Annotated in this window: 52 protein-coding genes (2 of these 52 cut by a window edge); 25 read left to right on the forward strand and 27 right to left on the reverse strand. The window is 70.8% G+C overall.

The features are described 5' to 3' along the window. Positions 1 to 371, reverse strand: the 5' portion of a protein-coding gene (idi, locus tag BJ998_RS32540; protein ID WP_184867142.1) for an isopentenyl-diphosphate Delta-isomerase. It extends 202 nt beyond the left edge of the window; 371 of the gene's 573 nt are visible here — the first part of the coding sequence; the start codon lies at positions 369 to 371; its stop codon lies off the left edge, out of view. A gap of 43 nt (positions 372 to 414) precedes the next feature. Between idi and BJ998_RS32545 the strand changes: the two genes are divergently transcribed. After that, positions 415 to 645 carry an RNA-binding S4 domain-containing protein gene (locus BJ998_RS32545; protein WP_184867143.1) on the forward strand — a complete coding sequence of 77 codons (231 nt, stop codon included), beginning with the start codon at positions 415 to 417 and terminating at the stop codon, positions 643 to 645. A gap of 56 nt (positions 646 to 701) precedes the next feature. Here BJ998_RS32545 and BJ998_RS32550 read toward each other — a convergent pair whose 3' ends face one another. Beyond that, a complete protein-coding gene (locus BJ998_RS32550; RefSeq protein WP_184867144.1) occupies positions 702 to 854 on the reverse strand; it encodes a hypothetical protein in 153 nt (50 codons plus the stop codon). 120 nt (positions 855 to 974) lie between these two features. Here BJ998_RS32550 and BJ998_RS32555 point away from each other — a divergent pair, with 120 nt between their 5' ends. From BJ998_RS32555 to BJ998_RS32565, 3 genes are read left to right on the forward strand one after another with little or no spacing between them, the layout of a single operon-like run. Next, positions 975 to 2,594, forward strand: coding sequence for an acetyl-CoA acetyltransferase (locus tag BJ998_RS32555; RefSeq protein ID WP_246488700.1), 1,620 nt, complete (start codon positions 975 to 977; stop codon positions 2,592 to 2,594). Further along, complete coding sequence (locus BJ998_RS32560; RefSeq protein WP_184867145.1) at positions 2,584 to 4,053, forward strand: carotenoid oxygenase family protein; 1,470 nt, start codon at positions 2,584 to 2,586, stop codon at positions 4,051 to 4,053. Before BJ998_RS32555 ends, BJ998_RS32560 begins: the two co-directional genes overlap by 11 nt. Before the next feature lies 1 nt (position 4,054). Then, positions 4,055 to 4,933 carry a winged helix-turn-helix transcriptional regulator gene (locus tag BJ998_RS32565; protein ID WP_312890435.1) on the forward strand — a complete coding sequence of 293 codons (879 nt, stop codon included), beginning with the start codon at positions 4,055 to 4,057 and terminating at the stop codon, positions 4,931 to 4,933. Here BJ998_RS32565 and BJ998_RS32570 read toward each other — a convergent pair. Beyond that, positions 4,923 to 5,648 carry an SDR family oxidoreductase gene (locus BJ998_RS32570; RefSeq protein WP_184867146.1) on the reverse strand — a complete coding sequence of 242 codons (726 nt, stop codon included), beginning with the start codon at positions 5,646 to 5,648 and terminating at the stop codon, positions 4,923 to 4,925. The genes BJ998_RS32565 and BJ998_RS32570 overlap by 11 nt on opposite strands. Positions 5,649 to 5,888: 240 nt before the next feature. Here BJ998_RS32570 and BJ998_RS32575 point away from each other — a divergent pair, with 240 nt between their 5' ends. Then, positions 5,889 to 7,868, forward strand: coding sequence for a tetratricopeptide repeat protein (locus tag BJ998_RS32575; protein ID WP_184867147.1), 1,980 nt, complete (start codon positions 5,889 to 5,891; stop codon positions 7,866 to 7,868). Here the strand turns inward: BJ998_RS32575 and BJ998_RS32580 are convergent. After that, positions 7,805 to 8,104: a hypothetical protein gene (locus tag BJ998_RS32580; protein ID WP_184867148.1), complete on the reverse strand. Its 300-nt coding sequence runs from the start codon at positions 8,102 to 8,104 to the stop codon at positions 7,805 to 7,807. The genes BJ998_RS32575 and BJ998_RS32580 overlap by 64 nt on opposite strands. Beyond that, positions 8,092 to 9,285, reverse strand: coding sequence for a hypothetical protein (locus BJ998_RS32585; protein WP_184867149.1), 1,194 nt, complete (start codon positions 9,283 to 9,285; stop codon positions 8,092 to 8,094). The genes BJ998_RS32580 and BJ998_RS32585 overlap by 13 nt, the downstream gene beginning before the upstream one ends. Positions 9,286 to 9,583: 298 nt before the next feature. Between BJ998_RS32585 and BJ998_RS32590 the strand changes: the two genes are divergently transcribed. Beyond that, complete coding sequence (locus BJ998_RS32590) at positions 9,584 to 12,454, forward strand: AfsR/SARP family transcriptional regulator (RefSeq protein WP_184867150.1); 2,871 nt, start codon at positions 9,584 to 9,586, stop codon at positions 12,452 to 12,454. Positions 12,455 to 12,985: 531 nt separating this feature from the next. Beyond that, complete coding sequence (locus BJ998_RS32595) at positions 12,986 to 13,249, forward strand: hypothetical protein (RefSeq protein WP_184867151.1); 264 nt, start codon at positions 12,986 to 12,988, stop codon at positions 13,247 to 13,249. Between the two features lie 43 nt (positions 13,250 to 13,292). Here BJ998_RS32595 and BJ998_RS32600 read toward each other — a convergent pair whose 3' ends face one another. After that, positions 13,293 to 14,162, reverse strand: a complete 870-nt coding sequence (locus BJ998_RS32600) for an AraC family transcriptional regulator (protein WP_184867152.1) — start codon at positions 14,160 to 14,162, stop codon at positions 13,293 to 13,295. Between the two features lie 68 nt (positions 14,163 to 14,230). Here BJ998_RS32600 and BJ998_RS32605 point away from each other — a divergent pair, with 68 nt between their 5' ends. From BJ998_RS32605 to BJ998_RS32615, 3 genes are read left to right on the forward strand one after another with little or no spacing between them, the layout of a single operon-like run. After that, positions 14,231 to 14,917, forward strand: coding sequence for an alpha/beta hydrolase (locus tag BJ998_RS32605; protein WP_184867153.1), 687 nt, complete (start codon positions 14,231 to 14,233; stop codon positions 14,915 to 14,917). A gap of 33 nt (positions 14,918 to 14,950) precedes the next feature. After that, a complete protein-coding gene (locus BJ998_RS32610) occupies positions 14,951 to 15,892 on the forward strand; it encodes a zinc-binding dehydrogenase (protein WP_184867154.1) in 942 nt (313 codons plus the stop codon). 33 nt (positions 15,893 to 15,925) lie between these two features. Then, positions 15,926 to 16,684 (forward strand): GNAT family N-acetyltransferase, encoded by a 759-nt coding sequence (locus BJ998_RS32615; RefSeq protein ID WP_184867155.1) that lies wholly within the window; start codon positions 15,926 to 15,928, stop codon positions 16,682 to 16,684. Here the strand turns inward: BJ998_RS32615 and BJ998_RS32620 are convergent. Genes BJ998_RS32620 through BJ998_RS32630 form a run of 3 tightly spaced genes read right to left on the reverse strand, consistent with a single transcriptional unit; the run spans position 16,666 to position 19,192 of the window. Next, positions 16,666 to 17,700: a methyltransferase domain-containing protein gene (locus BJ998_RS32620; RefSeq protein ID WP_184867156.1), complete on the reverse strand. Its 1,035-nt coding sequence runs from the start codon at positions 17,698 to 17,700 to the stop codon at positions 16,666 to 16,668. The two genes, BJ998_RS32615 and BJ998_RS32620, sit on opposite strands and share 19 nt — an antisense overlap. Positions 17,701 to 17,723: 23 nt before the next feature. After that, a complete protein-coding gene (locus BJ998_RS32625) occupies positions 17,724 to 18,233 on the reverse strand; it encodes a hypothetical protein (RefSeq protein WP_184867157.1) in 510 nt (169 codons plus the stop codon). Between the two features lie 38 nt (positions 18,234 to 18,271). Further along, positions 18,272 to 19,192 carry a sigma-70 family RNA polymerase sigma factor gene (locus BJ998_RS32630; protein WP_246488702.1) on the reverse strand — a complete coding sequence of 307 codons (921 nt, stop codon included), beginning with the start codon at positions 19,190 to 19,192 and terminating at the stop codon, positions 18,272 to 18,274. A gap of 87 nt (positions 19,193 to 19,279) precedes the next feature. Between BJ998_RS32630 and BJ998_RS32635 the strand changes: the two genes are divergently transcribed. After that, positions 19,280 to 19,582, forward strand: coding sequence for a hypothetical protein (locus tag BJ998_RS32635; protein ID WP_312890436.1), 303 nt, complete (start codon positions 19,280 to 19,282; stop codon positions 19,580 to 19,582). On the opposite strand, the gene BJ998_RS32640 is transcribed toward BJ998_RS32635, so the two are convergent. Genes BJ998_RS32640 through BJ998_RS32655 form a run of 4 tightly spaced genes read right to left on the reverse strand, consistent with a single transcriptional unit; the run spans position 19,579 to position 23,839 of the window. Beyond that, positions 19,579 to 20,511 (reverse strand): TAXI family TRAP transporter solute-binding subunit, encoded by a 933-nt coding sequence (locus tag BJ998_RS32640; RefSeq protein WP_184867159.1) that lies wholly within the window; start codon positions 20,509 to 20,511, stop codon positions 19,579 to 19,581. The two genes, BJ998_RS32635 and BJ998_RS32640, sit on opposite strands and share 4 nt — an antisense overlap. Further along, complete coding sequence (locus tag BJ998_RS32645; RefSeq protein ID WP_184867160.1) at positions 20,508 to 21,857, reverse strand: sensor histidine kinase; 1,350 nt, start codon at positions 21,855 to 21,857, stop codon at positions 20,508 to 20,510. Before BJ998_RS32645 ends, BJ998_RS32640 begins: the two co-directional genes overlap by 4 nt. Position 21,858: 1 nt before the next feature. Beyond that, positions 21,859 to 22,518: a response regulator transcription factor gene (locus BJ998_RS32650; RefSeq protein ID WP_184867161.1), complete on the reverse strand. Its 660-nt coding sequence runs from the start codon at positions 22,516 to 22,518 to the stop codon at positions 21,859 to 21,861. A 13-nt stretch (positions 22,519 to 22,531) separates the two neighbouring features. Next, entirely contained in the window at positions 22,532 to 23,839 is a 1,308-nt protein-coding gene (locus BJ998_RS32655) for an MFS transporter (RefSeq protein WP_184867162.1), read from the reverse strand. 127 nt (positions 23,840 to 23,966) lie between these two features. On the opposite strand from BJ998_RS32655, the gene BJ998_RS32660 reads away from it, so the two are divergent. Continuing rightward, the gene (locus tag BJ998_RS32660) at positions 23,967 to 25,052 is read left to right on the forward strand and encodes a terpene synthase family protein (protein WP_184867163.1); all 1,086 of its coding nucleotides are present in this window, start codon (positions 23,967 to 23,969) and stop codon (positions 25,050 to 25,052) included. Here BJ998_RS32660 and BJ998_RS32665 read toward each other — a convergent pair. Beyond that, entirely contained in the window at positions 25,049 to 27,778 is a 2,730-nt protein-coding gene (locus BJ998_RS32665) for an FAD-binding and (Fe-S)-binding domain-containing protein (RefSeq protein ID WP_184867164.1), read from the reverse strand. The two genes, BJ998_RS32660 and BJ998_RS32665, sit on opposite strands and share 4 nt — an antisense overlap. Positions 27,779 to 27,854: 76 nt before the next feature. On the opposite strand from BJ998_RS32665, the gene fabG reads away from it, so the two are divergent. The 4 genes from fabG to BJ998_RS32685 all read left to right on the forward strand — a co-directional run bounded on the left by fabG (position 27,855) and on the right by BJ998_RS32685 (position 31,315). Beyond that, positions 27,855 to 28,559 carry a 3-oxoacyl-[acyl-carrier-protein] reductase gene (fabG, locus tag BJ998_RS32670; protein WP_184867165.1) on the forward strand — a complete coding sequence of 235 codons (705 nt, stop codon included), beginning with the start codon at positions 27,855 to 27,857 and terminating at the stop codon, positions 28,557 to 28,559. 27 nt (positions 28,560 to 28,586) lie between these two features. Continuing rightward, complete coding sequence (gene fabI / locus BJ998_RS32675; protein ID WP_184867166.1) at positions 28,587 to 29,354, forward strand: enoyl-ACP reductase FabI; 768 nt, start codon at positions 28,587 to 28,589, stop codon at positions 29,352 to 29,354. 204 nt (positions 29,355 to 29,558) lie between these two features. Then, on the forward strand, positions 29,559 to 30,689 hold the full coding sequence (locus BJ998_RS32680) for a sensor histidine kinase (RefSeq protein ID WP_184867167.1): 1,131 nt from the start codon (positions 29,559 to 29,561) through the stop codon (positions 30,687 to 30,689). Next, positions 30,686 to 31,315 carry a response regulator gene (locus BJ998_RS32685; protein WP_184867168.1) on the forward strand — a complete coding sequence of 210 codons (630 nt, stop codon included), beginning with the start codon at positions 30,686 to 30,688 and terminating at the stop codon, positions 31,313 to 31,315. The genes BJ998_RS32680 and BJ998_RS32685 overlap by 4 nt, the downstream gene beginning before the upstream one ends. Here the strand turns inward: BJ998_RS32685 and BJ998_RS32690 are convergent. The 5 genes from BJ998_RS32690 to BJ998_RS32710 form a co-directional block, all read right to left on the reverse strand. Beyond that, entirely contained in the window at positions 31,312 to 31,521 is a 210-nt protein-coding gene (locus BJ998_RS32690) for a helix-turn-helix domain-containing protein (RefSeq protein ID WP_184867169.1), read from the reverse strand. The genes BJ998_RS32685 and BJ998_RS32690 overlap by 4 nt on opposite strands. Beyond that, a complete protein-coding gene (locus tag BJ998_RS32695) occupies positions 31,521 to 32,006 on the reverse strand; it encodes a DUF2975 domain-containing protein (protein ID WP_184867170.1) in 486 nt (161 codons plus the stop codon). The genes BJ998_RS32690 and BJ998_RS32695 overlap by 1 nt, the downstream gene beginning before the upstream one ends. A gap of 206 nt (positions 32,007 to 32,212) precedes the next feature. Continuing rightward, a complete protein-coding gene (locus BJ998_RS32700; protein ID WP_184867171.1) occupies positions 32,213 to 33,427 on the reverse strand; it encodes a cytochrome P450 in 1,215 nt (404 codons plus the stop codon). Position 33,428: 1 nt separating this feature from the next. Beyond that, entirely contained in the window at positions 33,429 to 33,950 is a 522-nt protein-coding gene (locus BJ998_RS32705) for a PadR family transcriptional regulator (RefSeq protein ID WP_184867172.1), read from the reverse strand. A 60-nt stretch (positions 33,951 to 34,010) separates the two neighbouring features. Further along, positions 34,011 to 35,054 (reverse strand): aldo/keto reductase, encoded by a 1,044-nt coding sequence (locus tag BJ998_RS32710; RefSeq protein WP_184867173.1) that lies wholly within the window; start codon positions 35,052 to 35,054, stop codon positions 34,011 to 34,013. A 100-nt stretch (positions 35,055 to 35,154) separates the two neighbouring features. Between BJ998_RS32710 and BJ998_RS32715 the strand changes: the two genes are divergently transcribed. After that, positions 35,155 to 35,769 (forward strand): TetR/AcrR family transcriptional regulator, encoded by a 615-nt coding sequence (locus BJ998_RS32715; RefSeq protein ID WP_184867174.1) that lies wholly within the window; start codon positions 35,155 to 35,157, stop codon positions 35,767 to 35,769. A 64-nt stretch (positions 35,770 to 35,833) separates the two neighbouring features. Here BJ998_RS32715 and BJ998_RS32720 read toward each other — a convergent pair whose 3' ends face one another. The 4 genes from BJ998_RS32720 to BJ998_RS49295 all read right to left on the reverse strand — a co-directional run bounded on the left by BJ998_RS32720 (position 35,834) and on the right by BJ998_RS49295 (position 41,419). Beyond that, positions 35,834 to 36,310 carry a (2Fe-2S)-binding protein gene (locus tag BJ998_RS32720; protein WP_184867175.1) on the reverse strand — a complete coding sequence of 159 codons (477 nt, stop codon included), beginning with the start codon at positions 36,308 to 36,310 and terminating at the stop codon, positions 35,834 to 35,836. A 12-nt stretch (positions 36,311 to 36,322) separates the two neighbouring features. Further along, positions 36,323 to 38,593: a molybdopterin cofactor-binding domain-containing protein gene (locus tag BJ998_RS32725; protein WP_184867176.1), complete on the reverse strand. Its 2,271-nt coding sequence runs from the start codon at positions 38,591 to 38,593 to the stop codon at positions 36,323 to 36,325. A gap of 200 nt (positions 38,594 to 38,793) precedes the next feature. After that, complete coding sequence (locus tag BJ998_RS32730) at positions 38,794 to 39,978, reverse strand: PucR family transcriptional regulator (protein WP_184867177.1); 1,185 nt, start codon at positions 39,976 to 39,978, stop codon at positions 38,794 to 38,796. A 1-nt stretch (position 39,979) separates the two neighbouring features. Next, positions 39,980 to 41,419 carry a PucR family transcriptional regulator gene (locus BJ998_RS49295; protein WP_184867178.1) on the reverse strand — a complete coding sequence of 480 codons (1,440 nt, stop codon included), beginning with the start codon at positions 41,417 to 41,419 and terminating at the stop codon, positions 39,980 to 39,982. 121 nt (positions 41,420 to 41,540) lie between these two features. Between BJ998_RS49295 and BJ998_RS32740 the strand changes: the two genes are divergently transcribed. The 4 genes from BJ998_RS32740 (at position 41,541) to BJ998_RS32755 (ending at position 46,214) form a co-directional block, all read left to right on the forward strand. Next, positions 41,541 to 42,929, forward strand: coding sequence for an amino acid permease (locus BJ998_RS32740; RefSeq protein WP_184867179.1), 1,389 nt, complete (start codon positions 41,541 to 41,543; stop codon positions 42,927 to 42,929). Between the two features lie 14 nt (positions 42,930 to 42,943). Then, positions 42,944 to 44,275 (forward strand): 4-aminobutyrate--2-oxoglutarate transaminase, encoded by a 1,332-nt coding sequence (gabT, locus tag BJ998_RS32745; protein WP_184867180.1) that lies wholly within the window; start codon positions 42,944 to 42,946, stop codon positions 44,273 to 44,275. An 84-nt stretch (positions 44,276 to 44,359) separates the two neighbouring features. Next, complete coding sequence (locus tag BJ998_RS32750) at positions 44,360 to 45,163, forward strand: DUF4142 domain-containing protein (RefSeq protein ID WP_184867181.1); 804 nt, start codon at positions 44,360 to 44,362, stop codon at positions 45,161 to 45,163. A gap of 19 nt (positions 45,164 to 45,182) precedes the next feature. Beyond that, positions 45,183 to 46,214: a ferrochelatase gene (locus tag BJ998_RS32755; RefSeq protein ID WP_184869091.1), complete on the forward strand. Its 1,032-nt coding sequence runs from the start codon at positions 45,183 to 45,185 to the stop codon at positions 46,212 to 46,214. A gap of 47 nt (positions 46,215 to 46,261) precedes the next feature. Here the strand turns inward: BJ998_RS32755 and BJ998_RS32760 are convergent, their stop codons facing one another. Next, a complete protein-coding gene (locus tag BJ998_RS32760) occupies positions 46,262 to 46,456 on the reverse strand; it encodes a hypothetical protein (RefSeq protein ID WP_184867182.1) in 195 nt (64 codons plus the stop codon). A gap of 124 nt (positions 46,457 to 46,580) precedes the next feature. Between BJ998_RS32760 and BJ998_RS32765 the strand changes: the two genes are divergently transcribed. Further along, a complete protein-coding gene (locus tag BJ998_RS32765) occupies positions 46,581 to 48,329 on the forward strand; it encodes an ABC transporter substrate-binding protein (protein ID WP_184867183.1) in 1,749 nt (582 codons plus the stop codon). 54 nt (positions 48,330 to 48,383) lie between these two features. Here BJ998_RS32765 and BJ998_RS32770 read toward each other — a convergent pair whose 3' ends face one another. Together BJ998_RS32770 and BJ998_RS32775 are read right to left on the reverse strand one after the other, a co-directional pair. Then, positions 48,384 to 49,181, reverse strand: coding sequence for an Rv1486c family protein (locus BJ998_RS32770; RefSeq protein WP_184867184.1), 798 nt, complete (start codon positions 49,179 to 49,181; stop codon positions 48,384 to 48,386). 29 nt (positions 49,182 to 49,210) lie between these two features. Beyond that, the gene (locus BJ998_RS32775) at positions 49,211 to 49,690 is read right to left on the reverse strand and encodes a YcxB family protein (RefSeq protein ID WP_184867185.1); all 480 of its coding nucleotides are present in this window, start codon (positions 49,688 to 49,690) and stop codon (positions 49,211 to 49,213) included. A gap of 206 nt (positions 49,691 to 49,896) precedes the next feature. On the opposite strand from BJ998_RS32775, the gene BJ998_RS32780 reads away from it, so the two are divergent. Further along, on the forward strand, positions 49,897 to 52,761 hold the full coding sequence (locus BJ998_RS32780) for an AfsR/SARP family transcriptional regulator (protein ID WP_184867186.1): 2,865 nt from the start codon (positions 49,897 to 49,899) through the stop codon (positions 52,759 to 52,761). Between the two features lie 74 nt (positions 52,762 to 52,835). On the opposite strand, the gene BJ998_RS32785 is transcribed toward BJ998_RS32780, so the two are convergent. Continuing rightward, on the reverse strand, positions 52,836 to 53,615 hold the full coding sequence (locus BJ998_RS32785; protein WP_184867187.1) for a nucleotidyltransferase domain-containing protein: 780 nt from the start codon (positions 53,613 to 53,615) through the stop codon (positions 52,836 to 52,838). A gap of 69 nt (positions 53,616 to 53,684) precedes the next feature. On the opposite strand from BJ998_RS32785, the gene BJ998_RS32790 reads away from it, so the two are divergent. Together BJ998_RS32790 and BJ998_RS32795 are read left to right on the forward strand one after the other, a co-directional pair. Continuing rightward, complete coding sequence (locus tag BJ998_RS32790) at positions 53,685 to 55,088, forward strand: sigma 54-interacting transcriptional regulator (RefSeq protein ID WP_184867188.1); 1,404 nt, start codon at positions 53,685 to 53,687, stop codon at positions 55,086 to 55,088. Then, a protein-coding gene (locus tag BJ998_RS32795) for a VWA domain-containing protein (protein WP_184867189.1) crosses the window boundary here: on the forward strand, positions 55,088 to 56,629 show its 5' portion. It continues 414 nt past the right edge of the window; 1,542 of the gene's 1,956 nt are visible here — the first part of the coding sequence; its start codon is at positions 55,088 to 55,090; its stop codon lies beyond the right edge, outside the window. Before BJ998_RS32790 ends, BJ998_RS32795 begins: the two co-directional genes overlap by 1 nt.

Here is a 56,629-nt window from a genome sequence, read left to right on the forward strand (position 1 = left end):
GCGCGGGCCCGGAACACCGGGCACATCTCGTTCTCGACGATCCCGTCCTGCTCCGCGACGTACCGGAACCCCGGCAGGATCAGCTCCACCTGGCCGACGTCCAGGCCCAGCTCGTCCTTGACCCGGCGGCGCACCGCGTCGGCCATCGACTCGCCGTCGGCCGGATGGCCGCAGCAGCTGTTGGTCCACACACCCGGGAAGGTCGCCTTGGACAGCGCCCGCCGCGTCAGCAGCACCCTGCCGTCGTCGTCGACCAGGTAGGAGGAGAACGCCAGGTGCAGCGGCGTCTCGCCGTGGTGCACCGTCGCCTTGGGAGTGGTGCCGACGTTGTAACCGTCCTCGTCCAGGAGGACCACATGCTCCTGTGCCACGTGCCGAGCCTAGTCCCGGATGCACGTGCGAGATCATGTCGCCATGCCCACGTCACCCATCCGGACCGTCGAGATCAGCGACGACACCATCCGGCTCGGCCAGTTCCTCAAGCTCGCCGACCTCGCCGAGGACGGCACGCACGCCCGCGAGCTGCTGGAGGACGGGGAGGTGACGGTGAACGGCCGCGCCGAGTCCCGGCGCGGCCGTCAGCTGGTCGACGGGGACGTCGTCGCCGTCGACGGGCAGCAGGCCAGGCTCGTCGCCCGGTCCTGACTGCCCTTTTCGTCACTTCTCACGCGTCACTGGCGACCGCGTGGTGTGGTGCTCCCTTACTCGTCGTCCTCGCCCGGACGGGCGTGGTCGGCCTTGCCGGGCGTGGGATCCCGGTCCATGTCGATCAGCGGATGCCGCTCGGCCCCCTCGGCCGCGGCATGCCGCCCGCTCTGCTGATCCTGTGAGTGGTGCTCCCCTAGCGTTGTCACCCGGACAGCCTACGGACACTCCGTCATCTCGTGTCATGAACCCGTCAAAGTCCAGGTCGAAGGCGTCATCACGGCGTCAGGGCCGGATCCTTCGGGCCGGCGGAGGAGTGGACTGGGGGCATGTCGGACAAGCACCTGCTGGCCGGCGGGTTCGGCTTCCCGCTCGGCTGCGCCGTTGCCACCGTGGTCGTGCTCGGGTCCGCCGCGGCCGGCGGCTTCGCCCATCCCGTCGCCGTGCTGGTCGCGCTGGCCGGCGCCACCGCCGCCGTCTCGGCCACCACCACCCTGCCGGCCGCGCTCGGCACGGCCTTCGTCAGCTGGGGTCTGTACGCCGGCTTCGTCGTCGGCCAGCTCGGCCAGCTGGCCGTCGACCGTTCCACGGCTGTCGCCGCTCTTGTGCTGGCGTCGGCCGCCCTGGTCGCGGTCGGTGCGATGGCGCTGCGGCGGTTCCTCGGCCAGCCGCCGACGCGGATCGTCCGGATCGCGCCACCGATTCGGGGTAACCCGCGTCACTCTGTTAGTTGTAGCATCGCCGGCATGGTGTGGGTGCTCGGCGGCTACCAGACCGACTTCGCGCGGAACTGGCCCCGGGCCGGGTTGGAGGTCTCCGACCTGGTCGCGGAGGTCGTCCAGGAGACGCTGGTGGACGCCAGGGTCGATCCGGTGGCGGTCGGCGTGATCCACGTCGGCAACGCGTTCGGCCAGCTGTTCACCGGTCAGGGGCAGCTCGGCGGCATGCCGGCGACCGTCGACGACCGGCTGTGGGGCGTGCCGGCCAGCCGGCACGAGGCCGCCTGCGCGTCCGGCGGCGTCGCCATCCTGTCGGCGATGGCCGACCTGGAGTCCGGTCGCTACGACTGCGCGCTGGTGCTGGGCGTCGAGCTGGAGAAGACCGTGCCGGGCGACCTGAGCGCCCAGTACCTCGGCGCCGCCGCGTGGGTCGGGCACGAGGGGCAACAGGCCAAGTTCATGTGGCCGCACATGTTCAGCCTGCTCGCCGACGAGTACGACCGCCGCTACGGCCTCGACGACGCTCATCTGAACGCCATCGCCGAGCTCAACTTCCGCAACGCCCGGTCCAACCCGAACGCGCAGACCCGGGCCTGGGAGTTCGGGCCGGCCAGCTTCACCGGCGACGACATGGCCAATCCGCGCGTCGAAGGCCGCGTTCGTCGCCAGCAGTGCAGCCAGGTCACCGACGGTGGCGCCGGGGTCGTGCTGGTCTCCGACCGGCACCCGCGGGCCGGCTCCGCCGGCGCCGCGCGGATCGAGGGCTGGGGGCACCGGACCGTCGGCCTCCCGCTGCAGGCCAAGTTCGACCGCAGCCGGGACGAGCCGTATGTGCTGCCGCACGTCCGGCGGGCCGTTCTCGACGCCTTTGGCCGGGCCGGAATCGATTCCGTCGACGGTATCGAGACGCACGACTGCTTTGCCATGTCGGAATACATGGCGATCGATCATTTCGGCATCACCGAGCCGGGGGAGAGCTGGAAGGCCGTGGAGAACGGCGAGCTGGAGCGCGGCGGTCGGATTCCCGTCAACGCCGGCGGCGGTCTGATCGGCGGCGGGCACCCGGTCGGCGCGACCGGCGTGCGCATGCTGCTCGACGCCAGCCGCCAGGTGACCGGCCGGGCCGGTGCGTGCCAGATCGAGGGCGCCCGGCGGATCGGCACGCTCAACATCGGCGGCAGCACGACAACAACCGTGACCTTCGTGGTGGGGAGCCAGGATGGACGTTGAGATCGTCGGCCGGATGCTGTCGACGCTGCCGGCGGACGACGACCACCCGTACCGGACCGGGCCGTGGCGGCCGCAGCACACCGAGTGGCGGGCCGACGACCTGGAGGTGATCGGCGAGCTTCCGTCCGATCTGGACGGTGTCTACCTGCGCAACACCGAGAACCCGGTGCATCCGGCCATCGAGCGCTACCATCCGTTCGACGGCGACGCCATGATCCACATGGTCGGGTTCCGGGACGGGAAGGCGTTCTACCGCAACCGGTTCGTCCGCACCGACGGGCTGCTCGCCGAGAACGAGGCCGGCGGTCCGCTGTGGGCCGGCATCGCCGAGCGGGCCACGATGTCCAAACGGGACGGTTGGGGCGCTCGGGGCCGCATGAAGGACTCCTCCAGCACGGACGTAGTGGTGCACAACGGTGTCGCGCTGAGCAGCTTCTACCAGTGCGGAGACCTGTACCGGCTCGATCCGCTGTCGCTGGAGACCCTCGGCAAGTCCTCCTGGGTGCCGGAGTGCGGCGTCTCCGCGCACACCAAGGTGGACGAGCGCACCGGCGAACTGCTGTTCTTCAACTACAGCACCGAGGCTCCGTACCTGCACTACGGCGTCGTGGATTCCGCTGACCAACTCGTGCACTACGTGGACGTGCCGCTGCCCGGGCCGCGCCTGCCGCACGACATGGCCTTCACCGAGAACTATGCGATCCTCAACGACTGCCCCATGTTCTGGGACGCCGGTCTGATGGCCAAGGGTGCGCATGTGCCTCGGTTCCATCGGGACATGCCGTTGCGGCTCGGCGTGATCCCTCGCCGCGGCGGCAGCGACGAGGTGCTGTGGTTCGAGGCCGAGCCCACCTACGTGCTGCATTGGGTCAACGCGTACGAGGAGGGCGACGAGATCGTGCTCGACGGCTTCTTCCAGCACGATCCGATGCCCGACGACAACGGCCAGCCCGGTTCCGTCCAACGAATCTTCCGGTTCCTGGCTCTGGACCGCCTCCAGACCCGCCTGCACCGCTGGCGGCTCAACCTGGCCACCGGCCAGTGCAAGGAGGAACAGCTCACCGACTCCATCACCGAGTTCGGCATGGTCAATTCGGGCGTCGGTGGGCGGCCCTACCGCTACACCTACGCCGCCACCGGCAAACCCGGCTGGTTCCTGTTCGACGGACTCGTCAAGCACGATCTCCAGCGTGGCACCGAGGAGCGCTTCTCCTTCGGCGACGGCGTCTACGGCAGCGAGACCGCCGTGGCCCCACGGATCGGTTCGGGGTCGGAGGACGACGCCTACCTCGTCACCCTCACCACCGACATGGTCAACGACCGCTCCGAGTGCCTGGTCTTCGCCGCCCAGCGGGTGTCCGACGGCCCCATCGCGCGGATTCGGCTCCCGGAAAGGATTTCCAGCGGCACCCACGCCACGTGGGCGCCGGGATCATCGCTGCCGGGCTGGCGTGCTTGAGGTGACGGAGCTGCCCGCCGGGCAGCGCAACGCCATCGGGGTGACGCTGGGGCTGCTCGGCGACGAGTGGTCCCTGCTCATCCTGCGTGAGGCGCTGCTCGGCGCCAGCCGCTTCGTCGACTGGCGCGCCCGCCTCCCCATCTCCAACGCCGTTCTGACCGCCCGGCTGTCACGCCTGACCGACGCCGGCCTTTTCGTGCGTGGCAACGGATACCGACTCACCGAGCGGGGCGCCGACGTCTGGTCCATCCTGCTCAGCATCTGGGCGTGGGAGGACCGCTGGGTCCCCGGCCACGTCGAACGCCTCCCCGGCCGCGTGCACCGGTTGTGCGACAAGCCCTTCGACCCCGTGCTGGTCTGCTCCGCCTGCGACGCCGCGGTAGTGGCCAGCGACCGCTCCCTGGCGGGCGGCTTCGGGCCCAGCGGCTCGTGGGAACGCTCGGTGCCCGAGGCCACCACCCGCCGCCGGTCGGGCGGCGGAGAGGTTGGTTCGCTCAACGCCGGCCTCTTCCCCGAGACCACCGCCCTCATCGGCAACCGCTGGTCCGCCGCCCTCGTCGGCGCGGCCTTCCAGGGCGTGCACCGGTTCAGCGACTTCCAGCGGTGCCTGAACTCCTCGCCCACCATGGTCGCCGACCGGATCCGCACCCTGTGCTCGCTGGGCGTGCTCTCCGACGACTATCGGCTCACCGCCAAGGGACTGGCCTTCTTCCCGGTGGTGATGTGCCTGGTCGGCTGGGCCCAGCGCTGGTACCGGGCCGCCGAAGGGCCCGCGCTGGTCTACCGGCACGTCCCCTGTGGCGCCGACTTCGTCGCCGCGCTGGACTGCTCCACGTGCGGGGACCGGTTGGCACGCAAGGACGTCGTGCCTACCAGCTGACCGGGCCGTTCTCGTCGAAGAAGCCGCCGGTCGGGCCGTCGGCGGCCAGCACGGCCAGCTCGACGGCGATCTTCGCGCCCTGCGCCGGCGTGCGGGTGCCGAGGTTGCCGTTCAGGTCCGTCGCGCAGAATCCCGGCGCGCAGGCGTTGACCTTGATCGGCGTGTCGGCCAGCTCCCTCGCGTAGTGCACGGTGATCGCGTTCAGCGCCGCCTTCGAGCTGGCGTAGGCCATGAACAGCCCCAGCTCCGTGTTCGGCGCCGCCTGCTGGGAGATCGACCCCAGCCGGCTCGACACGTTCACGATCCGCGCCGCCTCGGACTTCCGCAGCAGCGGCAGCATCGCGTTGGTCACCGCCACCACGCCGAAGACGTTCGTCTCGTACACCCGGCGCATGTCGTCCACCACGGTCAGGCTCGGTGCCACCCCCAGCTCGTTGGCGATGCCCGCGTTGTTCACCAACACGTCCAGCCGCCCGAACTCCGCCTCGACCCGGTCCGCCGCCGCGAAGACGGACGGCTCCTCCGTCACGTCCAGCTGCAGGAACCGCACGTCCAGGCCGTCGTCCGCCAACTCCGCCACCGTCTGCGCCCCGCGCCGCCGATCCCGCGCCGACGCCAGCACCGTGAACCCCACCTGCCCCAGCCCGCGCGCGATCTCCCGTCCGATTCCCTTGTTGGCGCCGGTCACCAGCGCCACCCGTCCGTTCCTCGTCATGTCCGGAATCCCATCACCTGGAGCGCGCTCCAGCGCAAGTCCGATAGGCTCGGCCGATCGCAGTAACCCCGAGGTGATGGCGGTCGCAGATCCCACCCCCGAATGCCTGCCATGAGCTGTACTGGAGGATCCGGCTCGGGGACGGAGAATGCTATGCGGGACGCCGACCACGGCAACGCCATTACCGGTTCGGTCCGTGGAAGTGTCATACAGGCTCGTGATGTACGGCAAATAGTGCAGGTGTTCGACGCCGCTGACGAGACCGTCGTGCCGGCGCAACTGCCGCCGGCGCCACGGAGCTTCACCAGCAGGCAACGGGAACTCGACCGGCTGGCGCGGTGGCGAACCGAATCGCCGCCCGTCGTTGTGCTGCACGGTGTCGGCGGTGTCGGCAAGACCGCGCTCGCCCTGCGGTGGTTGCACGACGTGGCTGGCGAATTTCCCGACGGGAGCCTCTTCGTCGATCTGCGCGCGTTTTCCGCTGAGGGGCCCGTGGCCGCCGGGGACGCCCTCGAATGGTTCCTGATCGCGCTCGGCGTCCGGCCCGACCGCATACCCGTCGAACTCGCCGCCAGAACCGGCCTCTACCGTTCGCTCGTCGCCGGCCGATCCTTTGCCGTGCTCATCGACAATGCCCTGTCCGCCGCACAGGTGCGGCCCCTGTTGCCCGGCGGCGCCAGCATCGCCGTCGTCACCAGCCGACTGCGGCTCGCCGGCCTCGCCATGGACGGTGCCCGGTTCGTCGAGGTCGATCCGATGGACCTCCCGGCCTCCGTCGAACTGCTTGCCAAGGTCGTCGACGACGACCGGCCGTCGGCCGAACCCGTTGCCGCCCAAGAGTTGGCGCGACTGTGCGGCGGCCTGCCCATCGCCCTGTCCGTCGTCGGCGCTCGCCTCTCATCCCGTCCGCGCCGTCCGCTCGCCCGGGAAGCTGCCACCCTCCGGGAGCAGCGGCTCGCCGCCTTGATCTTGGACGGGGAGCCTTCCGTGCAGATCCTTTTCGACCTGTCCTACCGCGAACTCCCATCCGCCGCCGCGCGCCTCTACCGCCTCTGCGCCGTGCACCCCGCCGGCGACTTCGACGTCTCCGCTGCCGCCGCCTGCATCGGTCTGCCGTTGGCCGAGACCGAGGGTCTGCTCGACGTCCTCATCGACGCCAACCTTCTGCGCGAGGTCGACGACCGCACGTTCGCCTATCACGACCTCCTGCGCGTGCATGCCCTCGACCAGATCACCGACGACGAACACGCCGCAGCCCTGCGCCGCCTCGTCGAGTGGTATCTGGACGTCCTGGTGTCGGCCGACCTCGCGTTGCACCCGTTCCGCCGCCGTACCGGCCCGCGGTACGAGCGACCGCTTTCCCTGTTCCGCAATGACATCGAGTCGTTGGCGTGGCTCACCGCCCACCGTGCGACACTGCGTGCCGTGTTCGCGGACGCCGTCGAGCGGGGATGGGACGACCTCGTCTGGCAGTTCAGCGAGGCGTTCTGGGGATTCTTCCTGCACAGCAGGCACTACCAGGCGGCGATCGACATGTTCCGCGAGGGTGTGCGCGCCGCGCACCGCCTGGCGGATCCGCTGGCGGAGGCCCGGCTGCGGTCGCAACTCGGCTACGCGCATGCCAAGGTCGGCGACTACCGCGAGGCGATCGAGCAGAACACGCATGCCCTGCGGCTGGCCGAGACCGTGGCGGACGACCGCACCATCGCCACCGCGTACTCGCAGCTCGGCCGCGCCGCCCGTGGACTCGGCGAGCTCACCGAGGCGATCGGCTACTACGCCAGGGCAAGGGATATGCAGCAGGCGATCGGCGAGACCCGCGGCGTCGCGCTGTGCCGGCGGCGGATTGGCCAGATGCTGACCACGCTCGGCCGTCACGACGAGGCCGTGGCGGAAATGCGGGCCGCGGCCGACATCTTCGGGTCGATGTCCGACCGTACCCAGTACTCCCGCACGTTGATGTACCTCGGACTCACCGCGCTCGATTCGTCGGATCCACAGTCGGCCGCGGCGCCGCTGGGCCAGGCGCTCGACCTCATGCGGGAGTTGGGTTCCGCGTACTACCAGGCCGAGATCCTCACCGCCATGGGCGACCTCGCCGCGCGGACCGGCGATCTGCCGGCCGCGCGGCGGGCCTACACCGAGGCCGCGGAGCTCTACGAGCAGGTGGCCGATCCCAGGGCCGCCGAAGTGCGGGCCAAGCTGAGCAGTGTCGAATAGGCCGCCGCCGCAACGGATTCGACGTCGACCGGGCCAACGACGACCACCGGTGGCCGGTTGCGGGCGACCAGGACGCAGCCATACCTGATCGGCACCGCAACCAGCCGGCATCCCGGCAACTCGTCGAGCGTCCTCGCCGCGACGAGCGCCGGCGCCACCGCAGCCTCCCGATGGACGATCACGTCGGCGAACTGCCGCCACCGCTCGTCATCCGCCTGTGCCATCAGGAAGTCCATGGCACCGGCACCGGATTCATCGGCAACGCGCGCGTCGGCTCGGCCAGGCCGAGCAGCCAGTACATTGTGGACCTCAGAATCGCGGCCGCCTCGCCCGGCCGTCCGGTGATCACCCTCGCCAGTTCCGCGTCCGGTCCGCTGTGCTCCGCCATCGCCTTCGTCAGCTGCGGCCAGAGCTTCGCGCCGTGATCGAGCCGGGGCGTGTTGCGCATCAACACGTCCGCCGGGCTGTCCGGCCACAGCGGCGGCGGATCCGTCGCGATGATCGTCGGCGTCCCGCTCGCCGCCGCGTACATCGTGGAGGATCCGTGATCACCGATCACGAGGTCGCTCGCGACCATCGCCGCCTGCCAGCCGCGATCCGGTGGGATCACCGTCAAGCCCGCGCGGATGCAGTCGCCGAGCCATCCCCGCACCGCCGCGCGACCGTGCGCCGCCGTGATGTTCGGGTGCAGCACCGCCGCCACCTTGCAGCCTTGCTTCGACAGCCTTTGGTACAGCTCGAAGTGCTGCCCGAACGTGGACTCCGTGCCCCACGTCGAACTGATCGTCACCAGGCATTCGCCCTCACGCACCCCCAGCGCCTCGCGGTAGCCGTCGCGGAACCGCCGGCTCGCCACCATGCGGTCCAGGCAGATGTCACCCGCCACCACCGCCGTGTGCGCCGCCTCCGGGCACCGGGTGCGGAGGATGGCCAACTCCGCCTCGTGACTCAGCATGATCGCCGACGGGATCACGCGGCCCCGGTACGTCAGCACTTCCCGGTCCAGCCCCGTCGTCGCCCGCGTCGCACCGCCCGCCTTCCGGCTGTACCTCCGTGACATCGCGTTGCCCACGCCGTGCGGCAGCACCATCACCTTGCCTCGCACGTGTTCGATCTCTCGGTGGCTCGCCGTCAACACCAGGTCGTACCGCTCCCGCATCGCCTGTCCCCAGGGCAGCACCATCGCGCCCAGGCCGTGCACGTACTCGTCCAGGCCGTGCCACCGCTCCATCGCCCCCGGCACTGTGTAGATCAGCTGGATCCGGTGATCCGCCTCCAGCAGCGGCACCACCTCGCTCAGCCTCGTGCCCGCCGTCATCGTCGGAACCATCACCAGCACCGACCGACACCCGGCCATCGTCACCCGCTTGGCCGCGTCCACCCCGACCGGCCCCCGCACCCACGCCTGACCGTCCATAGCCTTTCTCCCCTCGTAGAACCCCGTGGGAACGAGGCTGCGCAACGGGGTTGTCAGATCGCCCACAGGAATCCGTCCGCGGCGAAAAGGCCAGCTCATGCCAATGATCCACGCACCATGTTCGGTTCGCCCATGTGAAACGGACGGCTGAGGGTGTGATCGGGAACCGGTGCGCTGTCAGATCGCTGTCACGTGCACGTGCATACGGGGCGGGCGTTCGAGAATGATGCAGAATTGAAACTGGATCGACGTTCCTATCACGGGCACACTCGGAACGAGTCGGCGCAGGGGGTGCGCAATGGACGTCGTGCTAGGGATTCTCGGTGAGACCGTGCTGCGTATCGACGGTCGCCTCGATGTCGATTGGGGTCGGCCCAAGGAGCGCGCGGTGCTCGCTGCGCTGGCCACCCAACCAGGTAAGGCGATGTCAATCGATACGTTGAGCGACTGGCTCTGGGATAGCGACGACAGCCTACGCAAGCCCTCGTCGGCGCTGCAGACGCACGTGTCCCGCATCCGGAATCCCTTAAATAAGGTGCTCGCCGCGCATGTCGAACTTGTCAGCGAATACCGGGGCTACAGGTTGGACGTGGACCATGCGGTGGTCGACTACTTCGTGTTCCGCGAGCTGATGGCGCGGGCCCGCGATGTCGGTGCCAAGGGCGACCATGTGCAGGCCTGTCGGATCGCCGAGGAGGCGCTGGCGCTGTGGCGTGGCACGCCGATGCCGGAACTGGACAGCGAGCGGGCACGCAACTGGCGTCGCATTGTGATCGAGAACGAATGGCTGCCGGCGAATATCGCGTTGGCGGGTTGGCTGGTCGACGTCGGCGAGCTGGACGAAGCGCTGCGCAGACTCGACGAGCTGGACCGCGATCACGGCGACACCCTCTTGGTCGCCCAGCAACGGTTGCGTGCCCTCTGTGCGCAGTCGAGGTTCGACGACGCCAAGCAGTTCTGTCAGAACTTTCGCAAGCGCATGCGGGACAACCTCGACGACGAGTCCGCGGCCGAGATTCAGAGATTCTACAACCATCTTGTTGCGACGCATGGAGCTGTTGTCCGTCATCGGGTGCGGCCAGACCAACTCCCCGACGCGGTCCCGGACTTCACCGGCCGGCGCGACCTGCTGGCACAGCTCGACACCGCCCTCGCGGCGTCGGCGAAGGTGATAGTGCTGGGTGGACCTGGCGGTATCGGCAAGACGACCCTCGCGGTTCACTGGGCCCGTCGACGCCGTTTCGCCGACGGCGCGCTCTATCTGGACCTCAATGGCTTCGGCTACGGCCCGCGGGTCACCGAAGCCGAAATTATATACACATTTCTGGCGGCGCTTGGATATCCTGTCGAGGGTGAGGTGAGCGCGCGGGCGCGGACCGAGAAGCTGCGTCAGCTGACCGCCAATCGCCGGATGCTGGTGGTGTTGGACAACGTCGCCGAGTCCGCCCAGGTCCAGCGCATCATGCCGCTGCTCGGTCCCGCCGTCGTCCTGGTGACCAGCAGGAAGAGGCTGCTCGGTCTCGTGGTCTCAGGCGGGGCGCGCATGGTCACGGTGCCGCCCCTTGCTCACGACGAAGGGGTCGCACTGCTGGTCGGCCGGATGGGGCGGCCGGCAGCGGACTCGGCGGCCGTCTCCCAGCTGGCGGACCTGTGTGTGGGATTCCCGCTCGCGTTGACCATCGTCGGCGACTGGGTTTCCGCGCGACCCGGCGCACCGCTGTCCGCCTTCGTGGATCGGCTTCGCGGTTCTCGACTGTTGAAGCTCGGGCGCCACGGCGACGCCGCCGCCACAAGCCTGGCGGCTGTGTTCGAGCTGTCCTATCTCGCTCTCAGCGAGGCTGGTCGGCGGCTCTTTCGATTGCTCGGCCTGCACCCCGGTCTGGACATCGGTGTCGCGGCGATCACCGCGCTCGCCGGTCGGGATGTCGAGGATGCGCTTGAGGAGTTGGTCGACGCGCATCTGCTCGATCAACGCGGTGATCTCGATCGGTACCAGCTCCATGACGTGCTTCGCAGCTATGCCTCGGAGCTGGTGTCCGATCCGGAGCACGCCGCCGACCGGGAGGCCGCCGAGCTGCGTCTGCAGTCGTTCTACTTCCACAGCGCCGACAATGCGTTTCGGGCGGTGATGTCCTACGACTGCAGGGTGCCGCCGTTGGAGATCGAAGACGGCGTCACCGCCGCCGAGTTCGCGGGCAGTGCCGAGGCGGCGCGATGGTTCGAGCTTGAACGAAACAACCTCTCCGGCGTGTTGGAGGTGGCCAGGGACGGTCGGCGCTATGCGTACTGGCGGACGCCGCAGGTCGTCGCACCTCCAATGGTGAGGTTTGGCTGGCTAGACGAAGCGAAGCGGGCCTGGGAGATCGCCCTTGAGCTGGCCGAGGGGTCTGGCGACGCCTTCGCGCGTGGTGCGTGCGTCAACAACCTGGCCTCTTTCCTGCTGCACATCGGCGAGTATGACGAGGCGCGGCCCCTGCTCGAGTCGGCGCTTCGTTACGCCTCGGAAAGCGGTAGCGATCTCGGTGTGTCGGCGGTCCTGCACAACTTGGCCCGTGTGGAGGTCAGCCGAGGTCGGTTCCCCCGCGCGCTGGAGCTCTTCGAGCGTGCGCTGCAGGCAGCACAGCGGGACGGCAGCGTCGCGCTTCAGGCTACGACCATGCACCGCATGGGCACCACCTACCGGGCCTGCGGTCAGCCGATCCAGGCCGCGAAATGGCTGTACCAGGCGCTTGCGGCCCGTGAGGCGGCCCACGACGCTCACGGCACCGGGGACACACTGGCGGAGCTCGGCGCCTTGCTGGCAGAACGCGGCGACAAGGTCAACGCCGTCGGGCACGGCGAGCAGGCGGTCGCGCTCCTGGAGGAGATCCACGATCTGGCCGGCGCCCGCAATGCCCGCATTCGATTGGCGCAGACGCACATCGATCTCGACGGTGATCGTGATGCCGCTCTGCGACACGCGCTGCGCGCCGTGGAACTGGCCAGGCTGACATGGCACGCCGAAGGGGAAGCGACCGCGCTCGATCTCGTCGGCCGGCTCCGGCACGCGACGGGTGACGTGGTCGCGGCGACCGATGCTTGGCGTGCGGCTGCCCGGATCTATCTGGATCGGGGAGATCCACGCGGTCACCAGATCATGCAGCGATTGGATGAACTCGGCGCGGCCTGAGTGCCGAAGTTGATCACAGCGGGTAACACGCGAAAGATCTTCATTACACGTATGGGTGACGGTACTGGTGGGCGTGCACGTACATCCGGGTCGCCCGATCGATGCTCAATCCTCCAATCGTGGTTGGCGTTGACGGTCATTTGCCGGACCCCGACTACGGACTGTCCATAGTGGTGTGTCATGCTCTCGCGCACTGCCTGATGTGTCGTCGGCGACATGCGAGAGGAAGCACCACCTTGGCTCGTAACAGAAGTGTCAAGTCTGTGACCGCGTTGGCGATCACGGTCCTGATCGTCTGCTGGGTGGTCGACTACAGCTGTGGCGGCGTGCGGCCCTTGGTGCCTCGCGTGTCCGTCGCCTGACTGGCGGACACGTCCCGCCACCCGTGCGGCTCGTGCACATGTGTGCGCGTCTGTGCCCGTGCCCCGATCGTGAACCCCTTGATCACCACGGCGTGTGACGGGTCTAGAGTCCCTGATTGTTGTTGCCGTAGCAACGTCCCCGGTTATGCGATACTGAGAAAGGCGCACGTTGAAGTACTTCCTCGCAGTCGCCGCGATCGTGTTTGGTTTGGCTCTTGCCAACCCGTGGTCCGTTCCGACTGACACCGTCGCGCACCACGTCGCCGTGGACCGTTCCGCCGTCGATCAGTCGACTGTGGACCGCCATTCTGTCGAGAGCGTGGGCACCGTGGTGGCCGAAGCGCCGCGGATGGTTGTCGTGTCCCCGCAGTGTTATTGCGTGGACTACGGCATTCTGGAAGTCCCGGCTGATGCGGTGACGAAACAGGTCTGATGTTTGGCCCGCCGCGGGACCGGGGACCCGCGGCGGGCTGTTTTCAGGGGGTGGGGGGCGTGGTTTTGCGCCAGGTTCGGGGGGAATCGCCGAAGGCACGGGTGAAGGCGCGGCTGAAGGCGGCTTCGGAGGCGTAGCCGACGCGGGCTGCGATGCGGCCGACGGACTCGGTGGTGGAGTCGAGCAGGTGGGCGGCGCGTTCGAGGCGCTGCCGCTGGACGTAGGCGCCGGGCGGCTGGCCGAGCAGGGTGGCGAAGCGGGTGGCGAAGGCGGAGCGGGACAGCGACGCCACGGCGGCGAGCTCGTCGACGGACCAGTCACGGGCGGGGTCGCGGTGGATGGCGGACAGGACGGGACCGATCGCCGGGTCCATGGCGGCGGTGAGCCAGCCGGGCTGGGCCTGCCGGCCCGAGGCGGCCCAGACGCGAAGGGCCCGGATGAACAGCAGGTCGAGCAGGCGGGCGACCATCACGCGGGAACCGGGCTTGGGGTCGGTGACCTCGGAGAGCATGAGCCGCAGGCTCATGGGCAGCCAGGGCACGTCACCGGAGTCGCCGCGAACGACGATGGCGGCGGGGAGCACGTTGAGCAGGGGATCGGCGACGAGGTGGTCGACGAGGAAGTGACCGGTGACCCAGCCGGCGTCGGTGGCCCGCACGACGTGGGTGTCGCCCCGGGCGAGCAGGGCCATGTCGCCGGGCCCGAGCTCGACCGGATCGTCGGAACGGAACTCGAGGCGAAGTGAGCCGTGCTCGACTATGTGCAGCATCCGCGATCCGGCGGGGTGGCGGTCACGGCGCGGGCGGTCGGTGGCGGAGCGGACGATCTCGCCGCCCTGCAGGTGCACGGCCTGGAGTAGGTCCGACAGCGCGTCGGCTGGAGGAACGGCAAAGTTGTCCGGCTTCTCAGGCATGTTTCTTGTCCAATCCTCCTCGTAGCCTGCACGAGTCCACCCGATTCGAACGCAGGAGGCAACCCGACATGTCCACCAAGCCGACGGTGCTGCTGGTGCACGGCTTCTGGGGCGGCGCGGCCCACTGGGCGAAGGTGATCGTGGAGCTGCGCCGCCGCGGCTACGACTCGCTGCGAGCGGTGGAGAACCCGCTGACCTCGCTGGCCGACGACGCGGCCCGCACCCAGCAGATGATCAAGCAGGTGGACGGGCCGGTGCTGCTGGTCGGCCACTCCTACGGCGGCGCGGTGATCACGGAGGCGGGCGACCTGCCGAACGTGGTCGGCCTGGTCTACGTCGCCGCCTTCGCGCCGGACAAGGGGGAGAGCCTGGCCTCGATCGGCGAGGTGCAGCCGACCCCGGGCGGCGCGAACGTGGCCCCGGACTCGGACGGCTACCTGTGGATCCCGCAGGACAAGTTCCACGAGAGCTTCTGCCAGGACCTGCCGGAGGACGAGGCGCTGGTCATGGCCGTCACCCAGAAGGCCCCGCAGGGCGCGGCCTTCGTGGCCCCGGCGGGCGACCCGGCCTGGCGGGTCAAGCCGGCCTGGTACCAGGTGTCCACCGAGGACCGGATGATCCACCCGTACAACCAGCGCCGGATGGCGGCCCGGATGGACCCGCGCAAGGTGGTCGAGCTGACGTCCGGCCACGCCTCGCTGGCCTCGCAGCCGGTGGCGATCGCCGACCTGATCGACGAGGCCGCCGGCGCTTGACCTCAAGATTGGTCGAAGTTTGACACTGGGGGCATGAGAGCGATCAAGGCGAGTCGGTTCGGTCCGCCGAACGTGCTGGAACTGGCCGAGCTTCCGGCGCCGCAGCAGGCGGCCGGCCAGTTCCGGGTGGACGTGGACCTGGTGGGGGTGGGCTGGCTCGACACCCGGATCCGCAGCGGCAACGGCCCGGAGTTCTTCGCGGTGACGCCGCCGTACGTGCCGGGCGGCGCGGTGGCCGGTGTGGTGACCGCGATCGGACCGGAGGTGGACCACTCATGGTTGGGCGCCAGGGTGATCACCCGAGCGACGGGCGGCGGTTACGCGGAGGTGGTGTTGGCGGCGCCGGAGGCTTCCTACGTCGTGCCGGCGGGCCTGGAGCTACGGGATGCCTTGGCGTTGCTCGACGATGGCAGCACCGCACTCGCCCTACTGGAGCGAACTCCCGTTCGTGACGGGGACAGGGTGCTCGTGGCGCCGGGCGTGGGCGGCCTGGGCAGCCTGTTGGTGCAACTGGCCGGCGCGGCGGGAGCGACGGTCATCGCGGCGGTCCGCGGCGAGGAAAAGGCCGCCATTGCCCGGAAGTTGGGCGCACAGGCGGTGGACTACTCAGACCCGGACTGGGCGCGAACCCTGAGCGACCTGGACGTGGTGTTCGACGGGATCGGCGGCGTGCTGGGGGCGTCGTTCCCGGCGTTGCTCTCCGACGGTGGCCGGTTCTCCGCCTACGGCATGGCCGGCGGCGCGGAGACCGTGGTAGGGGAGGCGGATCGGCAGCGGCTGAGCGTCGTGGGCATGTCGCAGCTGCCGGAGTTCTGGGCGGACACGCCCCGCCGGGTACGGCAGGTGCTCGACGAGGCGGCGGCCGGTCGGCTGACGCCGATCATTGGCCGCATCTACCCGCTTGAGCAGGCCGCGGCCGCCCATTCGGACATAGAATCACGGCGTTTCCTGGGCAAGCTGCTGCTGCAGACGTGAGGACGGCGCACTTTCCGGTTACGGTGACCGGTGATGCGCCGGGAAGCCGAGCGGGTGGAAGCAGCCTTCGTGACGGAATGCCTGTCCGAGGGCATAACGCTGCGCCGTCTGGCCGGCGGCGTGGTGGCCGAGGCGCCGGACGATCCGGGGCACTTCTGGACCCGTGCGTTCGGCTTCGACCGGCAGCTGACGGACGACGAGCTGCTGGCGATCCTGGACTTCCACCAGGGCGTCGGCGAGTTGCAGTTGGCGCCGTGGGCGCTGCCGCCGAGCTGGGAGGAGATCCGCGAGGCGAACGGGCTGGTCGAGACGCAGCCGTGGGTGAAGCTGGGCTGCGAGATCGGGGAAGTCCGGCACAGCGACGACACGGCGTTCTCGATCACGGAAATCGGCCCGGGCCGGGCGGGGGACTGGGCGGCGGTGATCGCGAGCGGCTTCGGGATCGCGGCGCATCTCGTGAAGGTGCTGACCCGATCGGTCGGACGTCCCGACGCGCGGCACTTCGTGGCGTGGGACGGGGCGCAGGCGGTCGGGGCGGCATGCCTTTACCGGCAAGGGGATCTGGGCTATCTGACGACTGCGGCGACGCTCGCGTCACATCGGAACCGGGGCATCCAGTCGGCGCTCATCACCCGCCGCGCCAAGGAAGCGGCGGCGGATGGGTGCCGTAACCTCGTGGCGGAGACGGGAAAGCCGGCCCCCGGTCGGAAGAACTCGTCGTTCGGCAACCTGACCAGGGCCGGCCTCCGACCGCTCCACGAACGTCGCAGCTTTCAGTCGGACAGCAGGTAGAACGCCCACTTGTCGGCGCCGATGGGCAGCATCTCGACGCCTCGGAAGCCGGCTTCCGAGGCGTAGTGCCGCAGCGTCTCGGGGCGCATGACGGTGCCGGTGGCAGCGGAATCCGGCACGCCCATGGCGTCGGGCAGGCAGGAGATGACACTCCAGCCGTAGAGGTACTGCTCGCGCTGAGAGGCGGGCGCAGCGGGCTCGGGGTCGGTCCGTTCGTCGATGACGAGCACGAAACCGTCGTCGGCCAAGGACTCCCGGGCCGCGCTGAGCACGGCCACCGGGTACGCCATGTCGTGCAGGGCCTCGATGATTGTGACCAGGTCGTACGGCCCGTCGAGCCCGGTGGCGGCATCGGCGGCGGAGAACCGCACCCGGTCGGCCACGCCCGATTCCTCGGCGCTCCTCGTCGCGGACTCGATGGCCCGCTCGTCGAGGTCCAGGCCGTGCACGGTGATCTCCGGATACGCCTGCGCCATCGCGATGCTGGACCAGCCGAGGCCGCAGGCGATGTCGGCAACCCGGGCCGAAGTGGACAGTCGCTTGTGGACTGACGGAATGGCCGGCAACCACGAGGAGCCCAGCAGGTTCATGAACACCGGCCGGTTGGACGGCCAGCGCCCCTCCGGCTCCCAGGTCATCGGCGCCGGCGCGCCACCGGTCCGGAACGCGTCGACGACGTCGCCGAGCCGTCGGGCGGCGCGCACGAGTTCGATGCTCATCGACGTGCCGAACAGCAGACTCGAGGCGTCGGCGAGCACCGGGACATGGCCCGCGGGCACCAGGTATCTCCCCGGCTCGACGACCTCGACCAGCCCGGCGGCGGCGTGGTGTTCGAGCCATTCGCGGGCGTACCGCTCGGCGGTTCCGGTGCGCTGGGCCAGCTCCGACGACGTCAGCGGGCCGCCGTCCGCGAGCGCCCGGTAGTAGCCGAGGCGTTCGCCGATGTACATCGTGTACAGCTCCAGCGCGCCGACGGCGTTCTGGAAGATCCGGGCGGACAGGTCGGTCGGCTCCATGCCGTCCACCCTGCCAGATCCGGTCAGGACAGGTACTTCACCGCGACCTTCAACACGATGATGAGTGCCCCGACGAGCGCGCTGATGAAGCCGATGCCGACGCTGGCGCCGGTGGAGTGGCCGTTGCGGCCGGCGGCGAGCAGGCCCCAGCCGAACATCAGCGCCACCGCGGCGCCCAGCGAGGTCCACACCGCGGTGTCGAGCGGCGCGCCGGCGGCGGTCATGATCAGCAGCACCACCAGCGGCAGCACGGCGTTCTCGACGATGGAGAACTCCTCGGCCAGCGAGTGTCGCAGGCCGCGCAGCCACGACGGGGAATCGCCGGCGATCCCGTCCCCCAGGAAGTGCGCGTACGAGAACGCGATCCAGTAGACGATCAGCGTCGCGGGCACGGCGACGACCGTCATGACGAGCTTGGTCTGCTCCTGGACGGTGGCGATCAGGGCCGCGCAGATGGCGGTCCCGTGCACGGCGCCGGCCGCGTTGTGGGCGGGCTCGACAACGTGCGCGACGATCTTCAGCCAGCGGGGCATGGCTGCAGAACCTAACAGGTACAGGATGCTCCATGGCTTCAGTGCGAATTAAAGTCGAACCACCTGAACAGCGATGGGTCGTGGAACGCCACCACGCGGCTGACCTGAAATCCGTTCAGCGCCAGCACGGTGATGCCGTGCTCGTGTCCGTCCACATAGGTGCCGAAGGCGGGCTGGCCGTTCGCGCGGGTGGGGAGCAGCCGCCACGAACCGGCGCGAACCACCCGTCCGAGGAACGTGCCGACGGCGTGCCGACCGGCGAACCAGGTGCGGTGCGGCGGCATCTCCAGCGTGACGTCCTCGGCGAGCAGCCGGGTGAGCAGCTCGGGGTCGGAGTTCTCGAAGGCCGCGGCGAACTGGTCCAGCACGGCTCGCTGCGTGGCATCGTCGGGCTCCACGGTCGATTCCTCGGCCGGTGACACGGCGGCGAGCTGCGTGCGGGCTCGCTGCAGCAGGCTGTTCACGGCGGCTACGGACGTCCCGAGCAGGTCGGCGACCTCGGCCGCCGGCCAGGCCAGCACGTCACGCAGGAGCAGCACGGCGCGCTGCCGTGCTGACAGGTGCTGCATGGCGGCGACGAGCGCCAGCCGCACGCTGCCCCGCGAGGCGACGACGGCGGCCGGGTCGGTGATCAAGGCGTCCGGCACTGGTTGCAGCCACGGCACCTCCGGGCTGTGCACCAACGGCGCGTCGGGTTCGAACGTGGCGGCGCCGAGCCCGGACGGCAGTGGCCGCCGGCCCCGGCGTTCGAGGGCGGTCAGGCAGACGTTGGTGGCGATCCGGTACAGCCAGGTGCGCAGCGACGCCCGTCCCGAGTCGAAGTCGTCGCGGGCCCGCCACGCCCGCAGCATCGTCTCCTGCACGAGGTCCTCCGCGTCCAGCACGGAGCCGGTCATCCGGTAGCAGTGGGCCAGCAGCTCGCGCCGGTGGGCATCGAGATCGATCGTCACGGAGGACATACTCGCGGGCGGCCCGGAAGTCATCGCGATGAGTGCCGGCGGCCGGCCGAGTAGGTACTGGCGAACCCTGACAACCGGGAGGAACCAGTGAACAGGGCAGTGATGATCCGCTACCGGACCAGGCCGGAGGCGGCCGAGGAGAACCAGCGGCTGGTCGAGGCCGTCTACCGGGAGCTCGACGCCGACGACCCGGGCGGCCTGCACTACGCCACGTTCCGGCTGGCCGACGGCGTGACTTTCGTGCACGTCGCGGCCTACGACGGCGAGGACAACCCGCTGATGCGGTCGGCGGCGTTCAAGGAGTTCCAGCAGGACTTCGCCGCCCGCGCGGCGGACGGCCCCGAGCGCTCCGACGTCACGCTGGTGGGTGAGTACGGCTTCGTGAGCTAGCCGTGGAGCTGCCGGTAGGCCTCGGCGGCGCCGGGGTGCAGCGGTAGGTCGGCGGTGCCGATCAGCGTGCGGATGTCGAGGAATTGGGTGCCCAGCGCCTCCCCCGGCACCAGCTGGTCGGCCCGCTCGACCAGCACCCGAACCACCGCCGCGGCGACGTCGTCGGGCAGCGTCGGCAGGCCGACGAGGAGGTTGGCGACGCCGATGGTGGGGACCTGGTGCACGAAGCGGTAGCCGCCGGAGGGCACGGGGAGCTGCTCGTACAGCATGCCGTGGCGGGAGCGCAGGGCCGGGAGGACGCCGTCGAGGGGGAGCAGGCGGATGCCCACGGACGAGTCGAGCTTGGCCAGGGCGGGGGTGGGGACGCCGCCGGACCACAGCAGGGCATCGATGGTGCCGGCGGCGAGGGCGGACACGGCGTCGGCGAGGGGGAGGTGTTGCACCCGAGGGGTGATGCCGGCGGCCGCGATGATGCGGTCGCCGGTCAGCGAGGCGCCGGAGCCGGCGGCGCCCAGCGAGACGGTTCGGCCGTCCAGATCGGACACTGTCGAGAGCGGCGAGTCGTTGCGGACGACCAGTTGCAGGTAGTTCTCGTACACGCGGCCGAGGGCGCGGAGATCGACGGCCGAGGTGAACGGCGCCTGGCCGGAGCCGGCGGCGCGGGCGGTGTCGGCGAGGACCAGGGCCAGGTCGGCCTTGCCGGTGCGGAGCAGGTCGATGTTGGCCAGGCTGGCGGTCGTTTCCACGGCGGTGCACTGCAGCCACGGCTGCGTGGCGTTGATCTGGTCGGCCAGCAGCCGGCCGAACGCCAGGTAGAAGCCGCCGGCCTCGCCGGCGGCGATGGTCAGTGACCGGGTCGGCCCGGACGTGCTGCATCCGGTGGCGAGGGCACCGGCCAGGGCGGCCGTGAGGAAGGTACGGCGCCTCATGACGGCAGCTCGATGGTCACGGTCAGGCCGGGATCGCCTGCCTGCAAGGACAACCGGCCGCCGTGGGCGGTGACCAGTCGCTCGGCGATGGGCAGCCCCAGGCCGCTGCCGCGGGGGTGGCTGCTGCGGCGGGAGCGCCAGAACCGAGTGGTGGCCATGGCCAACTCCTCCTCGCTGAGGCCGGGACCGTTGTCGGAGACGATGATCGCGTCGGCCGTGCAGGAGACGGTGACCTCGGAACCGCCGTACTTGATCGCGTTGTCGAGCACGACGTCGAGGACCTGGCTGAGGTCGTGCTCGGGGCAACGGACCTCGACGGAGGTGTCCATATCGCCCTGCGCCAACGAAACCCCGGCATCGGCGGCGGCCACCGACCATGCGTCCAGCCGCTCCAGAACGACGACCGCAGGGACACAGGTGTCGTTGTCCTGGGCGACGGTGAGGCGGGTGGCGGTGTGCTCGGCGTGGGCCATGGCCAGCAGGCTGTCCAGCAGCGACTCCAGCCGCTCGACCTCCGCGACGGCCGACTTGTACGAGGGTTGGCCGTCCTCCACGACCCGAGGCGCCAACGAGTCGACACGCAACCGCAAGGCCGCCAAGGGGTTGCGGAGCTGGTGGGAGGCGTCGCTGATCAGGCGGCGCTGCTGCTCGGCGGCCTCGCTGACGGCGTCGGACATCCGGTTGAACGAGGAGGCGAGCTCCCGCAGCTCACGGGGCCCGTCGCGGCCCTGGACGTGGGCATGCGGCTGACCGGCGGCGACAGCGCCGAGACCGCGGGACAGCTCGGCGAGCGGCCGAAGCACCCAGCGGGCGACGACCAGGGCCAGCAGCACGCAGCCGACGAGGGCGGCGAAAGCACCGGCGAGGATGACCGCCCACCCACGAGCGACGTCGGCAGCGGCGGCCCGCACCGAGGCGCGCATGACAACCGCGCCGATCACCCGTGAGCCGGTGCCGATCGGGCGGGCCAGCAGAACGTCCGAAGTGGACCACGGCATCACGGCGTCCAGAGCAGGCGCGGGCTGGTTGCGCAGGGCGGCGTCGATCATCGGCGCCACATCGGCATCCTGCACGGAGATGCGGCCGGCGGTGACGATCGGCTGCCGCTGCGCGTTCACGACCACGACCGGCTCGCCGTACAGAGCCGTGTACCGGTTGACCTCGCTGACCAGCTGTTCCGAGTCGTCCTGCTGGACCAGGCCGGCGAACCGGGCCAGGTCGGCGGTGCGGCCGATGGACAGCTGCTGGGTGCGCTCGCGGGCCGTCACGGTCAGCAGCGGCCACGCGAACGCCGCCACCGCCGTGACCGAGAAGGCCAGCAGCACCACCAGCAGCCGGGCCCGCACGTCAGCCGCCGAGCCGGTAGCCGAAGTTGCGGATCGTGGTCAGCAGCCCGGGCCGGCGCAGCTTCGCCCGCAGCTGCGCCACATGCACGTCCAGCGACCGCGAGATCGCCAGGTACGCGTCGCCCCACACCTCGTCCATCAGCTGCTGCCGGCTGACCGCGGCCCCGTGCCGCACGGCGAGCACCGCCAGCACGTCGAACTCCTTGGACGTCAACGGAATCAGCTCGTCGGCGACGTGCACCTGCCGGGCGTTCATGTCGATCCGCACGTCGCCGATCTCCACCACCGACGGCGGCGGCGTGGCCCGCGCCGCCGCCCGCCGGGACACGGCCTCCATCCGGGCCAGCAGCTCGGCCAGCCGGACCGGTTTGACCAGGTAGTCGTCCGCGCCGAGGCGCAGGCCGCGCACGACGGACCGCTCGTCGCCGTGCGCGGTCAGCACCAGCACCGGCATGTCGGTGACCTTCCGGAGCTTGCGCAGCACGTCGAGGCCGTGCAGGTCGGGCAGGCCGAGGTCGAGCAGCACCAGGTCGGCGTGGTGATGCCCGGTCAGCGCGTCGGCGCCGCGCCTGGCCCGGGTCGGCCGGTGGCCGGCCGCGCCCAGCGCCTCGACCAGGGCGTCACCGACCCCGTCGTCGTCCTCGACCAGTAGCACTCGCACGGCCCCTACCTAATCAATCCTGGCCCCACCTATCCAGCTCGGATGCCTTGGTGGTTTCGCGCATGGTCGCGTACACGATCAGGGAGACCAGGACGCAGCCGGCCACGTAGTAGAAGAACACCGACTCGTGCCCGGCCTGCTTGAGCCACAGCGCGATGTACTCCGCGGTGCCGCCGAAGATCGCCACCGTGAGCGCGTACGGCAGGCCGACGCCCATCGCCCGCACGTTGGTGGGGAACAGCTCGGCCTTCACGATGGCGTTGATCGAGGTGTACCCGGTGACGATCACCAGCGAGCCGAGCATGATCAGGAACGCCAGGGCCGGGGTGCGCGTGCCGGCCAGCAGGGACAGCAGCGGCACGGTGAGCAGCGTGCCGGCGATGCCGAAGAACAGCAGCAGCGGCCGCCGGCCGACCCGGTCGGACAGCGCGCCGGCCAGCGGCTGGATCACCACGAAGGCCAGCAGCGCCAGGAAGTTCACCCAGGTCACCGCGTTGATGTCGATCTTGCTGGTGTTGACCATGAACTTCTGCAGGTACGTGGTGTAGGTGTAGAACGCGACCGTGCCGCCCAGCGTCAGCCCGCACACCAGCAGGCACTCCTTGGGGTGCTGCAGCAGCACGCGCAGGCTGCCGCGCTCGGCGGACGTCTTGCCCTCCCGCAGGTACGCCTCCGACTCGTCCATCGTGGCCCGCAGGTACATCACAACCACCGCGCCGAACGCCCCGATGACAAACGCGACCCGCCAGCCCCAGGACGCCATCTCGTCGCGGGACAGCGTGTTCTGCAGGATGATCTGCACGCCCAGCGCCACCAGCTGGCCGGCGGTCAGCGTGACGTACTGGAAACTCGAGTAGAAGCCGCGCTTGCCCGGCGTGGCCACTTCGGACAGGTAGGTGGCGGAGGTGGCGTACTCCCCGCCGACCGAGACCCCCTGCACCAGCCGGGCCACCACCAGCAGCAGGGGCGCCGCCACGCCGATCGAGGCGTACCCGGGGGTGAAGGCGATGACCAGCGAGCCCAGCGCCATCATCGCGACGGACAAGGTCAGCGCCGCCCGCCGGCCGTACCGGTCGGCGTAGCGGCCCATGATCCAGCCGCCGATGGGCCGCATCAGGAAGCCGACCGCGAACACGCCCGCGGTGTTCAGCAGCTGGGCGGTGGCGTCGCCCGCCGGGAAGAACACCTTGGCGAAGTACAGGCTGAACGCGGTGTACGCGTACCAGTCGTACCATTCGATCAGGTTGCCGATGGACCCGCGCAGCACGTTGCCGATCACGCCACGACTCGGCCGCACGTCCTCGTTGACGTTCACAGTCATGGCGCTCAATGTCGGGTCGAATGCCGGCGACGACAAGGAGAACGGTCAACGCTTTACATCCCCTTAGGGTGGCTACCTACGCGATCGCGTGATGTGGCGGCGGCCCAGGAGGTCCACCCTGGCCGCCATGACGGACGACCAGCTGCTCGTGGAGCTGCCACCGCGGTACTGCCCGGTGCAGGTGGACACCCATCCCGACGCCGAGCTGCTGGAGGGCCAGGGCGCGGACTGGCTCACCGGCTACGGCCTGGCCGGGCCCCGGCTGCGGGCCAACGACTGCGCCGGGTTCTACGGCCGGATCATGCCGAAGGCGGTGACCGAGCGGCTGCAGATGGCCGTCGACTGGTGCTTCCTGATGTTCGCCTTCGACGACATCAACTGCGACGAGGTCGTGCCCGACGCCGCCGGCAAGCAGTTCGTCGACATCGCCACGCGGGTGGTTCGGGTGCTGGAGGTGCCCGACGTCAACCTCGGGCCGACCGCCGACCTGTTCCTCGCCCCCGTGCGGGACCTGGCGCTGCGGGCGCACAGGTTCGGCACGCCCACCCAGGTACGGCGGCTCGTCGACGGGCACCGCGCCTGGTACCTCGGGGTGCTGTGGGAGCTGCGGTGCAAGCTCGCCGACGTCACGCCCAGCCTCAACGACTACGCCCACATGCGGCAGCACACCGCCGGCGGGCTGGCCACCACCAGCTGGATCGAGATCGTCGACGGTGCGGAGATCCCCGCGGCCGAGCTGGACTCGCCGGCCGTGCGGGCCCTGTCCGAGCTGGCCTTCACCATCGCCGCCTGGGACGACGACCTCTTCTCGTACGGCAAGGAGACCTGGTTCGCGCGGCGGGAGACCCCGTCCAACTGCAAGCTCAACCTGATCGACATCGTCGCTCTCGAACGCGGATACTCGGTGGAGGCGGCCCTGGTGGAGTCGGTCGAGCTGGTCAACCGGCTGACGCACCGGTTCATCCAGCTTCGCGACGCCGTGCTGCCTTCGGCCAGCGAGGAGCTGCGCAACTACCTCGAGTGCCTGTCGCGGCTGCTGCGGGGGAACATGGAGTGGGGACTGCAGGCGCAGCGGTACCGCAACCCGGACGGCCGCTCGCCCGACGCCGTGCGCACCGTGGGTTCGTGGACGGAGGAACCGCCGGCTCATGCCGACGTCGTGCCGGCGATCCCCTCCATCGCCTGGTGGTGGGACCCGGAGCTGGGACTCTAGGAGTCGATCAACCCCGCCAACAGCGTCGCCAGATGGACCGGATCGCGGTCGGTCAGCTGGCGGAGCTGGGTGCGGCAGCTGAAGCCGTCCGCGAGCACCGTGGCGTCGGTGGCGCGGACGGCCGGCAGCAGTACATGCTCGGCGACCGCCACTGACACGTCGTAGTGGCCGGCCTCGAAGCCGAAGTTGCCGGCGAGGCCGCAGCAGCCGGCGTCCAGCACCGTCGCGTCTACGCCGGCGGTGCGGAGGACCTCGCGGTCGGCGTCGAGGCCGAGTTCGGCGTACTGGTGGCAGTGGGGTTGCATGACGGCCCTGGCGTCGCCCAAGGGCTTCATGGCCGGGGCGACCTGCTCGGCGAACGTTCGCACCCGGCCGGCGAGCCGCCGCACGGCCGGGTCGTCGGTGAGTTCGAGGGCGTCGGACTTCAGGAAGGCAGTGCAGCTGGGTTCGAGGCCGACCACCGGAGTGTCGGAGCCGTCCATGATGCGGGCGGTGCGGTGCAGGACACGGCGCGCGGTGCCGAGCTGTCCGGTGGACATCCACGTCAGTCCACAGCAGACGCGCTTGCGGGGCAAGGACACCTGGAAGCCGAGGTGCTCCAACACGGTCACGGCGTCCATGCCGACCTGGGGGTCGAAGTGGTCGGTGAACGTGTCGGGGAACAGGATCACCGGATCGCCTGTCGTGGATCGTGCACGATCCTCGAAGCGGGATCGGAATGATCGATCGTGCACGATCGGCATGGATCGTCGAGGATCGATGCCGCCGAGGCGCTTCACCACCCGCACGTCGCCGAGCGCCCGGACGAGGCCGGGGGCGAGGGCGAGCCACAACGGCAGGAAGCCCATGGAGTAGTGCGACATCGGACGCAGCCGGCGGCGGTAGTGCTGGTGCAGGAACTCGGCCTTGTAGGTGGCCATGTCCACATCGACCGGACAGTCCCGCTTGCATCCCTTGCAGGACAAGCACAAGTCCAGCGCCTCGCGAACCTCGGCCGAACGCCAGCCACCGCGCACGACCGAGCCGTTGAGCATGTCGAACAGCAACCGAGCCCGACCACGGGTCGAATGCTTCTCCTCGCGGGTGGCTCGGTAGCTGGGGCACATCACGCCGCCGGACGCCGTGAGGCACTTGCCGACACCCACGCACCGCCGGGAAGCCGCGGCCAGATCGCCGTGATCGGCGTGCAGGGCCAACGAAGTCCGCACCGGAATCCGGGCCGGCGCGATCACCACGCGGAGATCGGCGTCCAGCGGCAGCGGGTCCACGATCCGCCCCGGGTTCATCAGCCCGCGCGGGTCGAAGATCGCCTTGAATCGCCCGAACGCGGCCATGATCTCGGGGGAGTACATGCGCGGCAACAACTCCGACCGCGCCTGCCCGTCGCCGTGCTCGCCGGACAGCGAGCCGCCGTGCGACACGACCAGGTCCGCCGCCTCCTCCATGAACGCCCGATACCCCGGCCCGTGCAGGTCGAAGTCGATACGCACGTGCAGGCAGCCGTCGCCGTAGTGCCCATACGTCGGCCCACGACGGCCGTGCCGACCGAGCAGCCGATCGAAGTCCCGCAGGTACGCCCCGAGACGCCCCGGCGGCACCGCGGCGTCCTCCCACCCCGACCACGCCTCGGCGCCGTCCGGCATCCGGGTCGCCAGCCCGGCCCCGTCCTCCCGGATCCGCCACAGTTCCCGCATCCGCGCCGGATCCGTGACGACGACCGACCCCGTCGCGCCCGGCATCGCCGCCACCACCGCGTCCGGGTCGACCGTCTCCACGAACAGCCAGCTCCGCCCGGCCGGCAACGCCTTCAGTCCGGGTGTCCCCGGCTTGCGCTGCCGCAGGATCGACACGATGTCCTCGTTGACGCCCTCGATCGCCAGCACGTCCAGCGACAGCAGCGCCACCACCTGGTCGGCCGCCGCGTAGGTGTCCTCGAAACCCAGCACCACAAGGGCCCTGAACCGCGGGATCTCCACCAGCTTCACCGTCGCGCCGAGCACCGTCACGCAGGTGCCCTCGCTGCCGACCAGCGCGCGGCCGACGTGGAAACCGTTCTCCGGCAGCAGTTGGTCGAGGTTGTAGCCGGACACCCGACGCGGAATACGCGGGAATCCCGTCCGCACGGCGGCCATCACCTCGTCCCGCAGCGCCCGCAGCCGACCGTGCAACGGCAGCACGTCGTCGGCCACCGGCCCCGCCTCGAAGCGGGACCCGTCCGGCAGCAGCACGTCGAGCGACTCGACGTTGTCGACCGTCTTGCCCCACGCCACCGAGTGCGCCCCGCAGGCGTTGTTGCCGATCATCCCGCCGATCGTGCAGCGACTGTGCGTCGACGGATCGGGGGCGAAGTGCAGGCCGTGCCGCCCCGCCGTGCCGTTCAGCACATCCGGCACGACGCCCGGCTGCACCACGGCCGTCCGCGCGACGGGATCCACGTCGAGCACCTGGTTCAGGTGACGGGAGAAGTCCAGCACCAGCCCCTCGCCGCAGGCGTTGCCGGCGATACTGGTGCCGGCGCCCCGGCTGGTGATCGGCACGCCCAGCTCAGCGGCCACGCCCACCGCCGCCACCGCCGCGTCCACCGTGCGCGGGCGGACCACCACCAGCGGCACGTGCCGGTAGTTGGACGCGTCCGCCGCGTACATCGCCCGTGTTCCCGGGTCGGCGAGCACGTCCCCGTCCACCTCGGTTCGCAGCCGCTCGACCAGCCTCGACGTCATGTCCATCACTTACCACCGATGCGGGCCGACCGGCCGGTAACAGATAGCCTCGCACGCGACACCCGCGAGACGAGGAGCATCAGTGGCACGGTCCGTACTGGTCACCGGCGGCAACCGCGGCATCGGCCTGGCCATCGCCCAGGCGTTCGCCGCGCAGGGCGACAAGGTCGCCGTCACGCACCGTGGCTCGGCGGTGCCCGAAGGACTGTTCGGGGTGAAGTGCGACGTCACCGACACCGACCAGGTCGACCAGGCGTTCACCGAGGTCGAGGCCCACCAGGGGCCGGTCGAGGTGCTGGTCTCCAACGCCGGCATCACCGACGACACGCTGCTGATGCGGATGTCCGAGGAGCAGTTCACCCGGGTGCTGGACGCCAACCTGACCGGCGCGTTCCGGGTGACCAAGCGCGCCACCCGCAGCATGCTGCGCGCCCGCTGGGGCCGGATCATCTACATCTCCTCGGTGGTCGCCCTGAACGGCGGCCCCGGCCAGGTCAACTACGCGGCGAGCAAGGCCGGCCTGATCGGCGCGGCCCGCTCCATCGCCCGCGAGCTGGGCTCGCGCAACATCACCGCCAACGTGATCACGCCCGGCTTCATCGAGACCGACATGACCGCGGTGCTGTCGCAGGACGTCAAGGACAAGGCGTTCGCGCAGATCCCGGCCGGTCGCTTCGGCGCGGCGACCGAGGTCGCCGCTGCCGTCACCTTCCTGGCCTCCGACGCGGCCGCCTACGTCAACGGCGCGGTGCTGCCCGTCGACGGCGGCCTCGGCATGGGCCACTGACAAACCCGTAACTGGAGAGGAAAGCACGTGACCGGACTGCTCGACGGCAAGCGCCTGGTGATCACCGGGGTGATCACCGACGCCTCGATCGCCTTCCACGTGGCCCGGGTGGCGCAGGAGCAGGGCGCCAAGGTGGTGCTGACCGGGTTCGGCCGGCTCAGCCTGGTGGAGCGGATCGCCAAGCGGCTGCCCCAGGAGGCGCCGGTGATCGAGCTGGACGTGACCAACGCCGAGCACCTGGCGGCGCTGCCGGAGAAGGTGCGCGAGCACCTCGACGGCGTCGACGGCGTGCTGCACTCGATCGCCTACGGCCCGCCGTCCACGCTCGGCGCCGACTTCCTGGAGGCGCCGTGGGAGGACGTCGCCACCGCCGTGCAGGTCTCGGCGTACTCGCTGAAGTCCCTGGTCAAGGCCCTGCTGCCGGTGATGACCGAGGGCAGCTCGGTGGTCGGCCTCGACTTCGACGCCCGGGTGGCCTGGCCGGCGTACAACTGGATGGGCGTGTCCAAGGCGGCGCTGGAGTCGGTCACCCGCTACCTGGCCCGTGACCTGGGTGCGCGCAAGATCCGGGTGAACGTGGTCGCCGCCGGGCCGGTCCGCACCATGGCCGCCAAGTCCATCCCCGGCTTCGTCGACCTGGACAAGGCGTGGGAGGAGCGGGCGCCGCTGGGCTGGGACCCGACCAACGCCGAGCCGGTCGCCAAGTCCGTGTGCGCGCTGCTGTCCGACTGGCTGCCGGCCACCACCGGTTCCATGGTGTGGGTGGACGGCGGGGTGCACGCCGTCGGCATGTAGGGCCGCAGGTCCCGGTCACCCATGACTTTGGTCATGGGACGGCACCATGCCGCCGGGGCGATGCTTCTCGGGCCCGCGCTGGCTACCGTACTTCGCGTGGGCTCCGAACAGTCGACGTTCTCGCCAGCGCAGGAGTCTCGACGGCCCGGTCGGGTAGGGTGGCCCCCCGACCGGGCCGCTGGTCGTCCGGCCCTGTACGGGGCCATGTTCTGGGCGGCGGTCGTGGTCGTCTCCGGCGCCGAGATCACCAACTTCGCCCAGCAGCCCCAGCCGTACGGCCTGTGGCCGCTGGCCTGCCTGGGCGTGCTGTCGCTGGCGTGGCTGGCGATGCCGTGGGACCCGGTCGCGCCGCTGCCGCGCCGGCTCGCGCTGATCCCGTTCATCGTCGGCATGCTCACGCTGAGCCTGCTGTCCGCGTACAACTCCACCGACATCTGGCTGCTGCTGGCCCTGGCCAACTGCACCTTCGTGTTCGGCGTGCGGTGGACCGTGGTGATGGCGGGCTGCTTCGTCGCCTTCACGTTCGTCGACACCCTGACCTATCCCGGCTACACGGTGCTCGCGGCGTGCATCCAGAGCCTGGTCGTGGTCGTGCTGACGGTGTTCGTCACCGGGCTGGCCTCGGCCGTCACCGAGGCACGGCGGCGGCGGACCGAGACGCAGCGGCTGCTCGGCGAGCTGGCCGAGGCGCACCAGGAGCTGCGCGCCTACGCCGACCAGGTGCGGGAGCTGTCCGTGGCCGAGGAGCGGGCGCGGATGGCCCGGGAGATGCACGACTCCGTCGGGCACTACCTGACCGTCATCCAGGTCGGGCTCACCAACGCCGAACGCTTCCGGGACAAGCGGCCCGACCAGGCCTGGGCCGAGGTCACCCAGGCCAAGGAGCTGACCCGGGAGGCGCTGGCCGACACCCGGCGCTGGGTGCGGGCGATGCGGCCGCTGGCGTTGGAGGGGCGGACCGGCAGCCAGGCGCTCGCCGAGCTGGCGCGGACCTTCGACGGCACCGGCATCGAGGTCCAGTTCCAGGTCGATGGCCCCGAGCAGCCGCTGCTGGGCGACACTGAGGTGGTGCTGTACCGGGTGCTTCAGGAGGGGCTGACCAATGTGTTGCGGCATGCCGGGGCCCAGCGGGCCGAGGCCGTGTTGACGTTCAGCGACGAGCGGGTACGCCTGCGGATCGGCGACGACGGGCACGGCGCGCGCGACCTGACCAGGGGTTTCGGGCTGTCGTCCCTCGGGCAGCGGGCCGAGGCCGCGGGTGGCGTGCTCGTCGCCGGCAACGCTCCCACCGGCGGCTTCGAGCTGCTGGCCGACCTGCCGGTGCGGCGCCGATGAGCGTGCGGGTGCTGCTGGTCGACGACCAGATCCTGATGCGCAGCGGGCTGCGCAAGCTGCTGGAGATCGAGGACGGCATCGAGATCGTCGCCGACGTCGGCAGCGGTCCCGACGCGCTGGCCGTCGTGCCGTCGTGCCGGCCCGACGTGGCGCTGGTGGACGCCCGGATGCCCGGCATGGACGGCATCGAGCTGATCACCCTGCTGACCCGGGACTTCCCCTTTGTCGCCAGCATCGTGCTGACGACGTTCGACGAGGACGAGTACCTGTTCGGCGCGTTGAAGGCCGGGGCCCGCGGCTTCCTGCTCAAGGACGCGTCGCCCGAGGACCTGGTCGCCGCCATCCACCGGGCGGCCGGTGGCGGAACCGTGCTCAGCGACCAGGTCGCCGGCCGGGTCGTGGCGCAGCTGCGCGGGGAAACACCGGCCCAACCGGTGTTGTCCAGCCGTGAGGCCGAGGTCGCCCGGCTGGTCGGCGCCGGCGCGTCCAACCGGGAGATCGCCGCCGAGCTGTTCATCACCGAGGGCACCGTGAAGAACCACGTCTCCAGCACCCTGCGCAAGCTGGGGCTGCGGGACCGGACCCAGCTCGCCCTGCACGTTAGCTCCAGCCCCGGCGCGTTCTAGTCCTCGGCCTCCCAGCGCAGCAGGTCGCCCGGCTGGCACTGGAGCGCCTCGCACAGCGCGGCGAGGGTCGCGAAGCGCACCGCCTTGGCGCGGCCGTTCTTGAGCACCGCCAGGTTGGCGGGGGTGATCCCGACGCGGTCGGCGAGCTCGCCCACGGACATCTTCCGCTTGGCCAGCATCACGTCGATGTCGACGGCGATCGGCATCAGATCACCTCGTCCAGCTCGGCCCGCAGCTGCGACGCTTCGACGTCGCGGGCCACGGCCTGGGCGAGCAGCATCCGCAGCACGTACACGATGAGCGCGACTCCCAGGATGCCCAGGCCGATCCCGCCCATGATGAGGGTGACGCCCGGGTCGTCCCGCTGCCCCGGCGCGTTGACGGCGGTGACCGCGAACCACACGAGGGCGGCCGTCACGATCGCGCCGATCACGATGTCCACGTACCGGAAGGCGGCGTGGGAGAACACGGTTCCGCGCCGCACCATCGTCACCAGCCGCCACACGCAGACCACGCAGACCTCGACCGTCACCAGGCCCACGATCGTGATAAGGCGCAGCGCGGTCAGCGGGAGCGACCCGTCGTCCGGCTTGGTGAAGAACGCCACCACCATCATGACCTGCACGAACACAGTGCCCGCGAGCACCACCGCGAGCACGGCGCGCAGCGCGTGCACCGCCAGCTTTCCCATGACCCGTCCTCCCATCGACTTGCGATGGGAATCTATCGAGTTTCGATAGGTTAGGCAAGGTGCTGCTGGCGGCCGGCCGCCTCACCCGGCTTCCAGCTGTTCCCACCGCCCCAGAATGCTCACCCCGCGAGTCCCGCCCACAGCCACACCGAATGCGTGAATCGATTTCACGCATTCGGTGTGACGCTGAGCGGGACTCGCGGGGGTCACCAGGTGACGGGCAGCGAGACCAGGCCGCCGGCGATGGAGCCGGGGCGGATCTCGAGGTCGGCGGGGTCCACCGCCAGACGCAGGCCGGGCAGGCGGCGGAACAGGGTGGACAGGGCGATGCGCAGCTCGGTGCGAGCCAGGCTGGCGCCGATGCAGAAGTGCGCGCCGTGGCCGAAGGCCAGGTGGATGTTGGGGGTGCGGGTGGGGTCGAACTCGTTGGGGTCGGCGAACACGGACGGGTCCCGGTTGGCCGCGTTGGCCGACAGCAGCACACAGTCGCCCCGCTTGATGGTGACGCCCTCGACATCGACGTCCTCGCGGGCGTAGCGCAGCAGCCCGAGGTCGCCGGACGCGGTCATCCGCAGCACCTCCTCGACGGTGGCCTGGGCCTGCCCCTCGGGGTCGGCGGCGAACCGGTCCCGGCGGGACAGGTCGGCGAGCAGGAACACGACGCCCATGTCGATGCGGGTCATGGTGGTCTCGTGCCCGGCGAACAGCAGGCCGGCCGCCAGCCGGGCCATGTCCTCCTCGCTGAACGTGGGGTCCTCGGCCTGGGCCTTGACCAGGTCGGTCACCACGTCGGCCTGCGGCTCGGCGCGCTTGTCCGCGGCCAGCCGCCGCATGTACTCCCGCAGCTCGTCGGACGCGGCCTGGGCCTCGGCGCCGATGTCCATTCGGCCGATGCGGACGGACAGCTCGTGGAAGTACTCCCGGTCCTCGTAGGGCACGCCGAGCAGCTCGCAGATCACCAGCACCGGCAGCGCGAACGAGAGCAGCGCGTGCAGGTCGACGGGCTTGTCGGGGTCGGCGTCGTGCACGGCGATCATCTCGTCGACGCGGGCGTCCACCAGCTCCTGCACGTGGTCGCTCAGCTTGCGCATGCGGCCGGCGGAGAAGGCGGGCACCAGCAGCCGGCGCAGCCGCGAGTGGTTGGCCTGCTCCTGCTCGTACTCGCCGGACGGGCCGTTGAGGATGGCCGCGTCGGAGATCTTGGACGCCTGCTCCGGGGCGGGGTGCGAGCGGCCGAAGCGCGGGTCGGCGAAGATCTGCCGGGCCTGCTCGAAGCGAGTGATCAGCCAGGCCGGGTCGCCGGCCGGGGTGAGCACCTCGACGGGGGCGGTCTCCCGGTGCAGCACGCCGTACAGCGGCGCGATGTCGATCGCGTTGGCCCGCTTGAACGGCAGCTGCGGCCGGGACTCGGTGACGGTCATGTCAGTCCTCCAGTGGTGGTTCCGCGGCACGGACGCGCAGGGTCTCGAGCCAGCGCAGTTCGGCGTGTGAGCGGCTCAGCACCTCGTCCAGCACGATGCGGGCCCAGCTGTCGGGTTCCACCGTCGTGACGAGCTCGTCGGTGCGCGCGGCGCGGGCGAGCAGCGCTCGCGTTCGGGCGTCCAGCACGGCGAGACGCTCGGCGATGGTCAGCCGGTCGAAGTGGGCCAGCCGCGACATGAACTCCGCCTGGTCGGCGGCCAGGTCGTCGGGCAGCTCGGCGAGCATGTCGTGCAGCATCTCGACGCCGACGTCGGTGATCTCGTACACGTGCCTCGTCGGCCGCCCCCGCTGGGCCTGCGGCGTCCTGGTGACGGCGCCCGCCTCGGTGAACCGGCGCAGCGTCGGGTACAGGGAGTTGTTCGACAGCGTCGTCCCCAGGTTCTGTTCGACGCGTTGCCTCAGCTCGTAGCCGTGAGCGGGCTGACGGGCGAGGTTGGCGAGCATGACGATCTCCACCCACACATAGGTCACCGTAACCTAGGGAGGAGGCTATGTCACGGTGACCTATGGGGTGGGAGGTCGTCAGGCCTTGTTGGCGGCCGGGATCCGGGTGGGGGCGAACACGCCCTGAAGCCCGTTCGGATAGGCCACGGGCAGGCGGCTGACCTCGTCGAGCTCGGCGAGGTCCTGCTCGGTCAGCGTCAGGTCGGCGGCGGCGATGTTGTCGTTCAGTTGGTCCAGCCGGCGGGCGCCGATGATCACGCTGGTGACGGCGGGCTGCGCCAGCAGCCACGCGATCGCGACCTGGGAGGGGCTCGCGGCGCGCCGGTCGGCGACGGCCCGCACCACGTCCACGACCTTGAAGCTGTTCTCCTCGTCGTAGTGCACGAGCCCGCCGCCGCCGACCCGGGCCCGGCGGGAGTCCGGGTCGGTGGTCGCCCCGCCGCGGTCGAACTTGCCGGTCAGCAGGCCGCCGGCGAGCGGGCTCCACACCGTCAGGCTCAGGCCCTCGTCCAGCGCCATCGGCACCAGGTCACGCTCGGCGTCCCGGGCCACCAGCGAGTAGTGGATCTGGTTGGCCACGAACTTCGCCTGGTTGTGCAGGGCGGAGATGCCCAGGGCCTTGCTGACCTGCCAGGCGGCGAGGTTGGAGCAGCCGATGTAGCGGACCTTGCCCTGCCGCACGGCGTCGTCGAGCGCGGCCAGCGTCTCCTCGAACGGCGTAAGGTGGTCGTAGCCGTGGATCTGGTACAGGTCCACGTACTCGGTGCCCAGCCGGCGCAGGCTGTCCTCGAGCGCCCGCATGACGTGCAGCCGGGACAGGCCCTGGTCGTTGGGGCCGGGCCCGACCGGCGCGAGCAGCTTGGTGGCGAGCACGACGTCCCGGCGGCGGTTGCGGATGGCCCGGCCGAGCAGTTCCTCGGACTCGCCGTCCGCGTACATGTCGGCGGTGTCGACGAAGTTGATGCCGGCGTCGAGCGCGGTGCCGACGACCCGGTCGACGTCGTCCTGGCCGAGCGCGCCGATGTTCTGGAACACCGGGTGGTCCTTGCCGCCGAAGGTCATCGTGCCCAGCGAGAGCTCGGATACCCAGACTCCGGTGCGGCCGAGCAGGCGGTATTTCACGGCATTACTCCTTTGGTGTCACGTCGACTGGACGCAACACTACACAGTGTCCGGACACTGTGTAGTGCGCTGCCGGTCGGGCGTGCACTAGGTTCTGCCCATGCCTTCGATCACCCGCCGCACCCCGAGTCCCGCGCGCAAGGCGTCGGCGGACGCGGAGATACTGGCCGCGACGCGGCGGCTGCTGACCGACGGCGCGACCTTCACGGAGCTGGGCATCCAGCACATCTCGGCCGAGGCGGGCGTGGCCCGCTCGACCTTCTACGCCCACTTCAAGGACAAGACGGCCCTGCTGATGCGGCTGGTCGACACGTTCGTGGACACGTCGTTCGGCGTCGCGTCGAGCTGGGAGCCGGAGGAGGGGCCGGACGGTCTGGCGGCCACGTTCCTGCAGGTGGTGGCGGCCTACCGGGAGCACACGGCCGTGCTGCAGGCGGTCGCCGAAGTCGCGGCGTACGACGCGACCGTGCGGGAGTTCTGGAACCAGGTGCTCGGCCGGTTCACGGATCGGGCGATCGAGACCCTCCGGCGCGAGCAGGAGGCGGGGCGCACCCCGGCGAGCGTCGACGTCACCAGTGCCACCCGGGTGATCGTCATCGGCGGCGAGCGAGCCATCTTCGACCACGTCCTGGCCGGGGATCCCGACGAGGACGAGGTGTTCGCCCGCGAGCTGGCGAGGATCTGGTGGTACGGCGCCTATCGCCGCCCGCAGTGACGCCACATGCGCTTCCCGTTTGCCGCCTGAACGCGAACGGGAAGCGCATGTGGCAATCAGGGAGTCACATGTTGGCCGCGCCCGACTTGATCGCGGTGCGGATCCGGGAGTACGTGCCGCAGCGGCAGATGTTGCGGATCTGGTCGAGGTCGGCGTCGGTGATGGCCCGGCCCTCGGCCCGCACCTTGTGCACCAGCGCCACGGCGCTCATGATCTGCCCGGGCTGGCAGTAGCCGCACTGCGCGACGTCCTGCTCCAGCCAGGCCTCCTGCATGGGGTGCAGGTCCTTGCCGACGGTGCCGGGCAGCCCCTCGATGGTGGTGATCTCGTCGTCGGCGTCGATCGCGGACACCGGCACCGAGCACGGGTTGAACGCCTTGCCGTTGATGTGCGAGGTGCAGGCCTTGCAGACGTTGAGCCCGCAGCCGTACTTGGGCCCGGTGACGCCGAGCAGGTCGCGCAGCACCCACAGCAGCCGGACGTCGTCGGCGACCTCCACGGTGACCCGCTCGCCGTTGAGCACGAAGGTGTGACTGGACATGCGGCGGTCTCCTCAGGAGTCGAGGCCGTTGGTGGGGGACTGCGGCGTGGACGGCTCGGTCGGGTAGGGCTCGAAGCCGAGCGTGCCGTGGTTGATGGGGAAGTACGTGGGCATCGTGCCGGTGGCCCGCGCGTAGGCGCAGGCGACGGCGGCCATCGCCGGCGCGACCGCGAGCTCGCCGGCGCCGCTGGGGTCGCCGCCGCTGGGGGCGATCACGACCTTCATGTCCAGCGGCGTGTTCCACTGCCGGGTGTAGAAGTAGTTGTCCCAGCTGCCTTCCAGCGGGATGCCGTCCTTGATGTGCAGGCTGGACGTCAGCGCGAGGGCGATGCCGTCGTTCATGCCGCCGATCATCTGCGCCTCCAGCCCGCGCGGGTTGATGGCGAAGCCGGGGTCGACGACGATCAGCGCCTTGGTCACGCGCGGCCCGGTGACGCCGTCGGTGACGGGCCGGTTCACGGTCTCGGGCCGGCAGTCGATCTCCACCAGGCAGCACACCGCGCCCTGGTACTCGGAGTGCACGGCGATGCCCTGCGCGACACCGGCCGGCAGGGCGCGGCCCCACTGTCCAACCGAAACGGCCTTCTCGAACACCGCCTTCAGCTTGGCGTCACGCAGGAAGGAGCGACGGAACGACACCGGGTCCTTGCCCATCTTCGCGGCCAGCCGGTCCACCACCAGCTCCTGCGCGGTGACCACGTTGGGCGAGTAGATGTTGCGCATGCTGCCGGTGTTGAACTTCAGCGGGATCTCGTTGAGCAGCTGGGTGGTGACGCCGAAGTTGTACGGCGAGGACTGGGTCAGCAGGAAGATCGACTCGGCGAAGCTGAGGTTGCCGGCGATGGGCAGCTTGGCCGCGTAGGAGGTGAGCATCTCGCCCAGGCCGTGGCTGAACTCGGTCTGCACGCTGGTGTGCCGCTGCTCGTAGCTGACCACGTTGCCCAGCGCGTAGGTCACGCGAACCCGCGACGTGCACATCGGGTGCGTGCGGCCCTGGCGGAAGTCGTCGGTGCGCGACCACATCAGCTTGACCGGCTTGCCCATCTTCTGTGAGATCTCCGCCGCCTCGGCGGCGACGTCGTGGAACAGGTGCCGGCCGAAGGAGCCGCCGCCCTGCGCCACGTGCACCTTCACCGCGTCTACCGGCAGCCCCAGTTGAGCGGCGATGTCCTCCTGGGCGACGATCGGCACCTTCAGGCTGGACCAGATCTCGGCGGAGTCCTTGCGCACGTCGGCAATCGCGTTGTCCGGCTCCAGCGGGCTGTTGCTGGCGAACGCGAAGGTGAACTCGGCGTCGAGGACCTCCGTGAGCAGACCCGGCACCAGCATCGGCAGCTGCGCGGCCTTGAGCTTGGCCAGCACGGATGCGTCCGACTCGCCGTCCACGGTGCCCGGTCCCCACGTGACGTCCAGCGCCCGCAGGCCGTCGATGCACTGGCCGAACGTGTCCGCCCGCACCGCGACGCCGTGCGAGACGACGGCGACGTCGGTGACGCCGGGCATGGCCAGCACGGCGGCCTGGTTGTTGACCGAGCGGACCGTGCCGTTGATCGTCGGCGGCCGGCGGACCATGGTCGGCTTGGCGTTCGGCACCTGGATGTCCATGCCGAACGTCTTGCGCCCCATGACGATGTCGCGGGCGTCGACCCGGTTCCGCGGCGTGCCGAGCACCTTGAAGTCCGAAGTGGACTTCAGCTGCACGGTCGCCGCCTCGATCTTCGAACTCGCCGCCGCGACGGCCAGCGACGCGTAGGTGGCGGTCCGGCCGGTGGAATCGCTGATCACGCCGTCACGAGTGGTCAACGAGGAAGCCGTTGTGCCCCATTGCGCTGCGGCGGTCTGGACGAGCCGCTGCCGGGCGATGGCCGCCGCCGTGCGCACCGGCGTGTAGATGCTGCGCACCGAGTTGGAGCCGCCGGTGAGCTGGTTCATCAGCAGCTCCGGCCGGGCGTCCGCGAGAGTGACGACGACCTTGTCCAGCGGCAGGTCCATCTCCTCGGCGACCATCATCGCGACGGCGGTCGTGATGCCCTGGCCGACCTCCGCGCGGGGCACCGCGAAGGAGGCGGTGCCGTCCCGGTTCATCTGCACGGCAACGAGATTGGCGGTCGGGGCGGCGGCGAGGTTCTGCAGGTCGCCGAGGTCGAAGATCTCCTCGGGCTGCGGCAGGGTGGGAACGGCGGCGTCGGCCCGCTGCGGATCGATCCACTGCACGGCGACCGCGAGTGTCGGTGCGGCGAGGAGATACGCGAGGAACCTACGGCGACGGAGGTCTTCGGCCATGGCGCGGAGTGTGTCACCGATCACATGGGGTCGCCATGACCGACGTGCCTACTTCTGGCCTAGGCGGGTTGTGCACGCTGCACAACGGTTGGTCAAGGCAACGGATCCGGCGGTTTCAGCCGCAGGCGCAGGTCCGGTGGCTTGCCGCCGGAGACCACGTGGATGCGGTGCGGTGAGGGTCGAGGGTCCGCGGCTGCGGATCAGGCCAGCGGGCCCGGCGGCAGCAGGCGGGACGCCCGCAGCGCCAACGACAGCTCCAGGTGCGGCACGTCGCTGAGGTCGTTGCCGGTGATGGCCTCGATGCGGCTCAGCCGGTTGATCACCGTGTTCCGGTGGCAGTGCACGAGCTCCGCGGTCCGGCTGACCGAGCCGGCGGTGGCGACCCAGGTCTCCAAGGTGTCCAACAGGATCCGCCGCTCGCCGACGGGGATCTTGAGCAACGGCCCGAGCCGCAGCCGGATCAGCTCCTCGGCCAGTTCCGGCGAGCTGAGCACCAGGGCCTCCGGCAGCCGGTCGGCCAGGGCGGCCACCTCGACGCGGCCGGGTTGGATGGAACGCCGCGCCAACGTCGCCTGCCGGTAGGCCACGTCCGCGTCGGCGAGGCCGGGCACGACCAGGGACACGCCGGCGGGCGCGTTCAGGGCGTCCCGCAGCACCTTCAGCACAATGCCCAATTCGGGTGAATCCAAGGAGAGCAGCCCGACGAGCATGTGCGCGCGGAGCTGCCACGCGGAGTCGACGCCGTGCTCGCACAGCAGGCGCGTCAGCACCGCCGGGGCGCCGACGTCCTCGACGTCGGCGACGACGGCCGCGTAGGGGCCGTCGACCGGGACGCCGATGATGCGGGCCGCCTCGTGCGCGAAGGCCAAGTCCTTGCCACGCCCGCGAAGCAGGCCCTCCCACAGGGTGGCGCGCCGCTGCTCGTCGATCCGCACCAGCTGCTGCTCGGCGGCGTGATAGGCGGCGGCGACGTGCGCGGACGTGGAGTCGATGACCTCCCACAGCCAGCTGGCGATCTCCAGCAGGCCCTCGGCGTCGACGCTGCCGTCGGCGCGGGCCTGATCGACCAGGGCCTGCCACAGCAGCCGGCCGCCGAGGCGGAACGAGCGCAGCACGTCGTCCAGCGGCATGCGTTGCTCGGCCCGGCGCCGGCCGGTGCACCGCGCGGCGGCGAAGTACTCCTCGGCGCCGGCGTCCCGGCCGATCAGCCGCAGCACGCTGGACATGTTGTCGTGACAGGACTTGCGCAGGTCGTCGTCGGACACCACGCCGAGGAGGCGGTAGCCGGGGTTCTGCTCGGCGATGACCTGCACCAGCTGGTCGGCCAGCTCCGGCACCCGCGCCAGCACGCCCGTCGCCAGCAACTGTGCGGCTTTCTCGTCCATCTCAGTCCTTCAAGCGCAGGGCCAACCACAGCTCGGCGCGCGTGTCCGCGGAGTCCAGGTCCCGGCCGAGCAGCTGCCCGACCTTCGCGATCCGGTGCCGCAGCGTGTGCCGGTGCACGCCGAGCGCCGCCGCGGCCGGATCCCACTGGCCGTTGTGCGCCAGCCACGCCCGCAGCGAGGCGATCAGCTCGCCCCGCCCGGTCGCATCGTGTTCAACGAGCGGGCCGAGCAAGCGGTCCGCGAACACGCCGGCGACTTCCGGATCGACCAGCCGCAGCACGCCGTCGTCGGCCAGCTCCTCGAACCGCACCACCGGCAGATCGGCCCTGGTGGCCGCGGCCAAGGCCCGCTGCGCCTGCTTGAGGGCCTGGCCCAGCGAGGCGTAGTCCATCGGATCGGAGACGCCGACATGCAGCCCGGTGAACGACGGCTCGGCGTCGCCGCCGACCACCAGCAGCAGCGACTCCTCGTATGGTGCGTGGAAGGCGTCGGTGTCCTCCGCCTGGTCGGCCGCCGCCTGCCGATGGCCGGACGGGCCCGCGGCCAGCGCGATCCGCACCGGTTCGGCCGGCAGCTCGCCCCACAGCTCGGCGGCGATCTCCGCCGCCAGCCGCGTCTCCCCGGCCAGCAGCAGCCGAAGCAGCCCGCCGCGCAGCCGTCGCGAAGCGGCCTCGACGGCGTGCGAACGCTCGAAGCCGACGGTCAGCAGCGACGCGGCGGTGGTCAGCACCTGCTGATCGGCGCGGGTCAGCCGCGTCGCCCGTCCGACGGCCAGGTAGCCGCGGATCCGCCGACCGGCGCCGAGGGTCTGCACGGTGATGTCGTTGCCGTCCAGCTCGAAGGTGAGGCTGGCCGGCCCGGCGTGAAATCGGGGCAGTTCGCTGCGAAGCTTCGCCACGACCGGGCTGTCCCCGGCCCGGACCGTGCCGCGCGGATCCAGCAGCACCGCCCACGCGTCGAGCCGCCGGGCCAGCTGCCGCACCACCGCGGTCACCCCGTCGGCCCGTACTGCGGCCGAGGTCAGAGCCCGTTGGGCCTGGTAGGCGCGGGTGACGGCGGCGTACTCCTCGGCCGCGACGGCCTTCGCCACCGCCTTGCTGATCGCGATGAACGGCACCTGCCGCGGCACCTCGATCACCGGCAACCCGACCGCGTCCGCCTGCGCCACCACGGCCTTCGGCACGGCGGCATGGGTCAGCCCGGTGCCGAAGCCGAGGCCGGCGACCCCGGCCGCGTGCAGCCGCCGCACGTAGTCGGCCGCCCCGGACCGCACCCACAACCCCGTGGTCAGCAGCAGTTCGCCGCCTTCAAGGAACGCGGTCGGGTCGGCCAGCTCGCTGGTGTGGACCCACTGCACCGGCCGGTCCAGGTGCTCGGCGCCGGCGCGGACCACCAGGCCCAGGTCGGGCCGGTCCACGAGCGCGGCGAGAGTGGGCGTCACCCGGCGGTCCTCGACAGTTCGGCGAACAATTCAGGCTGACTTGTCCAAACAGGCTACTTGGCCGCGGCGGTCGCGCCGACCACCGTGGACCGACAACCCTGCCGAGGAACCGGAGCCGCCCATGACAGCGTCAACACCTCCAGGCCCGACCAAGTTGGCGTCAACCCTGCAGCGACGCCACCTGAGCATGATCGCCATCGCCGGCGTGATCGGCGCGGGCCTGTTCGTCGGCAGCGGCGCCGCCATCAAACAGGCCGGACCGGGCGCGCTGATCGCCTACGCGGTGTGCGGCCTGCTGGTGGTGCTGGTGATGCGGATGCTGGGCGAGATGTCCGCCGCCAACCCGGAGACGGGCTCCTTCTCCGCCTACGCCGACCGCGCTATCGGGCCGTGGGCCGGCTTCACCATCGGCTGGCTGTACTGGTTCTTCTGGGTCGTCGTGCTCGGCGTTGAGGCGACCGCCGGTGCGACCATCGTGCACCGCTGGCTCCCCGAGGTGCCTCAGTGGACGTGCGCGCTGATCCTGATGGCTCTGCTGACCGTGACCAACCTGTTCTCGGTCCGCTCGTACGGCGAGTTCGAGTTCTGGTTCGCCTCCATCAAGGTCGCCGCGATCGCGGTGTTCCTGCTCGTCGGCATCGTCGCGATCCTCGGCCTGATCCCCGGTTTCCCCTCGCCGGGCCTGTCTAACCTGACCGGGCACGGCGGATTCCTGCCCAACGGGGCCTCGCCGGTGTTCGCCGCGATGCTGGTGGTGGTGTTCTCCTTCTTCGGCGCGGAGATCGCCACCGTCGCCGCCGGCGAGTCGGCCGACCCCGGGCACGCGGTCCGGTCGGCGGTGCGCTCGGTCGTCTGGCGGATCATCGTGTTCTACCTCGGCTCGATCGCCGTCGTGGTGACGCTGCTGCCGTGGGACGACGCCGGCGTGGCCAAGAGCCCGTACGTCGCGGTGCTGGACCGGATCGGGCTGCCGGCGGCCGGGGTCGTGATGGACGTGATCGTGCTGACGTCGGTGTTGTCCTGCCTGAACTCCGGCCTCTACACGGCGTCCCGGATGATGTTCTCGCTGTCCGACCGCCGCGACGCGCCGGCCTTCCTGGGCCGGATCGGCCGGACCGGCGTGCCGACCGCGGCGGTGCTGGTGTCCACTGTGGTCGGTTTCGTCACGGTGATCTTCAACTACGTCTCGCCGGACACCGTGTTCCTGTTCCTCACCAACTCCTCCGGCGCGATCGCCGTGTTCGTCTGGCTGGTGATCGCCGTGTCCCAGCTGCGGATGCGCCGCCAGCTGGAGCGGGACGACCCGGAGCGGTTGACCCTGCGCATGTGGGGCTACCCGTATCTCACCTGGGTGTCGATCGTGGCGATGATCGTGCTGCTCGGCGGCATGGCCTTCGACGCCGACGCCCGCTCGCAACTGCTGCTCAGCCTGCTCGTCGGGGCAGTGGTGCTGGTCGTGAGCTTCGTCCGGCACCGCGTCCGGATCCGCGCGGCGGCCGTACCCAGCTGAAGGAAGGACCATCCGTGGTTACGCCCACCCTTGCCCGTCACCTCGTCACCGAGATCCCGGGCCCGAAGTCGCAGGCCGCCCAGCTGCGCCGGCAGCGGGCGGTGGCCGGCGGCGTCAGCAGCACGCTGCCGGTGTTCGTCGAGTCCGCCGGCGCCGGCCTGCTGCACGACGTCGACGGCAACACCTTGGTGGACCTGGGATCCGGCATCGCCGTGACCAGCGTCGGCAACGCCGCGCCGGAGGTGGTGGCGGCCGTGCAGGAGCAGGTCGCCAAGTTCACCCACACCTGCTTCATGGTGACGCCGTACGACGCGTACGTGGAGGTGTGCGAGCAGCTGGCCGAGCTGACCCCCGGCTCGCACGAGAAGCGGTCGGCGCTGTTCAACTCGGGCGCGGAGGCGGTGGAGAACGCCGTCAAGATCGCCCGGCACGCCACCGGGCGGCAGGCGGTGGCGGTGTTCGACCACGCCTACCACGGCCGCACCAACCTCACGATGGCGTTGACGGCCAAGAACATGCCGTACAAGCACCGGTTCGGGCCGTTCGCGCCGGAGGTGTACCGGCTGCCGATGTCCTACCCGTTCCGCGACCCGGCCGGCCTGACCGGCGAGCAGGCCGCGGCGCGGGCGTTGGACCAGCTGGACAAGCAGGTCGGCGCGGACAACGTGGCGTGCGTGCTGATCGAGCCGATCCAGGGCGAGGGCGGCTTCGTGGTGCCGGCGCCGGGCTTCCTGCCGGCGATCGAGAAGTGGTGCCGGGACAAGGGTGTGCTGCTGATCGCCGACGAGATCCAGAGCGGCTTCTGCCGCACCGGCGCCTGGTTCGCCTGCGACCACGAGGGCGTGGTGCCGGATCTCGTCACGACGGCGAAGGGCATCGCCGGCGGGCTGCCGCTGGCCGGGGTCACGGGTCGCGCCGAGGTGATGGACGCGGTGCACGGGGGCGGCCTTGGTGGCACATACGGCGGCAATCCCGTCGCTTGTGCCGCCGGTCTGGCGTCCATCCGGATCATGCGCGAGCAGAACCTGGCCGCGGCGGCGAAGGCGATCGAGGATGCCACGGTGCCGCGGCTTATGGAGCTGGCGGCGGGCGTCCCGGCGATCGGGGACGTCCGGGGCCGCGGCGCGATGCTGGCCGTGGAGCTGGTGAAGCCGGGCACCCTGGAGCCGGACCCGGAGCTGACCGGGCGGATCGCGAAGGCTTGCCACGCAAGGGGAGTTGTCGTGCTGACGGCCGGCACCCACGGCAACGTGCTGCGGCTGCTGCCGCCGCTCGTGATCCCGACGGATGTGCTGAACGACGGCCTCGACGTGCTCGCTGAAGCGATTCAGATCACGATAAGGTAACGGCGACTGGCGCGAGTGATCGGGTCACCGGTCCACCCCGTAATGCCGGATAGCAATCCGCATCCAGGAAAGGTGGTCGGACCGGTGATCTCTCGCGCGGTGCGCAAGGCCGCCGTCCTCGTCGTGCTCGGGATCGGTACTCTGCTGCCGCTCTCCGGCTGCTCGATCGGCACGTCGCAGGCCGCGACGCCGCCCGGGCAGGTGGACCCGAACAACCCGCTGGACGTCGGCACCCAGGTCACGCAGAGCCAGTGGGGGCCGGTGGGGCCGGCCGACCGGCTGATGCTGGTCAAGGTCGCGCTCGCCGGCGCGTGGGAGCTGCCCAGCGGCGAGATGGCGCAGACCAGGACCAACAACCCGGCCGTCCGCACGGCCGGGCAGCACCTGATCATGGGCCACACCATGCTCAACAAGATGAACGTGCAGATCGCCCAGCAGCTGGGGGTGACCATCCCGACGAAGCCGCTGCCCGAGCAGCAGGGCTTCCTGACCAACATGCAGAACGCGCAGCCCGGCATCGACTTCGACCGCGCGTTCGTCGGGCCGCTGCGCGACCAGCACGGCTCCGTCTACCAGCTGCTCTCGCAGGTGCGGGCCGGCACCCGGAACTCGCTGATCCGCGACTTCGCCAACCAGTGCATGACCACGGTGCTGGACCACATCACCGTGCTGGAGCAGACCGGGCTGGTGAACTACAGCGCCCTGCCGTCGCCGACCGCGCCGCCGATCACACCCGTGACCACCGCGGCCCAGATCACGTCCAACAACAACAGCAGCATCGGCGTTTTCATCATCGCCGCACTGATGGCCGGCCTCGCCATCCTGGTGCCGATCATGCGGCGGGGCGGGGGCGGCAAGCGGAGGGCCGGGTCGGCCATTCCGGAGTGACGGCGGTTAGATGGACGCCGTGAGTGTCGACGCGTTGCTGCTGCTGTCGTTCGGCGGGCCCGAGGGCGAGGCCGACGTCCGGCCGTTCCTGGAGAACGTGACCAGGGGCCGGGGAGTGCCGCCCGAGCGGCTGGACGAGGTCGCCCAGCACTACCTGCACTTCGGCGGCGTCTCCCCGATCAACCGGCTCAACCGGGACCTGATCGAGGCGATCCGCGCGGCGCTCGCGGCGGCCGGCGTGGACCTGCCGGTCTACTTCGGCAACCGCAACTGGCATCCGATGATCGAGGACACCGTCGGCGAGATGGTCGCCGACGGTGTTCGCCGTGCGCTGGTGTTCCCGACCAGCGCCTACGGCGGCTACTCCGCCTGCCGCCAGTACGACGAGGACATCCTGCGGGCCCGCGCCGCCGTGGCCGACGCCCCCGAGCTGGTGAAGCTCCGGCAGTTCTTCGACCACCCCGGCTTCGTGCTGCCCTTCGCCGACGCCGTGCGTGACGCCGCCGCCGGGTTCGACGACTACCGGCTGGTCTTCACGGCCCACTCCATCCCCAACTCCTTCGACGCCACCGCCGGACCGTCGGAACTGGGCGGCCACCTGTACTCGAAGCAGGTCGCCGAGGCCGCGCGGCTGGTGGCGTCGGAGTTGGGCGTCACCGAGTACGACGTCGTGTGGCAGTCCCGCTCCGGGCCGCCGCAGGTGCCGTGGCTGGACCCCGACATCGTCGACCACATCGATGCCCTGCACGCCAAGGGCGTCGCCAACCTCGTGGTGTGCCCGGTCGGTTTCGTCAGCGACCACCTCGAAGTCGTGTGGGACCTCGACACCGAGGCCCGGGAGCGCGCCGAGTCGTACGGCATGGGCTTCGCCCGGGCCGCGACCCCGGGGCCGGACCCTCGGTTCGCGGAGATGGTCGTGGAGCTGGTGCGGGAGCACATCGACGGCGTCGACCAGCGCAAGCTTTCGACGTTGTCGACGCTGGGATGCACCGTCAACGGCGACTTCTGCGCCGTCGCCTGCTGTGAGCCGCCGGCCCGCCGACCTCGGTAGACAGGGCGGCCGAACGGGCAGCGTGTCCGTCCCGTTGAGGAGCCGGCTCAGCGGGACCGGGCGCGCCGGACGCCCGTGACCAGTGACCACAGCCCGAGGAGCGCCACGATCGGGCCGATCGTGGCCCACAGCCGCGATCCCGTCATGAAACTGCCGGTCACGTAGCCGAGGCCCTGCGCCGTCCACAGCACCCCGAGCAGCGCCAACACCACACCGAGCAGCACGAACACCCACGGTTTCACGCCGCCACCCTACGCCCGCCGCTCCGCGCCACATGACGCCAAATTGCCGAGTGGCCCTCGACCACCGGTCCGGGATTCTGGTGAACTCGTCCAACCCTGCGGCAGACGAGGAGTGGACCAGATCATGCAGAGAAAGCGGACCATGGTGGCGGTCGCCGCCGCCGCCGCCCTCGCCACGGGCCTGAGCGCCTGCGGTGGTTCCGGATCGAACGGCTCGAACGGCGGTGGCGCGCAGTTCAACGCCGCCGTCGGCAAGGTGTTCGAGCAGTCCGACGCCAAGGGCGGCGTCATCCGAATGGCCAACTCGGGCGACTGGGACTCGTTGGATCCGGCCGACTCCTACTACAGCTACGAGTGGGACTTCGCCCGGCTGTTCGGGCGCAGCCTGCTCACCTTCGCCCCCGCGCCCGGCTCCGGCGGCACGAAGCTGGTGCCGGACCTGGCCACCGACCTGGGCAAGGCCAGCGACGGCGACAAGACCTGGACCTACCACATCCGCACCGGCGTGAAGTTCGAGGACGGGGTCACGGTCACGTCCAAGGACGTCAAGTACGCGGTGGAGCGGTCGCTGGACAAGACCGTCTTCCCCGACGGGCCGACGTACTTCAACGACTACCTCGACCTCAGGGGCTACACCTCGCCGTACAAGGACCCGTCGCCGGACAAGCTGGGCCTGCAGGCCATCGAGACCCCGGACGACACCACGATCGTCTTCCATCTGAAGCAGCCGTTCGCCGCGTTCGACTACTTCGCCATGCTGCCGTCGACCATGCCGGTCGAGGCGGCCAAGGACACCGGCAGCGACTACAAGAAGCACGTGCTGTCCACCGGGCCGTACAAGTTCGCCGAGAACAACCTGGGCAAGAACTTCAAGCTGGTCCGCAACGACCAGTGGGACCAGAAGACGGACCCGATCCGCAAGGCGCTGCCCGACGAGTTCGACGTCTCGCTGAACACCAACGCCGACGACATCGACCAGCGGCTGCTGGCCGGCGACCTGGAGTTCGACGTCACCGGCGTGGGCGTGCAGGCCGCCGCCCAGGGCAAGGTCCTGGCCGACCAGCGGCTCAAGGCCAACGCCGACAACCCGTCCAGCGCCCGGCTCTGGTACACCGCGATCAACGGCGACGTCGCCCCGCTGGACAACATCCACTGCCGGCGCGCCGTGGAGTACGCCGCCGACAAGGCGTCCTACCAGGCCGCGTACGGCGGCACGATCGGCGGCGACATCGCCACCAACCTGGAGCCGCCGGTCATCCCGGGCGCCAAGAAGTTCGACCCCTACCCGTCCGCCGGCAACACCGGCGACGAGGCCAAGGCCAAGCAGGAGCTGCAGGCCTGCGGGCAGGCGGACGGCTTCAGCACCAACATCTCCTACCGCGCCGAGCGGCCGCGGGAGAAGGCCACCGCCGAGGCGCTGCAGCAGTCGCTGGCCAAGGTCGGCATCAAGCTGACGATCAAGCCGTTCCCGCAGGGCGACTACGGCAAGCTGTACGCCGGCAAGCCCGACTACGCCAGGAACAACCAGCTCGGCCTGATGGTCTACGGCTGGCAGGCGGACTGGCCGGAGGGCTTCGGCTACTTCAGCCAGATCGTCGACAGCCGCGTCATCCGCGCCTCCGGCGGCAACAGCAACCTCGGCGTGAAGGACCCCGAGGTCGACGCCCTGGTGGACAAGGCCGCCGTCACCGAGGACAACACCGCCCGGCAGCAGATCTGGGGCCAGGTCGACCAGAAGGTCATGGACGACGCCTACATCCTGCCCGGCCTGGTCGCGAAGTCGTTGCTGTACCGGTCGTCCAAGGTGACGAACCTGTTCGTGTCCGACGGTTACGGCATGTACGACTACGTCGCCGTCGGTGTGAAGAAGTAGTGCCGAGGGGGACCGGCCACCGGCCGGTCCCCTTGCACAGCAGCCGATCCAGCCTTACCGGCTCTTGTTGGCGTGTTCCCCCAACACCCGCACGGCCTCGTCCACCGCGGCGCACCGAGCCCGGCGGACGGCGTCGATGAGCGGCCGCAGCGCCTCTTCCCGCGCCCGAGTCGCCGACGCCGACATGGCCCCGCCCGGGGCGTCACCCGAAGCGACCTCAAGGATCGCGGCGACCTCCGCGGCCCGCTGCAACACCCGCAGCGACCGCGGCGGCATGCCGTTCGGCCACGCCGGCAGCGGCTGGGAGGCGATCACCGCCTCGATCTCCTTGCGCACGTTCGGGCGATGCCGCGCGACGTCCAGGTCCACGAGCGTGCTCGCGGCCTCGCGCATGGCGCCGGCCAGCGCGTGCTCGGCCTCGCCGAGCGGGATGTGCTCGGGTGGCGTGATCTCCGGCAGGTCGAACACCGTCCAGCGGATCACCTGATCGGCGACCAGCCGCGGCACGATGCCCAGACCGGCGTCCGGCAGCACCACGGCCTGCCCGGCCCGCACGGCGGTCGCGCTCAGCGGCCCGTTGCCGCCCAGCCCCCGGGTGTCGCCGGGCACCGGCAGCACCAGCCGGCCGTCGCCGGCCTGGGTGCGCCGCAGCGCCGCGAGCAGCATCGCGGGCGCGGCCGGCATCTCGTCGGGGCCGGGAAGGTCGAGCGCCGTCGCGGTGCCGTCGTCGTCGGCGACCACCTCGTGCAGCTCGGCCCAGATCTGGAGGGCGTCCAGGACGTCGTCGGCCGCGGCCGCGCCATGCAGCCAGGCAGACGTCCAGACGACCAGCGTCGCACTCGGACAGGACACGCCTACCGACATTACAGACGCGGTCCGGATCAACCGGTCGGACCCACCCGCCGGATCAACAGTTCGCGGAACATGTGCTCATCGGACGGGAGCGCGAAAGCCCGGTGCGGCACGGCGTACACCGGTCCGTGGGCGCGGGCGCCGAGCCGCAGCACGATGCCGTGCTCGGTCTCGTGCCAGCTCTGCAGCGACGACCACACCAGCTCGTCGGGCAGCCCGGTGCCGTGCATGCGCAGCGCGTGCTCGTCGGCGGTGGCCCGCACGCGCTGGTTCGCGGACAGCGTGTCCCGGTAGAGCAGGCTGGCCTGCCACGGCACCCCGATGGCCACCGCGGCGGCCGCCACCAGGCTCAACAGCGCCGCCGAGGTGTTGTCGGCGAGCAGCAGGACGGCCGCCAGGATCACCAGGCAGACCGCGAACGCGGGAGCCCACCGGACGGCGGGCGCGACGGCGCGCAGGGCGTCGCGCCGATCGGCCGCTTCCGGCTCCCAGGAGAACTCGACGCGCACGGGCGCCTCCGTAATCTACGTCACACTGCGGGTGCGACAGTCTGCTCCGGAAGAGTGATCGATTGCCACTTCGGCGCGCCGGGCGGTTGTCCAGGTTCGCCGAGCGTCATCGACGCCCACCGTCCGTAATAGAACTGACAACGGTTCGCATTCTCTTTCGCGCTGTATGCTCCCGGCGCGGCTCTGCTGGGGCAGGTGGTGGAAAGGTGCACGCGGCGAACGGGGTTCCGCTGCGGGTCGAGGTGCTGGGACCGGTGCGGGCGCTTCTCGGGGATCGCGAGATAGCACTGGGTCCCCCGATGCAGCGCGCCCTGCTGGCGCTGCTCGCGCTGCGGGCGAATCGCGCCGTCGGACGCACGGAGCTGGTCGATGCCCTGTGGGGCGACGACCCGCCGACCACCGCGGGCGGCAGTGTCTCCACCTACCTCTCGGCCCTGCGCCGGGCCCTGGAACCCGATCGGCCCAGCCGCGCGCCGAGCGCGCTACTGGTCTCCGCGGGCGCGAATTCCGGCTACATGCTCCGGCTCGAACCTGGCGCCCTGGACTGTGATCGGGCCGACCAGCTGCGCGAACGGGCAAGAATCGCGCGAAGTTCAGGCGATCTTCACGGGGCGGTCGTCCAGCTGCAGTCGGCGCTGCGGCTGTGGCGGGGGCTCCCGTTCGACGGCATCTCCTGCCCGTTCGTCGCCGGCGAGCGGGCCCGGGTGGACGAGCTGCGGCTGGCCACCGTCGAATCGCTGGCCGATGCCCTGATCGCGCTGGGCCGCAATGACGACGCCGTGGCCGAGCTGTCGCCGGTCGTGCGCCAGCAGCCGCTGCGGGAACGGCCGCGGGCGCTGCTGATGACCGCCCTCTACGGCGCCGGCCGCAAGGCCGACGCGCTGGAGGTCTTCGAGGACGCCAGACGCGTGCTGGTCGACGAGCTGGGCATCGAACCGGGTCCCGAGCTGCGGGACCTGCACCGCGACCTGATCGCCGACAAGCCGGCCGCGCCGGCCCCGACCGCCGCACCGATCAGCAGCGGCGTCGCCTCCATCCCCAAGCCGGCCCAGCTGCCGCACGACGTTCCCGGCTTCACCGGTCGCGTCCGGGAACTGGCGCAGCTGGAGGAAGTTCTGGTCGGCGGTGACCGGACCGTCGCCGTGATCTCCGCGATCGACGGCAGCGGCGGCATCGGCAAGACGGCGCTGGCCGTGCACGTCGCGCATCGCGTCGCCGAGCAGTTCCCCGACGGGCAGCTCTACGTCAACCTGCGCGGCTTCGACCCGCAGCAGCCGCCGCTGCAGCCCGCCGCCGCGCTCGGGCAGCTGCTGCGCGGGCTCGGCGTGGAGGCCTCGGCGATCCCGGCCGAGACCGACGAGCAGGCCGGGCTGTACCGGAGTTTGATCGCCGGCAAGCGCATGCTCGTGCTGCTGGACAACGCCGCCAGCACCGACCAGGTGCGGCCGCTGCTGCCGGGCAGCCCCAGCTGCTCGGTGATCGTGACCAGCCGCAGCCGGCTCGGCGGCCTGGTGGCCCGCGACGGGGCGCACCGCGTCACGCTGGACGTGCTCGACGAGCGCGAATCCGTGCAGATGCTGGCGGCCGGCGTGGGGAAGGCGCAGATCGAGGCGCAGCCGGAGGCCGCCGCCGAGCTGGCGCGGCTGTGCGGGCACCTGCCGCTGGCGCTGCGGATCGCCGCCGCACAGCTCAACGACCGTCCGCACCTGGACCTCGACGACCTGTGCCAGGAGCTCGCCGACGAGCGGGCCCGGCTGGACGTGCTCGCCGTCGACGACGAGAGCACCGCCGTGCGGGCGGTCTTCTCCTGGTCGTACCACGCGTTGAAGCCGGAGCCGGCCCGCATGTTCCGGATGCTGGGGCTGCACGCCGGCACCGAGATCAGCGTCGCCGCGGCGGCCGCGCTGGCCAACGTGCCGGTGGTGCGGGCGCGGCGGCTGCTCGACGTCGTCGCCAGCGGGCACCTGCTGGAGGGCGTCGGCCGCGACCGATACCGATTCCACGACCTGCTGCGCGTCTACTCCGCCGAGTGCGCCGCCGAGCACGACAGCCGGGCCGAGCGGATCGGCGCCGTCAGCCGGCTGCTGGACTTCTACCTGCACACCGCCAACACCGTCGACGAGATGCTCGCGCCGTTCCGGCGGCGCTCCGAGCTGCCGCCGCCCGTGCCCGGCGGGCAGCCGGCGACCTTCGTCGACAGCAGCGCCGCGCTGGCGTGGTGCGAGACCGAGCTGGCCAACCTGGTCGCCGCCACCGCGCAGGCCGCCGAGCTCGGCGACACCTACCACGCCACCGGCATCCCCGGCGCCATGTGGGCGTTCTTCGCGCTGCGCACGCCGTGGCCCGAGTGGATCACCAGCCACCAGACCGGGATCGGCGCCGCCGTCGCCGCAGGCGACCGCTACGGCGAGGTGCGGCTGCTGATCGGGCTCGGCTACTGCTACAACGAGCTGCGCCGGCACATGCAGGTGCTGGAGTGCATGGAGCGGGCCCGTGTCGTCTACGAACCGCTGGCCGGCGGTCCGCTGGATCACGTCGTCGGCGGCGCTTTGGGGGCGGCGTACTTCTGGGCCGGTCGCGTCGACGAGGCGTTCGAGCTGACCAACCGCGCCTTGGCCACCAGCCGGGAGGTCGGCGACCGGTGGAGCGAGGCGTGGGCGCTGAGCCACCTCGGGTCGTACTGCCGGGTCCTCGGGCGGTACCAGGAATCCGTGGCCAACTTCGACCGGGCGCTGCGGCTGTTCGTCGAGATGGACGACCGCGCCGGCGCCATCAAGGTGTACCGGGAACTGGGGGAGGCGCACCGCCACTTCGGCAAGCTCGACCGCGCCGCCGACTGCTTCCGCGGCGCCGTCCGGCTGTTCCGGGAATCCGGCGGCCGGCCCGGCGAGGCGTGGTCGCTGCACGAGCTCGCCAGCGTGCTGCACGAGGACGGCCGGCTCGACGAGGCCAAGGAGTCCTGGGAGCAGTCGCTGGCCATCCTGGAGCAGGTCGGCGATCACCGGGTGGAGCAGGTGCGCCGCCGGCTGGCCGCCATCGACGCCGCCGCCGGCGTTCGGCGTTCGAGGTAAGCTCGGTTCCCTACCCGTGTGGTGCCGGCACAAGCGGCCGACGGTTTCCTTCTCGCGGTGGAACAGCGGCGACTTCACCAACGACCCGATCCGCAGTCGCGGACCAGTTCCTTGGCGGCGTTGACGTCCACCGTCGCCAGAATGTGGTCGACCCGGGCGGCGAAGTCGGCCGGAGCGCCGGGCAGTCCCGCCGCCGAGGCGACCGCGTTCTTCTCCGTCGCCAGCCACACGCCCGCACGCGCGTGCAGCACGTGCACCAGGCACCCGATGCCCCGGAACAAGTGGCCCACCGCCGTGAACCGGTCGCCCCGGGCCGCCGGCGTGGCGGCGTTGTCCACGCTGAACCGCGCCTCGAAGCCGTAGGCCCGCTCGATCGCCTCCGCCAGCGTCGGTGGATACGGATCCAGCTCCGCCACCACCTCCGCCAGCGCGCGTTCGCGATCCTCCAGCACCCGGGCCGTCGCCAGCTCCGCGAGATAGGCGTACGAGAAGAAGCCCAGCGGATGCCCGACCTGCCGCTCGCACCGGACCACGCCCCGCCGCGCCTCGGCCAGCACCGCCCGGACCCGGTCCAGGTCCCGCCACAGCAGGTCCGTCTTCGTCCCGGGCGTCGCCAGCCACGCGCCGCCGTCCACCCACGGACCCCATTCGCCCGGCTCGGCAACGGTCGACCCCGGGTGGTCGGCGGCGATTTCGCGCAGGGCGGACAGGTCCATCTCGCCCTGCCGGTACACGCCGATGTCGGTGTCGGAATGCTCGTCGGCGGTGCCGCGGGCCCTGGATCCGCCCAGCACCACGCCGATCACGCCGGGCACGTCCGCCAGCCGCGCCGCGAGCACCCCGAGATCGACCATGTGCACGAAGTCTGCCGGTGGAGTTGCTCCACGTCGACCTATTTGCCCACGGCTATTAGCTTCGTAAGGGTGACAGTTGTTCCGACCCCATCCCACTCGCTGCCGACGACCGCGGGCCAGCTGCGCGCCGCCGGCTACGAGCCTCGCTCCGTCAAGGCCGAGCTGCGGGACAACCTGCTCGACGCGCTGCGCGCCGGGCGCGACCCGTGGCCGGGCATCGTCGGCTTCGACCGCACGGTCCTGCCCCAGCTGGAGCGCGCGATCATCGCCGGCCACGACGTCGTGCTGCTCGGCGAGCGCGGCCAGGGCAAGACCCGCCTGCTGCGCACGCTCGCCGGGCTGCTCGACGAGTGGACGCCGGTGATCGCCGGCGCCGAGCTCGCCGAGCACCCGCTCGACCCGATCACCCCCGCCTCCATCCGCCGCGCCGCCGAACTCGGCGACGAGCTGCCGGTCTCCTGGCTGCACCGGTCCCAGCGCTACACCGAGAAGCTCGCCACCCCGGACACCTCCGTCGGCGACCTGATCGGCGACGTGGACCCGGTGAAGGTGGCCGAGGGCCGCAGCCTCGGCGACCCCGAGACCATCCACTTCGGACTGGTGCCGCGTTCGCACCGCGGCATCGTCGCCGTCAACGAGCTGCCCGACCTGGCCGAACGGATCCAGGTGGCGCTGCTGAACGTGATGGAGGAGCGCGACATCCAGGTCCGCGGCTACACGCTGCGGCTGCCGCTGGACGTGCTGCTCGTCGCGACCGCCAACCCCGAGGACTACACCAACCGCGGCCGGATCATCACGCCGCTCAAGGACCGGTTCGGCGCCGAGGTCCGCACCCACTACCCGCTCGAGGTGGCCGGCGAGATCGACCTGATCCGCCAGGAGGCCCAGCTCGTCGCCGAGGTGGGTGACCACCTGATCGAGGTGGTCGCGCGCTTCGTGCGGCACCTGCGCGAGTCGCCGTCGGTCGACCAGCGCTCCGGCGTGTCCGCCCGGTTCGCCATCGCGGCGGCCGAGACGGTCGCCGCCGCGGCGCTGCGCCGGGCCGCGCTGACCGGCGAGTCGCCGGCCGTGGCCCGACCCGTCGACCTGGAGGCCGTGCCGTCGGTGCTGCGCGGCAAGCTGGAGTTCGAGTCCGGCGAGGAGGGCCGCGAGCACGAGATCCTGGAGCACCTGCTGCGCCGGTCCGTCGCCGACACCGCCCGCGGCAAGCTGGCCGGGCTGAACCTGCGGTCGCTGGCCGAGGCCGTGACCGACGGGCACCCGGTGGCGACCGGCGAGCGGGTGCCGGCGGCCGAGGTGCTTGCCGCGCTGCCGGAGCTGCCCGTGCTGCACGAGGTCGCGACGCGGCTGGACGTGAAGGCCGACCAGCCGGCCGGCTGGATCGCCTCCGCGGTCGAGTTCGCGCTCGAGTACCTCTACCTGAGCCGCCAGCTGGGCAAGGACGCCGACGACGAGACGACGGTCTACGGCTGATGGCGACCCCGGCACGGCGTTACCGCTACCACGAGTGGCTCGGTGGTGCGGATCCGCTCGCCCCGCCGCCGGATCTGCGGGCGGCGCTGGACGAGCTGGGGCGCGAGGTGATGGAGGGCTCATCGCCGCAGGCCGCGCTGCGCGAGCTCATGCGTAGGGGCGTGCAGGGCACCCGGGGTCTCGACGACCTGACCCGTCAGGTGTGGGAGCGGCGGTCGCAGATCCAGCGCCGCCACAACCTGGACGGCACCATGCAGGAGGTGCAGCGGCTGCTGAACGAGGCCATCACGGCCGAGCGGCGCGAGCTGTTCCCGAACCCGTCCGACGACGCCCGGTTCCGGGAGGCGCAGCTGGACGCGCTGCCGCCCGGCACCGCGGCGGCCGTCACGGAGCTGGCCAACTACGACTGGCAGTCGTCGCAGGCCCGCGAGTCGTACCAGAAGATCCAGGACCTGCTCGGCCGGGAGATGCTGGAACAGCGCTTCCAGGGCATGAAGCAGGCGATGCAGAACGCGACGCCGCAGGACGTGCAGCGGATCAAGGACATGCTGTCCGACCTGAACTCGCTGCTGTCGGCGCACTCGGCGGGGCAGGACACCACCGAGCAGTTCCAGGAGTTCATGCGCAAGCACGGCGAGTTCTTCCCGGAGAACCCGCAGAACACCGACGAGCTGGTCGACCTGCTGGCGCAGCGGTCGGCGGCGGCGCAGCGAATGCTGAACTCGATGACCGAGGAGCAGCGGGCCGAGCTGGCGCAGCTGGGCCAGCAGGCCTTCGGCGACGCCAGTCTCGGGGCGCAGCTGGACCTGCTCGACGCGCACCTGCAGCAGCTGCGGCCGGGGGAGGACTGGACCGGCTCGGCCCGCTTCCGCGGCAAGAACCCGTTGGGGCTGGGCGAAGGCGCACAGGCCATGGCGGATCTGGCCGAGCTGGACGCGCTGGCCGAGCAGCTGGCGCAGTCCTACCCGGGCGCCTCGCTGGAGGACATCGACGTCGAGGCGCTGGTGCGGCAGCTCGGCCAGGAGTCCGGTGTGGACGCTCGCCGACTGTCCCAACTGGAGCGTGAGCTGCGCCAGCAGGGACTGTTGGAGCGGGCCGCCGACGGCAGCCTTCGGTTGACGCCCAAGGCGTTGCGGCGGCTCGGTGAGACGGCGCTGCGCCAGGTCGTCGACCAGCTGCGGGGTCGCGGCGAACGGGACAGCGACCGGGCCGGTGCCGCCGGCGAGCCGACGGGATCCACGCGGCTCTGGGAGTTCGGCGACACCGAGCCGTGGGACGTGTCGCGGACGGTGCGCAACGCGGTGCTGCGCACGGCTTCGAGTGGCGGTGGCCGGGTGCGGCTGGACGTCGAGGACGTCGAGATCGTGGAGACCGAGCAGCGGGCCCGGGCCGCGGTCGCGCTGTGCGTGGACACGTCGTGGTCGATGGTGCAGGACGGCCGGTGGCTGCCGATGAAGCGCACCGCGCTGGCGCTGCACCAGCTGATCTCGACCCGGTTCCGCACCGACGCGTTGCAGCTCATCACCTTCGGGCGACACGCG

Source organism: Kutzneria kofuensis, assembly GCF_014203355.1.
GTDB lineage: Bacteria > Actinomycetota > Actinomycetes > Mycobacteriales > Pseudonocardiaceae > Kutzneria > Kutzneria kofuensis.

Bases quoted from the DNA above. Each gene is read 5' to 3' on its own strand.
- BJ998_RS32545 (WP_184867143.1), top strand. From the start codon at position 415: ATGCCCACGTCACCCATCCGGACCGTCGAGATCAGCGACGACACCATC.
- BJ998_RS32555 (WP_246488700.1), top strand. From the start codon at position 975: ATGTCGGACAAGCACCTGCTGGCCGGCGGGTTCGGCTTCCCGCTCGGC.
- BJ998_RS32560 (WP_184867145.1), top strand. From the start codon at position 2,584: ATGGACGTTGAGATCGTCGGCCGGATGCTGTCGACGCTGCCGGCGGAC.
- BJ998_RS32570 (WP_184867146.1), bottom strand. From the start codon at position 5,648: ATGACGAGGAACGGACGGGTGGCGCTGGTGACCGGCGCCAACAAGGGA.
- BJ998_RS32580 (WP_184867148.1), bottom strand. From the start codon at position 8,104: ATGGACTTCCTGATGGCACAGGCGGATGACGAGCGGTGGCGGCAGTTC.
- BJ998_RS32585 (WP_184867149.1), bottom strand. From the start codon at position 9,285: ATGGACGGTCAGGCGTGGGTGCGGGGGCCGGTCGGGGTGGACGCGGCC.
- BJ998_RS32590 (WP_184867150.1), top strand. From the start codon at position 9,584: ATGGACGTCGTGCTAGGGATTCTCGGTGAGACCGTGCTGCGTATCGAC.
- BJ998_RS32600 (WP_184867152.1), bottom strand. From the start codon at position 14,162: ATGCCTGAGAAGCCGGACAACTTTGCCGTTCCTCCAGCCGACGCGCTG.
- BJ998_RS32605 (WP_184867153.1), top strand. From the start codon at position 14,231: ATGTCCACCAAGCCGACGGTGCTGCTGGTGCACGGCTTCTGGGGCGGC.
- BJ998_RS32610 (WP_184867154.1), top strand. From the start codon at position 14,951: ATGAGAGCGATCAAGGCGAGTCGGTTCGGTCCGCCGAACGTGCTGGAA.
- BJ998_RS32615 (WP_184867155.1), top strand. From the start codon at position 15,926: ATGCGCCGGGAAGCCGAGCGGGTGGAAGCAGCCTTCGTGACGGAATGC.
- BJ998_RS32620 (WP_184867156.1), bottom strand. From the start codon at position 17,700: ATGGAGCCGACCGACCTGTCCGCCCGGATCTTCCAGAACGCCGTCGGC.
- BJ998_RS32625 (WP_184867157.1), bottom strand. From the start codon at position 18,233: ATGCCCCGCTGGCTGAAGATCGTCGCGCACGTTGTCGAGCCCGCCCAC.
- BJ998_RS32630 (WP_246488702.1), bottom strand. From the start codon at position 19,192: ATGTCCTCCGTGACGATCGATCTCGATGCCCACCGGCGCGAGCTGCTG.
- BJ998_RS32640 (WP_184867159.1), bottom strand. From the start codon at position 20,511: ATGAGGCGCCGTACCTTCCTCACGGCCGCCCTGGCCGGTGCCCTCGCC.
- BJ998_RS32655 (WP_184867162.1), bottom strand. From the start codon at position 23,839: ATGACTGTGAACGTCAACGAGGACGTGCGGCCGAGTCGTGGCGTGATC.
- BJ998_RS32660 (WP_184867163.1), top strand. From the start codon at position 23,967: ATGACGGACGACCAGCTGCTCGTGGAGCTGCCACCGCGGTACTGCCCG.
- BJ998_RS32665 (WP_184867164.1), bottom strand. From the start codon at position 27,778: ATGGACATGACGTCGAGGCTGGTCGAGCGGCTGCGAACCGAGGTGGAC.
- BJ998_RS32680 (WP_184867167.1), top strand. From the start codon at position 29,559: ATGTTCTGGGCGGCGGTCGTGGTCGTCTCCGGCGCCGAGATCACCAAC.
- BJ998_RS32685 (WP_184867168.1), top strand. From the start codon at position 30,686: ATGAGCGTGCGGGTGCTGCTGGTCGACGACCAGATCCTGATGCGCAGC.
- BJ998_RS32690 (WP_184867169.1), bottom strand. From the start codon at position 31,521: ATGCCGATCGCCGTCGACATCGACGTGATGCTGGCCAAGCGGAAGATG.
- BJ998_RS32695 (WP_184867170.1), bottom strand. From the start codon at position 32,006: ATGGGAAAGCTGGCGGTGCACGCGCTGCGCGCCGTGCTCGCGGTGGTG.
- BJ998_RS32700 (WP_184867171.1), bottom strand. From the start codon at position 33,427: ATGACCGTCACCGAGTCCCGGCCGCAGCTGCCGTTCAAGCGGGCCAAC.
- BJ998_RS32715 (WP_184867174.1), top strand. From the start codon at position 35,155: ATGCCTTCGATCACCCGCCGCACCCCGAGTCCCGCGCGCAAGGCGTCG.
- BJ998_RS32720 (WP_184867175.1), bottom strand. From the start codon at position 36,310: ATGTCCAGTCACACCTTCGTGCTCAACGGCGAGCGGGTCACCGTGGAG.
- BJ998_RS32725 (WP_184867176.1), bottom strand. From the start codon at position 38,593: ATGGCCGAAGACCTCCGTCGCCGTAGGTTCCTCGCGTATCTCCTCGCC.
- BJ998_RS32730 (WP_184867177.1), bottom strand. From the start codon at position 39,978: ATGGACGAGAAAGCCGCACAGTTGCTGGCGACGGGCGTGCTGGCGCGG.
- BJ998_RS32740 (WP_184867179.1), top strand. From the start codon at position 41,541: ATGACAGCGTCAACACCTCCAGGCCCGACCAAGTTGGCGTCAACCCTG.
- BJ998_RS32765 (WP_184867183.1), top strand. From the start codon at position 46,581: ATGCAGAGAAAGCGGACCATGGTGGCGGTCGCCGCCGCCGCCGCCCTC.
- BJ998_RS32785 (WP_184867187.1), bottom strand. From the start codon at position 53,615: ATGGTCGATCTCGGGGTGCTCGCGGCGCGGCTGGCGGACGTGCCCGGC.